The sequence below is a fragment of the Chelativorans xinjiangensis genome, assembly GCF_009812055.1.
In the GTDB taxonomy this organism is placed as follows: Bacteria; Pseudomonadota; Alphaproteobacteria; order Rhizobiales; family Rhizobiaceae; genus Chelativorans; species Chelativorans xinjiangense.
The window spans coordinates 162,431-203,309 of record NZ_WQNH01000005.1 but is presented as its reverse complement, the minus strand read 5'-3'; the positions used below and the strand labels follow the sequence as shown (position 1 = coordinate 203,309).

Below are 40,879 nucleotides of genomic sequence, written 5' to 3'. Positions count from 1 at the left end.
CGCCGGGCCGCCGCGCCGCCGCGCTCCCCGCGGCCGCCGCGACCGCGCCTGCCCTCGCCCGCCTCCGGCATATCCTGGTCCATCGGCACGTTCTGGTTCATCGTTCTCATCCTCGATGCGACGCCCGCTTCGCCCTCATGCAGGACGAAACGCTCTCCAGTGGTGCGATCCTGACAGATGGGCACCATCTGTTTGGGTCAGACCACGAGCGCATCGTATCCAGCCAAGCGGCGGCAAACGTTCCGCAAGCGCCAGACCGTGTCGCATTGAGAGCGTTGGCCGGCGCGGATCGCAGTCGGTGCGGCTATTTGCGGTCGCCGGTCGTCCAGCCCTCGCCGCTCGCCCAGTCGGCGTCGTTTTGCGCGGCCTCGCTCATGCGCGGATCGAGGCCGCGCTTGAGAAGCTCGACCTCGAGCTCGAGCCGCTGCAGTTCGAGCTGGTAGAGGCGGTCGCAGTCCAGCCTCGGGGGCTTCCTGCCCATCGGCACGACGACCCGGCCATAGGCCGAGAGCGTGCTGGAATCGTTGTTGAGGCCGCCGCCCACAACGCCCGAATCGAGATAGGCGCCACGCCCTCCCATGGAAGACCGGCATGTCGTGCCGTCAGCCGCCCTGATTTCGTCGAAGCCGCTTGGCATGGCGACGCCCGGCAGGTTCAGCCCCGTCTGGTTCTGGTTGATGATGTACTGGCCGCTGTCGGCCAATGCGGCGCCCGGCACCGGCCAGCCCGCGAAGAGCGCCGCACTCAGCGCAAGCGACGGGCGATGAAACGTCCGCATATCTGGGCCTTTATCCTGGTTTTCTCGTGTGGAAAGGGAACGCTCTCGGTACACACCCTGACGCGCCTTTGACCTCTACCGTCGAACTTCACCACGACGACCACCGGACGCGAGGCGCGGCTTCCAAGCATGATCCTGCCGGGCGAGACCTTCGCCGCGACCGGGCGGAAGTGCTCGTCGTAGACGCGCACTTCCACCTGGATGCGATGCGGGTAGGGATTGTAGGGGCTGACACGCACGGCGAAATCGTCCGTGAAGCTGGTGATTTCGCCGCGCATCGGTGTCATCGACTGCGCCTGCGCCTGGCTGGCGGCCATAAGCACCGCCAGCACCGCTGCGATTCCCCCTCTCCCACCGCGTGCATCCATGGTTCGGTCCTATTCGCAGGTAACCGTAACTTCGGCCGTATAGTTGCCCGCGGAAAAGGCCCCGGCCGATTTCGTTGCCGCCAGGTCGACATCGAGGTTGGTCAGTCCCAGGCCAAGCGGCGAGGTGACCGAACCGACGACGTCGAGCAGCGAGGTCACGCCGTTGGCGCTGTAGCTCGAAGCGAACGTGACCGAATCATTGCCGCCGGCGGGTGCCGCGACGAACGTGACCGGCGCGCTGGTGGAGACTTCGAAGCCTGCTCCCGTGGTCAGGATCGTGGCCGTGCCGGAAGACCCGCCAGCTTCGGTGGAGCTCAACATCGTATAGTCGGCGCTTGCCGCCAGCGTACCCGGTGTTCCGATGGTGATGAGGCAGGTCGAAAGGACGGAGCCGTTGAATATGACCGTCCCATTGACCGCACCGGCCGACTGAACTGCGATCGCGGTGAGGAATGCGGCGCCGGCAAGCGGCTTTACCAGAGGTCTCATCATTGTCTTCTCCATATCAAGACGATGCATGCCCCCCGGAAAATATAGCAGCCACCTTGTAACCGGTCTCGTTAATTAAACCTTAAATTGTATATTCCCTCATGCCGATGTACATGAAATCAGCTAATTGCATGAAGAACCTCTATGAAGGCTGCGTGTAAAATATCTACCTTTGATTGTGCATACGGCGTCACATCCGGGATCGGCGGGAGCAGGATTTCCAGTCGCTTTCCTTTTGCATCGCGTCGCAATTCGGCTATGGAAGCTTGCGAAAAGCGGATTATGTACGTCCGAACATGCATTTGGTCGAATTGCGCACGGCAGGAGCCAGCGAATGTCCGATGACGAAATCATCCTTTCCGAGCTGCCAGACGACGAACTCGCGCAGCAGATGCACGACGACCTTTATGACGGGCTGAAGGAAGAGATCGAGGAAGGCACGCGCATTCTCCTCGACCGCGGATGGGCGCCCTACGAGGTGCTGACGCAGGCGCTTGTCGAAGGCATGCGCATCGTCGGCGAGGATTTCCGCGACGGCATCCTCTTCGTGCCGGAGGTGCTGCTATCGGCCAACGCGATGAAGGCCGGCATGAACATCCTGCGCCCGCTCCTCGTGGAGACCGGCGCGCCCAAGCAGGGCAAGATGGTCATCGGCACCGTGAAGGGCGACATCCACGACATCGGCAAGAACCTCGTCGGCATGATGATGGAGGGCGCCGGCTTCGAGGTCATCGACCTCGGCATCAACAATCCCGTCGAGAACTATCTCGACGCCATCGAGAAGCACCAGCCGGACATCATCGGCATGTCGGCGCTTTTGACCACCACCATGCCGTACATGAAGGTGGTCATCGACACGCTGAAGGAAAAGGGCATCCGCGACGACTTGATCGTGCTCGTCGGCGGTGCGCCGCTCAACGAGGAGTTCGGCAAGGCCGTGGGCGCCGACGCCTATTGCCGCGATGCGGCGGTGGCGGTCGAGACGGCCAAGGAGCTGATGAAGCGCAAGCACAACCTGCAGGCGGCGGTGTAGCATCCGCACGGCTTCCGGCAGCTCGGGTGTCCGAACCCCGCTGCCGCGCTCGCGCCCGTGAGATCGAGACGCGGAAGGGGCCGAGCCCGTCTCAGTCCGTTGCGTCCCTGATCGCGTGGCCGGTTTCTTTGATGTCTTTTCCGACCCCGCGTATTGTATTGGCGCAGGCGGAGACCGAAATTGCCAAAAGCGCGGCAAGGACGAGGTGAAGGAGCTTCATGATCGGATATCCTGTTCGCATGCGATGTTTGTGACTGGTATTTCCAGCGGAAGATGCCAATGCCAACCCAAGGCAATACACAACGTATAACCACTGATAAAGTTCTCGTGATCGCCTGCGGGATGATCGCCCGCGAGGTCATCGCCGTGCGCGAGCGGCTGGGGCTCGACCATCTGGACCTCACTTGCCTGCCGGCGGAGTTCCACTACCGCCCCGACCGCATTGCGCCCGCCATGGACAAGGCCATCGCAGAGGCCAGGGAAGAAGGCTACCGCCACATCTTCGTCGGCTATGCCGATTGCGGCACGAGCGGCCGGCTCGACCGCGTGTGCGAGAAGCACGGCGTCGAGCGCATTGCCGGGCCGCACTGCTTCGCCTTCTATCAGGGAGTGGAGGCCTTCACCGAGATCGGCGAGGGCGACATGCTGTCCTTCTACATGACCGACTTTCTGTGCCGGCAGTTCGAGGCGTTCTTCCTGAAGCCGCTGCGCATCGACGAGCATCCGGAGCTGATCGAGGATTATTTCGGCAACTACGAGAAGCTCGTCTATCTGGCGCAGACCGACGATCCGGCGCTGGAGACGGTCGCCCGCGATGCGGCGAAGCTGCTCGGCCTGTCCTACGAGCGCCGCTTCACCGGCTACGGCGACCTGGCCACCGCCCTCACCGGCGCGGCAGGCAAGGCGCCGTTGGGATGAAGCCCCGCCACCACAAAAAGGCTCCAATCGGCGGCTTGTCTGGCATGATGAAGACAATGCCCGCCGGGCCCGCCGGTGCCCTCCTCGCTTTCCTTGCGGCCGCCCTCCTCCCGCTCCCGGCGCTTGCCGACGGCGAGATCCTGGACATCATCACGGACGCCGACACCGCCCGCCTCGACGCCTATGAGGAAACGCGCGAGACGGCGGTTGCCGAGGCCAAGGCCGGCGGTGCGCCCGAGGCCGTGGCCGTTTTCGAGGAAATCGTCTCCCGCCCTGCCCTCTCCTTCGAGGGCTTCGACATGACGGGCGACTGGCAGTGCCGCACCGTCAAGGCCGGCGGGCTCGCGGCACTTGTCGTCTACGACTGGTTTCGCTGCCGCGTCGGCGACGACGGCTCCGGCTGGATGCTGGAGAAGCTGTCGGGCTCGCAGCGCACCAAGGGCCGCTTCTTCACCGACAGCGATACGCGGCTGACCTATCTCGGCGCCTATTTCGTCGCAGGCGATGCCCCGCCGCCCTACGGAAGCGGGCCGGAGACGGACCAGGCCGGCTATGCCTTCCGCAGCGGCGAGGAACGCTGGCGCATCGAGTTTCCCGCGCCGGCGCGCGAATCCAAGCTCGACATTCTCGAGTTCCGCCGGCCGCAATAGCTTGCTCCGCCTGTCATGAAGGCTTAACTGCGGCAGAAGAAGATGCTTCCAGACAACACGGCAGGAAAACGGATGTGAAGGCGGAGGGAACGGGTCTGGGCATGGTGTCGGGACGGGTTGCCGGAGGCCTGCCGCCGCGCCGCCTGTCGACGATCTTCGAGGAGATGGCACGCGAGGCCGAGGGCACGGTGACGGTGGAGCAGCTTCGCCAGGCACTGGGCGACCGCAGCTTCGCCACGCTTCTGGTATTCTTCTCCTCCATCAATTTGCTGCCGCTGCCGCCGGGCAGCACGCTGGTGCTGGGCATTCCGCTTCTGCTTCTGGCTATCCAGATGGTGTTTGGCCGACGCACGGTCTGGCTGCCGCGCTTCATTCTTCAAAAATCGCTGAGCGCGTCGCAATTCCGCGGTATGAGCGAGCGGCTCATTCCCAGGATCAAATGGGTCGAGCGGCTCATCCGCCCGCGCTACTGGCCCTTCGCACGCGACCACGCAGACCGCTTCATCGGCGTCATCGCCCTTATCCTGGCCATCGCCGTGACCCTGCCGATCCCGCTCGGCAACTGGTTTCCGGCCTTTTCCTGTGCCCTCGTCGGGCTGGCGCTTTCGGAACGCGACGGCGTTCTTCTGGCGGTTGCCGTGGCCAGCGGGACGCTTTCCCTCATCGTCATTGCCGTCGTCATCGGCGCGGCCGGCGTGCTCGCCAGCGCCCTGATGGGATAGCCGCCTTGACGCCCGGCGGCGGGCGTCGTTTTTGAAGGCACGCGCGTCGTCGCGCAGCAAGCGGGCTCACGGCGCTTGCGGCAATGCTCCAACTCAAGCAAGGGAACGAAGGCAAATGGCCGATCTGATCGTGGTTTACTGGCGCGACATTCCTGCACAGGTCATCGTCAGGAAGGGACGCAAAACGGCCAAGCGCGAGCTGCCCCTGCGCTTCACCGAGGCGATCGACATGTGCGCCATGCGCGTCGGCGCGCGCGACACCGACGCCTATCTGGCGGAATGGCGGCGCGGCGCGCCAGAGCCCGTGAGCGACGACCTCGAGGCGGAGGCCGACAAGGCGCTTGCGGCCATCGAGCGGGAATTTCCCGACGAGCAGCTGAAGGCGCTCGTCAAGGCAGGCGGACATGTCGAAGAATGACAAGCCTTTAGCGCGGCAATCCGGCGTCACGCAGGCGTCGCTGGTCAGAAAGGCGCGCGCCCTTCTGGCCTACAAGCCGGCCGACGTCTCGCCCCAGCGCCGCGTGCAGCGGCGCTACACGATGCGGCTGTGGTCGGTGCGCCATTCCCGCTTCCTCGAATGGTTCTACGCCCGCTTTGCCGACGTCTTCCTGACGCTGCATCCGGTTTGGAACGCAATCGGCTACCGCCGCGCCGAAAAGCCGGTGAAATTCGTCGAAAGGCACGTGAAGGGCTTCATGTTCGACTGCCGCATGTGCGGCCAGTGCATCCTTTCCTCCACCGGCATGTCGTGCCCCATGAACTGCCCCAAGCAGCTCAGGAACGGCCCCTGCGGCGGCGTGCGCGCCAACGGCAATTGCGAGGTGGAGCCGGACATGCCCTGCGTCTGGGTCAAGGCATGGGAAGGCGCGCAGAAGATGCGCAACCACGACGCCATCCTCGCCGTGCAGAAGCCCGTCGACCAATCGCTGCGCGAGACGTCGGCGTGGCTGCGCGTCACCGCAACTGCCGCCGCCGAGCGCGAAAAGGCACGGGAGACCGCATGAGCCGCCCCCGCCAGCCCGACGAGAACCCGCACGGCGTCGACCTGCCGCTCGACCCGCTGCCCGGCCATTCCTCCCGCGGGCGGCTGGAGCGCATCCTGAGACGCGGCGAGTTCGCCGTTACCGCCGAACTTAACCCGCCCGACAGCGCCAACGCGCAGGACGTCTACGAGCGGGCGGCGGTCTTCGACGGCTGGGTGGACGGCATCAACGCCGTCGATGCCTCCGGCGCCAACTGCCACATGTCCTCGATGGGCATCTGCGCGCTTCTGACCCGCATGGGCTACGCGCCGATCATGCAGATCGCCTGCCGCGACCGCAACCGCATCGCCATCCAGGGCGACGTTTTGGGGGCGGCGGCGATGGGCGTCGGCAACATCCTGTGCCTGACGGGCGACGGCGTGCAGGCGGGCGACCAGCCGGGCGCAAAGCCGGTCTTCGACCTCGATTGCATGTCGCTTCTGGAAACCGTGCGCACCATGCGGGACGAGGAAAAATTCCTCTCCGGCCGCAAGCTCTCGACGCCACCCGCCGTCTTCCTGGGCGCGGCCATCAATCCCTTCGCCCCGCCCTACGATTTCCGCCCCTTGCGGCTCGCCAAGAAGATCGCCGCCGGTGCGCAATTCGTGCAGAGCCAGTACTGCTTCGATGTGCCGATGCTGGGGGAATACATGAAGCGCGTGCGTGACATGGGGCTCACCGAGAAATGCTTCATCCTTGTCGGTGTCGGGCCGCTGGCTTCGGCCAAGACGGCGCGCTGGATCCGCTCCAACGTGCCCGGCGTGCATATTCCCGATTCCGTCGTCGCCCGCCTCGAAGGGGCGAAGAATCAGAAGGAAGAGGGAAAGCGCCTGTGCATCGACATCATCAACGAGGTGAAGGAGATCGATGGCGTTTCCGGCATCCACGTCATGGCCTACCGGCAGGAGGAATATGTGGCGGAGATCGTCCACGAATCGGGCGTCCTGAAAGGCCGCCGCCCATGGACGCGCGAACCGGGACCCGACGACGCCCTGGTGGCCGAGCGGCTGGACCACATTCTGGAAACGCCGAGCGAGAAGCCGACCGACCTGGTGAAGGACGCGGCGGGGTGAAAGAGGGAGTGAGTGGTGAGTAGTGAGTAGCGAATAGGATGCACGTTTCAGCGCCGCCTACCCACCACCTCGCTGCCATGTTCCCTACTCACTACTCTCTATTCACTACTCACTCCCCCCGCTTGAAACCAACGAGATAACGATATAAAGAAGTCTTTATATCCTTTGGAGGACTGTGAATGACCCGCACCATCGTCGCCTCTGCGACCAAGGAAGTCGTCATCGGCTTCGATCAGCCCTTTTGCGTCATCGGCGAGCGCATCAACCCGACCGGCCGCAAGAAACTCGCCGCCGAGATGGTGGCCGGCAATTTCGAGACGGTGAAGAAGGACGCGCTCGACCAGGTCGCCGCCGGCGCCACCATGCTCGACGTGAACGCCGGCGTGACGGCGGTGGACCCGAACGCGACCGAGCCCGATCTTCTCGTTAAGACGCTTCAGATCGTCCAGGGCCTGGTGGACGTGCCGCTCTCCATCGATTCCTCCGTCTCGGCGGCCATCGAGGCGGCGCTGAAGGTGGCCAAGGGCCGGCCGCTGATCAATTCCGTCACCGGCGAGGATGAGAAGCTGGAAGCCATCCTGCCGCTCGTCAAGAAATACGACGTGCCGGTGGTGGCGATCTCCAACGACGAGACCGGCATTTCGGAAGACCCCGACGTGCGCTTCGAGGTGGCCAGGAAGATCGTTCAGCGCGCCGCCGACTACGGCATCCCGGCGCACGACATCGTCGTCGACCCGCTGGTGATGCCCATCGGCGCCATGGGTACGGCCGGCAAGCAGGTTTTCGCCCTTCTGCGCCGCTTGCGGGAGGAACTGAAGGTCAACACCACGTGTGGCCTTTCCAACATCTCCTTCGGCCTGCCGCACCGCCACGGCATCAATGCCGGCTTCATCCCCATGGTCATCGGCGCCGGCATGACCAGCGCCATCATGAACCCCTGCCGCCCGCAGGAGATGGAGATGGTGCGCGCGGCGAACGTTCTGAACGGCACCGACCCCAATTGCCACACCTGGATCATGACCTATCGCGATCACCAGCCGGCGGCCTCGGGGAACTCCGGCGCTTCCGCCGAACCTCCCAACGGAAACGGCAATCACGCGGCCTCCGCCGGCCGCCGCCGCGGCGGCCGCGAGGCGCGCATGGCGCGGACCGGGCGGGGGTAGAAGCCCATCAGGAGGTGATAGTGCTCTTTCGCGCCCCCCTCTGGCCTGCCGGGCATTCGCCCCACGCTTCCGTCGTCATCCCGGAAGCCGGAGCGGAGCGGAGGCTGTCCGGGACCCATTCCGGCGCGTGGGCAAGTCACGGAATGGATCCCGGCTCGCGGGAGCTACGCTCCCTTGGCCGGGATGACGCGCAAGGCGTGGGGGAGATGCTCGGGGACGCAATGCTTTGCGACCATTCAAGGTCGCTCGCCCCATGAACGCCCCGCCCAACATAACCGACCACCTGGTCCTCTTCATGCCCTCGGGCAAGCGCGGGCGTTTCGCAAAGGGCACGACCATCCTCGATGCCGCGCGCCAGCTCGGCGTCTATGTGGAGAGCGTGTGCGGCGGGCGGGCGACCTGCGGGCGCTGCCAGATCGAGGTGCAGGAAGGCCACTTCGCCAAGCACAAGATCTCCTCGTCCAGGGACAGCATCTCCCCGGTCGGGCCGAAGGAGGCGCGCTACGCGGAAAAGCGCGCGCTGCCGGCCGGCCGGCGCCTCTCCTGCTCGGCGACCATCGAAGGCGATCTCGTCGTCGACGTCCCGCAGGATGCCATCGTCAATGCGCAAGTGGTGCGCAAGGACGCCGACCAGAGGGTGATCGAGCGCTATCCGGCAGTGCAGCTATGCTATGTCGAGGTCGACGAGCCCGACATGCACAAGCCGCTGGGCGACCTCGACCGCCTGAAGGCGGCGCTCGGAAAGGACTGGGGCTTCAACCGCCTGGAGGCGGACGCTCATCTTCTGAGCCAGGTTCAGGGCATCCTGCGCCAGGGCGAGTGGGCCGTCACCGCCGCCGTCCATCACGACGACGAGGCAGACGCTGCGCGCATCATCGCGCTGTGGCCGGGGCTGAAGAACGAGGCCTACGGGATCGCCTGCGACATCGGCTCGACCACGATCGCCATGCACATGGTATCGCTCCTGTCGGGCCGCGTGGTGGCGTCGGCCGGCGCATCGAACCCGCAGATCCGCTTCGGCGAGGATCTGATGAGCCGCGTCTCCTACGTCATGATGAACCCGGACGGCAGGCAGGCCATGACCAAGGCCGTGCGCCAGGAGGTCTCCAAGCTCGTCGACAAGGTGGCGACCGAAGGCGGCGTGGAGCGCACCGACATCCTCGACGCCGTCTTCGTCGGCAACCCGATCATGCACCACCTGTTCCTCGGCATCGACCCGACGGAGCTCGGCGGCGCGCCCTTCGCGCTCGCCGTTTCCGGCGCGGTGAAGGCGCGGGCAAGCGACTTGCGCCTGAACCTCAACCCAGGCGCACGCCTCTACATGCTGCCCTGCATCGCCGGCCATGTGGGCGCGGACGCGGCCGCCGTCACCTTGTCGGAAGGCCCGTATCGCCAGGACGAGATGATGTTGATCGTCGATGTCGGCACCAATGCAGAGATCGTGCTGGGCAACCGGGAGCGCGTGGTCACCGCCTCCTCCCCCACCGGCCCCGCCTTCGAGGGCGCGGAGATCTCCTCCGGCCAGCGCGCCGCCCCCGGCGCCATCGAGCGCGTGCGCATCGACCGCGAGACGCTGGAACCGCGCTTCCGCGTCATCGGCTCCGAATTGTGGTCGGACGAGCCGGGATTTGCCGAGGCCGTTCAGGCGACCGGCGTCAGCGGCATCTGCGGCTCCGGCATCATCGAGGTGATCGCCGAGATGTATCTTTCCGGCATCGTCTCCGAGGATGGCGTAATCGACGGCGCGCTGGCCGAAAGGAGCCCGCGCATCTTCTCCGAGGGCCGCACCTTCTCCTACCTGCTCCACGAGGGCGAGCCGCGCATCACCGTGACGCAGAACGACGTGCGCGCCATCCAGCTTGCCAAGGCCGCGCTTTATGCCGGCACCAAGCTCCTGATGGAAAAGCAGGGGGTGACGACGGTCGACACCATCCGCTTTGCCGGCGCCTTCGGCTCCTTCATCGACCCCACCTACGCCATGACGCTGGGCCTGATCCCGGATTGCGAACTCGACAAGGTTTCCGCCGTCGGCAACGCCGCCGGCACCGGCGCGCGCATGGCACTCTTGAACCGCAACCACCGCCGCGAGATCGAGGAAACGGTGCGCAGGATCGAGAAGATCGAAACCGCGCTCGAGCCGAAGTTCCAGGAGCACTTCGTCTACGCCATGGCGCTGCCCAACAAGGTGGACCCCTACCCGAAGCTTGGCCGCCAGGTGACCCTGCCGCCGCGCAAGGTGCTTAGCGATGGCGGGACGGAAGGGCCCCGCCGGCGCTCACGCGAGGAACGGGCGGCACGCAGGCGGCGATAGCCGCCTGCCAGCGTGGTTAGAACCGCCCCGTCTCGTGGAAAAGCTCGAAGGCGGCGCGGATGTGGTCGGCGGCGGCGCGGACCGGGGCGGAGGCGTCGGGTGCGACCACCATGCCCAGATTGTAGTTGTTCATATGCGGCAGGCCGTCCTGCGGGCCGAGCTCGACGAGATCGCCGCCGATGAAAGACTTGGGCAGCGGCGCCACGGCGAGCCCGCCGAGGATCGCCGCCCGCTGGCCGGCCGTATGCGCGCTCATATACGCGATGCGGTAGTCGCGGCCGAGCTCGCCGAGCGCCCTAACCGCTGCGTTGCGCCAGACGCAGCCCTCCTCCCATAGAGAGACAGGAAGCGGCTCGCGCAGATGGGCGCAGCCGCCCTTGGCGCCTGCCCAGACAATGGGTTCGCTCAACAGGATTTCGACGCCCGGCTCGAGTTCCACCTCGCTGGAGCACGTCAAAAGCGTAATGTCGAGCTGGCGTGCGGCCATGCGCTTCCTCAGGTTCACGCTCTGGTCGATCACCACGTCGACGGCGATCGCCGGATGCGACTGGGAGAAGCGCTTCAGAACGCTCGGCAGCACCCGCTCGCCGAAATCGTCCGGCGATCCAAGCCGCACGATGCCGCTGATGTCCGGCATGACGAACTTGGAGACCGCCTCGCGGTTGAGCGCCAGGAGGCGCCGCGCGTAGCCGAGAAGCAGGTCTCCGTCCGCCGTTAGCGCCACCGAGCGCGCGTCGCGCGTAAAGACCGCGCGTCCCAGTATGTCCTCCAGCTTCTTGATCTGCATGGAGACGGCCGATGGCGTGCGATAGACGGCATTGGCGGCGGCGGTGAAGCTGCCGGTCTCGGCGATCGCCACGAAAGTGCGCAGAACATCGAGCTCGAGCAGCGGCAGGGGGTGGTTGAGCGGGGCGTTCATCTCTCTTCCTTCAATTTCCCTGAACCAAAACATCATTTCATTGCGTTTGATTGAACACAAGAAAAGCGGGATAGTCAACACCGAAGCCGCAGAGGCGACGAGAAAGAAAGGAGAGACCCATGTCTGTTCAAGCCACAGTGAGCAACTATCTGCGCCGTCGGATCGCGCTCTGGGAGCGCCGGCGCACCGACCGTTTCATCCGCAACCTGCCGCTCGAAATCCAGAAGGATATCGGCTGGCCTGACGGCGGAACCCGCCGCGCACGGGTGCATTCAAAGGACTCGCTTTGGGAGCGGCGCTGGTAGCCTCGCTATCCAGGCACCGCGGCGGAAGGAAAAGAACCATGTTCAACATGTTCAGCCATTACGTCACCGGATACGTCGAGGTGATGCAGCAGCGGCGCACCGAACGCGTCGTCCGCGGCCTTCCTGCGTACATCCGGCCCGCAACCGCCCGGAAGGAGATTGCTTCGCCGCCGGAAAAGCGCGGCGACAGCACGTTTCCGAGAGGCCACGACGAAAAGGAGGCCTTGTCGTGAGGTATCTGAAGGCACTGGTCGATTTCGCCCGCGAGTTCCAGGATATCACCGAGCATGCGCGCACCGGCCGCAAGCCGGCGCGGCGCAAGTCGAGCACCGAAAGGCCGGGCACCGAAAGGCGATGATGCGACCGGCCCGTGTCGCATTTCCTAACGGCCGCTTCGCATTTCGCGCGGCCGTTGCCCTCGATCGAGCGTAGAAGGGCCGGCAAGACGAGCCGCCCCACTCCATCGCACGCATGTGAAGGCGCTCGGTCGAGAGCCGATACGATCTGCCGATACGATCTGATGGAGACGAGCATGAAACTCATTCATTTCCTTCGCGGGGAAAGGCGCGGACAAAGCCGGACGCCCCGCGAGCGCCTGCAAAACACCATGCCGGGCGAGACGGGAGCCCTGGCGGCCCTGCGCCTGGGATTCCTGATCAACTGACAACCATCCGTGCCGGAACACGGCACCGGAAAAGCGCCGCATCGGCCACCCGTTGCGGCGCTTTCGCTGCCTGCAAAAAATTCTCTCTAAGCGCTCCCGCACTCAATTGACAGACAAGGCTTTTCCAGCGCAGGCTTTCCTGTTAACGACATCACGTTCGGCGCGCGACGACACGCAGGAGGCCGGCTTGCAGGACGAAAAGCCGTTCAAGAGATCGCTGGTGTTCTTCCTTGTGCCCGACTTCACGATGGTCGCCTTTGCGACCGCGCTGGAGCCGCTGAGGGCCGCGAACCGCATGGCCGGTTACGAGGCCTATGGCTGGCGACTTGCGAGCGCCGACGGCCGGCCGGTGCAGGCGTCCAACGGGGTAGAGATAGCCGTCGATTCCTCTCTTGCCGACGAGCGGCAGAAGATGACGGGCCGCGACAGGCCCACCATGGTGGTGGTGTGCGGCGGCCTCAGCATCGAGACCTACGTCAACAAGTCGGTCTTCGCCTGGCTGCGCGAGGAGTATAACCGCGGCGTCGCGCTCGGGGGGCTGTGCACCGGCGCCCACATTCTGGCCGCCGCCGGGCTGCTCGCCAACAAGCGCTGCGCCATCCACTGGGAGAACCTGCCGGGCTTTGCCGAAAAATTCCCCAAGGCCAACGTCTTCGCCGATCTCTTCGAAATCGACGCCAACATCTACACCTGCGCCGGCGGCACGGCGGCCATGGACATGATGTTCCACCTCATCGGCGAGGATTTCGACGACAACATCGTCAACCGCGTGTGCGAGCAGTTGCTGACCGACCGGGTGCGCAGCCCCTCCGACCGCCAGCGCCTGCCGTTGAGGGCCCGCCTCGGCGTGCAGAACTCAAAGGTGCTGACCATCATCGAATTGATGGAAGCCAACCTTTCGGAGCCCCTGTCGCTGGTGGAGGTCGCCGAGGCAGTCGGTCTGTCACGGCGCCAGATCGAGCGCCTGTTCCGCCAGGAGATGGGCCGCTCGCCGGCGCGCTATTATCTGGAGATCCGGCTCGACCGGGCCAGGCATCTGCTCATCCAGTCGACGATGCCGGTGGTGGAAGTGGCGGTGGCCTGCGGCTTCGTCTCCGCCTCGCATTTCTCCAAGTGCTACCGCGAGCTCTACGCCCGCTCGCCGCAGCAGGAGCGCGCCGACCGCAAGCAGCTTATCGCGGCGTAGAATTCCGGACGGAAAACCGGCTTCCACTTTTCCTGGAACTGCTCTGGAAAGCGAAAGCCTCACGGCTCCCGCCAGATCCAGGTGCGGTTCTGCCACATCTTTTCGCCGACCATGCAGTCGTAGGGCGCCGCCGCTTGCGCCGTGACCACCGGTGGGCGCAGGGAGCGCGGGGTGGTGCCGGCGAGCTCGATCACCAGCTTGCGGCGCACGGCCTCGGGGAAGTGCGACCAGTCGTTGACCGGGATCATGAAAGCGCCCGGCCCGCCGATCACGCACTCGCTGTAATAGACGTCGAGATTCTCCACGTCGTAGGCGGTGGTGAGCCCGTCATTGGTCATCAACGGCAGGCCGTTGATGGTGATGCCGGCGGCCACCAGGTTGTCGCGCGCCCCTGCCACCGGCGGGCCCTGGTTGTTGGGCCCGTCGCCGGATATGTCGAGCACGCGGCGCGGGGCCCGGAAGCCGCTTTCGGCGAAAAGGTCGGCGGCGAAGTTCATGGCGCCGGAGATCGAGGTGCGCCGGGCGCTGGTGGGCGGATTGACGTTGAGGCGCTCGGCCACGCGCGCCGCGTCCTCGGCCGAAGCGATAACCGTCCACGGCACGACGACGCGGTGGGAAAAGTCACCCGCCCACTCGAAATACACGACCGCGATGCGGCCGTGCATGCCTGCCTCGATGGCCTGGATCACTGTTTCGTGGGTAAGCGCGGCCGCATAACCCTCGCGCTGGATGCTCATCTCGGCCGGCGACATGGACAGCGACACGTCGACGCCCAGCACGAGTTCGACATCCACCACTTCCTGCGCATGGGCGCAAGCGGGGACCAGCGCGGCGAGCGCGCCGAAGAGCAGCTTACGCCAATGCCGTCCCGTGATCGACATAGCCCAAGTTTACGTGAAGCGCGGGACGCGGCAATCCGCTACAGTGAAATCTCGTTCACTTTTACGAGACGGATGAAAGCCCGCGCCTCAGCCGTCGGCCCTCAGCGCCGCGTTTTCCGGGTCGAACGGGCTTTCCGCGATCACGGTCGCCGGGTGGAGCTTGCCCAGGATCTTGATATCGAGCCGCGTCCCTTCGCCCGCGTGTTCGGGCCGCACCATGGCAAGCGCCAGCGATTTTCCCACACGCCAGCCATAGGCGCCATGGGTGGCGCGGCCGACAAGCTCGCCGCCGCGGTAGATCGCCTCGTTGCCGCGCGCGTCGGCGTCGGTGATGTCGCGCACCTCCAGCGTGACGTATTTCCAGTTAACCCCCTTCTCGCGTTGGGCGACAAGCGCCTCGCGGCCGATGAAATCGCCCTTGTCGGGATGCACGAAGCGGTCGAGCCCGCTTTCCCAGGCCGTATATTCGATGGAAAGTTCGCGCGGGATGAGCCGGTAGCTCTTCTCGACGGCCATCGCCGTCATGGCGCGGATGCCGAACGGCTTGATGCCGAACTCTTCGCCGGCCCCCATCACCATGTCGAAGATGGCGTTCTGCATCTCGATGGGATGGTGCAGTTCCCAGCCGAGCTCGCCGACGAAATTGACGCGCAGCGCATGTGCCGTGGCATGGCCGAGGGAAACCTTCTTGCCGGTGAGCCACGGGAAGGCGGCGTTGGAAAGTTCGGTGCGGGTGAGCTTCCCGAGCACGTCGCGGCTTTTCGGCCCCGCCAGCACCAGCACGCCCCAATGGGTGGTGATGGGGAACATGCGCACGCTGCCGTCCTCGGGCAAAAGCTTCGTCAGCGTGTCGTGGTCGTGCGCCTCGTAGGCACCCGCCGAGACGAGGTAGAAGCCCTGCGGCTGCCGGTAGACGGTGAACTCGGAGCGCACGCCGCCGTGCTTGGTCAAGAGATGGCAAAGCGCGATGCGCCCGTTCTTCTTCGGAATGCGGTTGGCGAAGATGCCGTTCAGCCATGCCTCCGCGCCGGGTCCGCCGACCCAGCACTTGGCGAAGGCCGACATGTCGAGCAGGCCGACGTTCTCGTGGACTTGTCTCACCTCGTTGCCGACATGCTCGAAATAGTTGGAGCGCCGGAACGACCATTTCTCGACGATGCGCCCGTCTTCGAGCGCCGGCGCATGATTGTGCTTCATGAGCACGTCGGCACCGACGCCCAGTTCCTCCTCCGGCACGCGATAGCCCTCAGGAGCGAACCAGTTGGGCCGCTCCCAGCCGTAGACGGAGCCGAAGACGGCGCCGAGTTCCTTCATGCGCCCGTAGCAGGGCGTGGTCTTCAAGGGCCGCGCCGCCGCCCGCTCCTCGTCGGGATAGTGCACGGTGAAGACGTTGGCATAGGCCTCCTCGTTCTTCTCCCTGAGATAGCCCTCGGTCGCATAGGGGCCGAAGCGGCGCGGGTCGACGCCCATCATGTCGATGGACGGCTCGCCCTCGACGATCCACTCGGCGAGCTGCCAGCCGGCGCCGCCGGCCGCCGTCACGCCGAAGGAGTGCCCCTCGTTGAGCCAGAAGTTCTTGAGCCCCGGCGCCGGCCCGATGATGGGCGAGCCGTCGGGCGTGTAAGCGATGGCGCCGTTGTAGATCTTCTTGATGCCCACCTCGCCGAAGGCCGGCACGCGCTCGATCGCCGTCTCCACATGCGGCATGAGGCGGTCGAGGTCTTCCTGGAACAGTTCGTACTCGCTGTCCTGCGACGGGCCGTCGACATAGCAGCAGGGCGCGCCCGCCTCGTAGGGGCCGAGCAAGAGCCCGCCGTTCTCCTCGCGCATGTACCAGGAGGAGTCGCTTTCTCTGAGCACGCCCATCTCCGGCAGGCCCTTTCTCTTGCGCTCGACGATGGCCGGATGCGGCTCGGTGACGATGTACTGGTGCTCGACCGGGATCACCGGCACGTCGAGCCCCACCATCTGGCCCGTTTTGCGGGCGAAGTTGCCGGTCGCCGTGACCACGTGCTCGGCCAGGATGTCGCCCTTGTCGGTCTTCACCAGCCACTTGCCGTCCGTCTGGCGCTCGATGGCGGTGACGGCGGTGTTGCGGTAGATGGTGGCTCCATGATCGCGCGCGCCTTTGGCGAGCGCCTGCGTAAGGTCGGCGGGCTGGATATAGCCGTCGTCGGGATGCTGGATGGCGCCCAGGAGGCCGTCGGTCTCGCACAGCGGCCAGATTTCCTTCACCTGTTCCGGCGTGAGGATATTGACGGGCACGCCGATGGTCTCGGCGATGCCGGCGTAATACATGAATTCGTCCCAGCGGTCCTTGGTGCGGGCGAGGCGGATGTTCGAGCACTGGGTGAAGCCGACATTCATGCCGGTCTCGCGCTGAAGCTCCTGGTAGAACTTCACCGAGTATTTGTGAATCTGGCCGACCGAGTAGCTCATGTTGAAGAGCGGCAGGAGGCCGGCGGCATGCCAGGTGGAGCCGGAGGTCAGCTCCTTGCGCTCGACGAGGACGACATCCGACCAGCCCTTCTTGGCCAGATGATAGAGCGTGGAGACGCCGACCACGCCTCCACCGATGACGACTGCGCGTGCCTGGGATTTCATGGTGCCCTTGTCCTGGTGAGTTGAAGCTGCAACCCGATCTTGAGAACAGCCAGTATGTCGATGCGGGTCAGTGCGGCAATCGCTTGTTTGCGACACGCCGCAACCGCCCTACGACTTGGGACCGGGCGGCGTGGTGGCCAGAGGGTGGCGGCAGGTCGCCCCTGTGAAAACCCATGGCGCATTATTTGCCTTGAGGGCCCTCGCTGCCCTATAGCTTCCTCACCCGTGGGGAACGAACGGCGGCCTCGATGGCGGAATATTCTGCGCTTTCGCTTTTAAAAAATGCATTGACCGGCAATCGGGACTGGAAGCCGGCCTGGCGCAAGCCGGAGCCGAGGCCGTCCTATGACGTGATCATCATCGGCGGCGGCGGGCATGGCCTGGCGACGGCCTACTATCTTGCCAAGGAGCACGGCATCACCAACGTCGCGGTGCTGGAGAAGGGTTGGCTCGGCTCCGGCAATATCGGCCGCAACACCACCATCGTGCGTTCCAACTATCTCCTGCCCGAATCCGTCCGCTTCTACGATTTCTCGGTGAAGCTGTGGGAGAACCTGTCGCACGAACTGAACTACAACGTGATGTTCTCCCAGCGCGGCATCTTGAACCTCGCCCACTCGCCGTCCCAGGCCGACGACTATATCCGCCGCGGCAACGCCATGCTCCATGGCGGCGGCGACGGGGTGTGGCTGACGCCGGCGGAGATCGCCCGCAAGGTGCCGGGCGTCGACCTTTCGCGCTCCGCCCGCTTCCCCGTCATCGGCGGCCTCCTGCAGCCGCGCGCAGGAACGGCCCGGCACGACGCGGTGGCCTGGGGGTACGCGCGGGCCGCCGACCGGCGCGGTGTCGATATCGTCGAGAATTGCGAGGTGACGGGCTTCCTGCGCGACGGAGAGAAGATCGTCGGCGTCGCCACCACGCGCGGCGAAATCCGCGCCAGGAAAGTGGCGGTCGCCGTGGCCGGCAGCACCAGCCGGCTGATGGGGATGGCGGGCATCGACCGGTTCCCCATCGAGAGCCACGTTCTGCAGGCCTTCGTCTCAGAAGCCATAAAACCCTTCGTCGACTGCGTGGTCACCTTCGGTGGCGGCCACCTCTATATGTCCCAGTCCGACAAGGGCGGCCTCGTCTTCGGCGGCGATCTCGACGGCTACAACTCCTATGCCCAGCGCGGCAACCTGCCGCTCGTGGAAGAGGTGATGGGCGAGATGGTGGCCATGTTCCCGGCCGTCGCACGCCTCCGCCTCCTGCGCTCCTGGGGCGGCATCATGGACATGTCCATGGACGGTTCGCCCATCATCGCCAAGGGGCCGCTGCCCGGCATGTATCTGAATTGCGGATGGTGTTACGGCGGCTTCAAGGCGACGCCCGCTTCGGGCTTCTCCTTCGCCTGGACCATCGCCAAGGACGAGCCGCACGCCGTCAACGCGCCCTTCACGCTGTCGCGCTTCGAGCGCGGCGCCGTCATCGACGAAAAGGGCCAGGGGCCCACGCCGAAGCTGCATTGATCGGAATCCGAGAATGGTTGTGTCAGTTCCCCCTCGCGCCCCCCTCTGGCCTGCCGGCCATCTCCCCCACGAGTGGGGAGATTGGCTGTCATCGCGCGCAGCGCCTTTCCTTCAACGCCAGAGATCGGTGAAAGGCGCCGCGACGGCCGATCTCCCCCCTCGTGGGGGAGATGGCCGGCAGGCCAGAGGGGGGCGCGAAGGGGCGCAGTCCTGTCAGGAGGCGCCTCGATGCTGATCCCCTGCCCCCACTGCGGCCCGCGCGATCTCTCGGAATTCTCCTACCAGGGCGATGCGACGCGCACCCGCCCCGACCCGGCTTCCACCGACATGAAGGCCTGGCACGACTACGTCTATAACCGGCCGAACCCGGCAGGCCCGCACCGCGAATACTGGCAGCATGCGGGCGGCTGCCGAACGCATCTCCTCGTCACGCGCGACACGCTGACCCACGAGGTCCAGGCCGTCGCCTTCGCCCGCGCGGCGCTCAACGATGGTGCCGGGAAGCCATGAGCGCGCGCCGTATCCCGACCGGCGGGCTGATCGACCGCAGCCGCACGGTTCCCTTCACCTTCGACGGCAAGGCCTATACGGGCTTCGCCGGCGACACGCTGGCCGCCGCGCTTCTGGCGAACGGCATCACGCTCATTGGCCGCTCGTTCAAATACCACCGCCCGCGCGGTGTCTTCACTGCCGGCGTCGATGAGCCGAACGCGCTGGTGACGGTCTTCAAGGACGGCCTGCGAGAGCCGAACATCCCGGCCACGCAGATCGAGCTTTACGAGGGCCTGGAGGCCGAGAGCCAGAACCGCTTCCCCTCTCTCGATTACGATATCAACGCCCTGAACCAGCTCGCCGGGCCGCTCTTCGGCGCGGGCTTCTACTACAAGACCTTCATGGGGCCGGTTGTCGGCCCGCTCAAGGGCACCGGCTTCTGGATGTTCTGCGAGCATTTCATCCGCCGCGCGGCGGGTCTCGGCCGTGCCGGCTACGACAAGGATCCCGTCCGCTACGAGCGCATGAATGCCTTTTGCGACGTGCTCGTGGTGGGTGCCGGGCCCGCGGGGCTGATGGCGGCAGAGGCCGCCGCCAAGGCGGGAAAGCGCGTCATCCTGGCCGAGCAGGAGCCGCGCACCGGCGGCACCGCCAACTGGTCGGGCGAGGCGATCGGGGGCAGGCAGGCGGCCCTGTGGGCCGAGGCGGCAGTGGGGCGGCTCACCGCCATGGACAACGTCCGGCTCCTCACGCGCACGGCGGTCTGGGGCTATTACGACGGCAACAATCTGGCCGCGCTCGAGCGCGTCGGGGACCATCTGGCCGCGCCCCCCAAGGGCGCGCCGCGCCACCGGCACTGGTCCATACGCGCGGAGAAGGTGGTGCTCGCAACAGGCAGCTTCGAGCGGCCGATTGTCTTTCCGGGCAACGACCGGCCGGGCGTCATGCTTGCTGGCGCCGCCGAGCGCTATGCCAATGAGTTCGGCGTGCTGCCGGGCGAGAAGATCGCCGTCTTCACCAACAACGACGGCGCCTACCGCGCCGCCGCGGCCCTGAAGAAAGCGGGCGGCGCCGTGGTCGCCATCCTCGACGTGCGGCCGGAGATTTCAGCCGCGGCGCGGGCGCTTGCCGAGGAAGCAGGCGTGGTGCCGCTTCTTGGCCACGCGGTGGTGGGCACCGCCGGCAAGCGGCTCGCGAAAGTGCTGATACAACGCTTCGACGCCGCCACCGGCCGCCTGTCCGGCGACGTGCGGCCCGTGGAAGCCGACTGCCTCGCCGTCTCCGGCGGCTGGTCGCCGGCGATCCATCTGGCGAGCCAGGCCGGCCGCAACCCCGCCTGGGACGACCGCCTCAACGCCTTCCTGCCGCCGCAGCCGACGCAGGAATGGACGGGTGCCGGCGCCTTCACCGGGACCATGAGGACGGCGGAAGCGCTGTCGACGGGCCGCGACGCGGGCCTGATCGCGGCCGGCAAGAAGGCTTCGCGCGCCAAGCTGCCCGAGGTCGCCGCCCCGGCGGTCGAGATCAACCCTGCCCCCGTCTTCGAGATCAAGGCGGACGGCAAGGCCTTCGTCGACCTGCAGAACGACGTGACGGCCGATGACGTGCGGCTGGCCCACCGCGAGGGCTTCCTCTCCGTCGAGCACCTGAAGCGCTACACCACGCTCGGCATGGCGACCGACCAGGGCAAGACCTCCAACGTGCCCGGATTGGCCATCATGGCCGGCGCGCGCGGCCTGGCCATCCCCGACGTCGGCACCACCCGCTTCCGCCCGCCTTTCTCGCCCGTCTCCATCGGGTCGCTGGCGGCGGAGAAGCACGGGCATTTCAAGCCCGACCGGCTCACCCCCATGCACGATTGGCACGTGGAGCGCGGCGCGCGCATGATGGAGGTCGGCCTGTGGCACCGGCCGATGATCTATGGCGGGGCGGGCGAGACGGTCGAGCAGGCCTATATCCGCGAGGCCGCCACTGTCCGCGCCTCGGTCGGCATCGTCGACGTTTCCACGCTTGGCAAGATCGCCGTGAAGGGGCCGGACGCGGCGGAATTCCTCGACCGCGTCTACACCAACATGTTCTCGACGCTCGCCGTCGGCAAGGCGCGCTACGGCCTGATGCTGCGTGAGGACGGCATCGCGCTCGACGACGGCACCACATGGCGGCTCGGCGAGCACGACTTTCTGATGACCACCACCACGGCGAACGCCGGCAAGGTGATGCAGCATCTGGAATATTTTCTCGACGTGGTGTGGCCGGACTTGAAAGTGCACCTAACCTCCGTCACCGACCAATGGGCGGGTGCCGCCGTGGCGGGGCCGAACGCGCGGAAGCTTCTGGAAGCGTGCGTGACGGGCACGGCGGTGGACAACGAGGCCCTGCCCTTCATGGGGATCGTGCATGGCGGGATCGCCGGCGCGCCGGTGATGATCTGCCGCCTCTCCTTCTCCGGCGAGCGCGCCTACGAGGTCTATTGCGGCGCCGGCCACGGCACGCATGTGTGGGAAGCTCTGATGGAGGCTGGCGAACCTTTCGGCATCGCGCCCTACGGGATGGAGGCACTGGGAACGCTGCGCATCGAGAAGGGCCACGTGACGGGCGCGGAGATCGACGGCCGCACCACCGCCCGCGACCTTTACCTCGACTGGATGCTATCGAAGAAAAAGCCCTTCATCGGCTCCGCCCTCATGGACCGCGAGGGCCTCATCGACACGAACCGCATCCGCCTCGTCGGCGTCGTCTCGCTGGACGGCCAGCCGCTCGGCGGCGGCGCGCATATCGTGGAAAATGGCAGCCTGGAGGAACTGGGCGAGAGCATCGGCCACATCACCGCCTTCTGCTATTCGCCGGCGCTTTCGAAATATATCGGCCTGGCGCTGGTCAAGGGCGGCAAGGCACGGCACGGCACGCGCGCCTTCGTCTCCGATGCGCTGCGGAAGCGCTTCGGGCCGGTGGAGATCGTCAGCCATCACTTCTTCGACCCGGAAGGGAGCCGCATGCATGGTTGAGCGCATCTCCCCCCTGGGTGAGGCCTTCCGGCCCGGCACCTACGGCAATCTGGTCGACGGTCCCGGCGTGACGCTGACCGAGGCGACGCCCGCCGCGATCGCCGAAGCCTCCGCCTTTCCGGGCAGCGCCGAAGCGCTCCTCGGCGCCATCGAGACGGTCACCGGCCTCTCCCTCCCCGCAACGCCGGGCGCCGGCGCGGTGGGCGGCGATGCTGCCGCCTTCGCAATCGGACCGGGGCGCCATCTCGTTGCCGGGGCTGAAGGGCTGAGTGCGAGCCTGCAGGCTGCCGTAGCGCTCGATATCGGCACCGTCACCGATCTTTCCCACGGCCGCGCCGCGCTGCGCATCGCCGGCCCGCGCGCCGAATGGGTGCTTGCGAAACTCTTCGCGCTCGATTTCTCGCCCGCCGCCTTTCCCCTCAGTGAGGGCCGTGCCACCGCTCATCACGATATTTTTGCCCACATCCAGCGCACGGGCGGCGAGCAGTTCGACATCTACGTCTTCCGCTCCTTCGCCCGCGCCTTCTGGGAGGAGATTTGTGCAGCGGCGGCGGAAACGGGCTACGAGGTGAGATGAAGGGCGCCCACTCCTCGCCCCACGAAATGGGGGAGAGGTGGATCGGCCGACCTATCCACCGAAGCCCGAAGGGCGAAGGTGGAAGGCCGAGACGGTGAGGAGGCCGGCTCGGCGGCGCCATTTGCGCGGTGTTGCCCACGGCGGGCGCCCTGTCGGATCGAAGTAGGAGCTGATGAAAGAGGCGGCGGGCGCCATCTCCCCCTCACCGACCCCGCTATGCGGGGCCACCTCTCCCCCACATTCGTGGGGGCGAGGAGTGGCGCCCTTCATCTCCCCTCGCGCGTCCTCACGCCGCAATCTTCTCGGGAGAGAGAAGCTCAGCCTTCGGCGGCGTCGTCCAGATCGTCGTCGCCGCGGGCCTCGTCGAGGAACTTCTCGGCGATCAGCCCGGCGTTCTGCCGCAGGGTCAGTTCGATCTCGCGCGCAACCTCGGGATTGTCGCGCAGGAACTGCTTGGCGTTCTCGCGCCCCTGGCCGAGGCGCTGGGAGTTGTAGGAGAACCAGGCGCCGGACTTTTCAACCGTGCCGGCCTTGATGCCGAGATCGATCAGCTCGCCGGTCTTCGACACGCCCTCGCCATACATGATGTCGAACTCGACTTGCTTGAAGGGCGGGGCCAGCTTGTTCTTGACGACCTTGACGCGGGTCTGGTTGCCGACGGTCTCGTCACGGTCCTTGACCGCACCGATACGGCGGATGTCGAGGCGCACGGAAGCATAGAATTTCAGCGCGTTGCCGCCCGTCGTCGTCTCAGGCGAACCGAACATGACGCCGATCTTCATGCGGATCTGGTTGATGAAGATCACCATGGTGTTGGAGCGCGAGATGGAGGCCGTCAGCTTTCTGAGCGCCTGGCTCATCAGGCGGGCCTGCATGCCGGGCAGCGAATCGCCCATCTCTCCCTCGATCTCGGCGCGCGGTGTGAGAGCGGCCACCGAATCGATGACGATCACGTCGAGCGCGCCCGAGCGCACCAGCGTGTCGCATATCTCCAGCGCCTGCTCGCCCGTATCGGGCTGCGAGATAAGCAGGTTTTCCAGATCCACGCCCAGCTTGCGCGCGTAGACGGGATCGAGCGCATGCTCGGCGTCGACGAAGCCGCAAATGCCGCCCTTCTTCTGCGCCTCGGCCACCGTGTGGAGCGCCAGCGTCGTCTTGCCCGAGCTTTCCGGCCCGTAGATCTCGATGATTCGCCCGCGCGGCAGGCCGCCGACGCCGAGCGCGATATCGAGGCCAAGCGAGCCGGTGGGGATGGTTTCGATCTCGACCACGCGGTCGTTGGCTCCCAGCCGCATGATCGAGCCCTTGCCGAAGGCCCGCTCGATCTGCGAAAGCGCCGCGTCCAATGCCTTGGATTTATCCACCGACTTTTCCTCTACAAGCCGCAACGAATTCTGAGCCATGATACAACACCCCTCTAACGTCAATGGAAGCCGCGCGGGCCAATTTCCCTATATTTTTGTGTACCGCTTTTGTTCCGATTTGGCAATAGGGATCATGCTTCTGTTTTTAAACGGCAATCTCATTTTGTTCTATTTTTGTTTCTGTCCGGGAGTAAAAATGCGCAGCGTTTTTGAGGCGATGCATCGGCCCGGAAACCGGAATCGGTTTTCGGAAAGCACGATGCATAAATTCAATAATCTACAGCGTCCTTTGTGCGTCCGAAAGGACGCACGGCGCTGTAATGAACGCGTTTCGAATGCAGGCGGGAGAAGGCCATGACGCGGCCGCGCCTTCTCGTCGTCGGCGGCGCGCATATCGACCGCAGGGGCCGCGTTACCGGTGTCCATGTGGCGGAGGCCTCAAATCCCGGCACCATGCGCGAGGAGATCGGCGGCGGTGCCTTCAACGCGGCGCGCGCGGCCGTTGAGCGCGGGGCGGCGGTTTCGCTTCTGTCGCTCAGGGGCGGCGACGCGGCGGGCGAGAGGGTGGCCGAGGCGATCGAGGCGGCGGGCATCGAGGATCTTTCGGCAACCTTCCTCGACCGGACGACGCCGAGCTATACGGCCATCCTCACGGAGGCCGGCGACCTAATTACCGGGTTTGCCGATATGGCGCTCTACGAGCACGGCTTTATAAAGCAGGTACGGCGCTCCAAGGTGCGCGATGCGGCCGGCGGGGCGGATATGCTGCTTTGCGATGCCAACATGCCGGCGGAGGCGATCGAGCGCCTCGTCGCGCTTGCGGCGGGAAAGCCGATCCATGCGATCGCCGTCTCGCCGGCCAAGGTGGTTCGGCTGGTCTCCGTCATTCCCTCCCTTTCCTGCCTCTTCATGAACCGGCGGGAGGCCTGCCGCCTGACGGACATGGCATCGGAGGCACCACCGCTCGCGGCGGCGAAGGCGCTTACGGGAATGGGGCTTCGGGCCGGCGTGATCACGACCGGCGGAGGCCCTGCCCTTTGCTTCCGGCATGGCGATTTCTTCGAGATCGCACCGCCGCCCGCGGGCCGCGTCGCCGACGTGACGGGCGCGGGAGACGCGCTTGCCGGCGCCACGGTGGCCGCCCTGATGCGCGGGCTTGCATTCGCGGAGGCGGTGCGCGAAGGGATGGCGGCGGCAAAGCTCGCCGTGGAGAGCGCGGACGCAGCACCACGGATGGACGACGAGGCCTTCCGCGCCGCGCTCGCCCGCGTGCCGCCGCCAAAGCCCGCCTGACAAGGTATCGAAGCAGGAGAACCCATGTCGCTCACCGCGCATATCGACATCCATCCGCCGGTCGCCGAGGCGCTTGCCGGGGGCCAAGCCGTGGTGGCGCTCGAAAGCACCATCATCACCCACGGCATGCCCTGGCCGCAGAACGACGAAATGGCGGCCGAGGTGGAGGCGATCATCGCCGAAGGAGGCGCCGTGCCGGCCACCATCGCCGTCGTCGACGGGCGGCTGAAGATCGGCCTTTCGGAGAGGGAGCGGCAGGCGCTGGCGCAGCGCAAGGACGCCATGAAGCTGTCGCGCGCCGACCTCGCCTTCGCGCTCGCCGAGGGGCGGAGCGGCGGCACGACGGTGGCGGCCACCATGATGGCAGCGCATCTGGCCGGCATTCCCGTCTTCGCGACCGGCGGCATCGGCGGCGTGCACAAGGGGGCGGAGACGAGCTTCGACATGTCGGCGGACCTGGACGAATTGGCGCGCACGCCGGTCATCGTGGTCTCGGCCGGCGCCAAGGCCATCCTCGACGTCCCCAAGACGCTGGAGGTGCTGGAGACGCGCGGCGTGCCGGTGGTGGGCTTCGGGACGGACGTGATGCCCGCCTTCTGGTCACGCGGCTCGTCGCTGCCAGTGCCGCTGCGGCTCGACACACCCGAGGCGATCGCCCGTTTTCAGAAGACGCGCGAGGCGCTTCGGATCGGCGGCGGCATGCTTGTGGCCAATCCGGTCCCGCAGGAGGACGAGATAGCGGTGGCGGAGATGGAAGGCTTCATCGCCCGCGCTCAAGAAGACGCCGCGGCCGAAGGCGTGACGGGCAAGGCCGTCACACCCTACCTGCTCGCCCGCATCATGGAGATCACTGGCGGCCGCAGTCTCAAGACCAACATCGCGCTCGTCAAAAACAATGCGCGCCTTGCGGCGCGCATTGCCCGTGCGCTTGCAGCGCACGAAAGGTAAGGCGGTCACCTACAGCATCGTGCTTTCCGAAAATCGATTCCGATTTTCGGGCCGATGCGCTAGCCCGCCGTAAGCGGCGCCAGGCGGATTTCCACGCGCCGGTTCTGCTGCCTGCCGTCCGGCGTGTCGTTGGAGGCGACGGGCTGGCTCGGCCCCTGGCCGATGACGGCGAAGCGCTGCGGGTTCGTACCCTGGGCGACGAGATAGTCGGACACGGACTGGGCGCGCTGGCGCGAAAGCTGCATGTTATGCTCGTAGCTGCCGGTCGAATCGGTGTGGCCGTAGACGTCGACCAGCGTCTGGTTGTAGCGCTTCAGGACCAGCGCCACCGAGTTCAGCGTCGGGTAGAAGGCCGGCTGGATGGAGGACGAATCGGTAGCGAAGGTGATGTTGGAGGGCATGTTCAGGATGATGTAGTCGCCCTGCCGCGTCACGCTGACGCCGGTTCCCTGAAGCTGGCCGCGAAGCTGCGCCTCCTGCTGGTCCATATAGGCGCCGATCCCGCCGCCGGCCAGCGCGCCGATACCGGCGCCGATCAGCGCATTGCGCCGGTCGTCGCCGCCGGCAAGCAGGCCCGCGCCGGCACCGGCCAGCGCCCCGAGCGCCGCACCCCCTGCGGTGTTGGAAATCTTCTGCTGCCCCGTATAGGGGTCGGTGGTACACGCCGCCGCAAAGCCCGCCACGGCGGCGACCAAAATCACTTTCCTGAACATAAGCTCGTCCTCTCCTGACAAATATCGACCCGCACCCGCGAAAACGCGGCGAATCCCAATGAACGTCCCCCGGGGCAGCCCTTTTAACACAAATGCGGCGAAATGCGGCAAGGCCCCTATTCGGCCCGGTACAGAAGCCAATTTTTCGTCAGCTTGCCGGAAGAAAGTGTGGAGAAGCGGGTGACACGGTCGCGCCCGCCCACCTTGGAGGCATAGAGCGCGCGGTCGGCCTTGGCGTAGAGATCCTCGGCATCGCCGGCGTCAGTGGCCATGCACAGGCCGAGCGAGATGGTGATGGGGCCGAAGCCGCGCGAGGACGGGCCGATGACGAAATCAGCCTCGCTTATCGCCGCGCGCACGCGTTCGGCCGCCTCCTCCGCCGCCGCTTCCGAAAGCCCGTCGACGACGACGGCGAATTCCTCTCCGCCGGTGCGCGCCACGAAGCTTTCTGCCCCGCTCTTGGCATCGATGAGTTGCGCCACCATCTGCAGGATTCGATCGCCCACGGGATGGCCGTAGCGGTCGTTGAAAGCCTTGAAACCGTCGATGTCGGCCAGGACCAGGGCGTGGAACATGATCGCCCGCCGATCCGAATAGATGCCGGCCAGCTTGCGGTCGAAGGCGCGGCGGTTCCATATCTTGGTGAGCGGATCGGTATCGGCCAGGCGCTTGTACTGCTCCAGCTTGGATTTCACCTTCTCCAGTTCGACGCTCTTCTCGGCCATCGCCCGGCTGATCTGGCGCCCCTGGTCGAGCGTGGTCTGGGTGGCGGTCGCCATGATGCCGACGATCTTCTGCAACAGATCGCCCGAAATCTCCTGCCGGCGGCCGAGGCCGCCGGAGGTCTGGTCCAGGATGAGGCCGAATTTCTCCAGCGAAGTGCGCTCGCGGCCCAGGAGGCCGAGGATTTCCTCGGCCCGAACGGCGATCTGCTCCTGGGCGTTCTCGACGATCGCCTGGCGGCTGCTCTGGGCGAAATACCTGCGCGACAATTCGTCGAGGGCAGCCTGCGTGGGCCGGTCGCCGAGCGCGGCGAAGGCGTCGCACATTTCCCGGTTGGAGCCGGTCAGCACCTCGTAGAAGATTTCGTAATTGCGCGGCAGGCCGACGACGCCCATGCGGCGCATGGAGGCCGCGATGGTCGTGGCAATGTCGGCCCTGCCCTCCGAAACGCTTGCCGTTTGTGACATGCCCTTGCTTCACCTTCCACGAAGTCGTGGCCCCCGCCCGAGGCACGAAGCTGAAATTGCGGAGGCGGCGCGGCCCCGCACCGCGCCACCCCCGAATGACAATTGGTTCAAATTAGCGCAGCCCATCTAACGCGGAGTTAATCACGGCCGCCCTGCCCTTGCGGCCGGATGCCGTATCCTCCGCCGGGTCGCGACAGACCCCGCCTTCCTCACACGATCGCTTGATCGCGCCGCGTTCTGCGGCTAGTGGTCTGACCCAAACAGATGGGTGCCCATCTGTTTGGAAAAGTCAGCCCACAAGCTATTAATCTGGTGGGGCGATTTGTCCTGACAGATGGGGACCATCTGTCAGGATCGCACCACTAGGCGTTTCGCGTGCGGACGTGGCGGAACTGGTAGACGCAAGGGACTTAAAATCCCTCGGCTTCGGCCATGCGGGTTCGATCCCCGCCGTCCGCACCACCCTTCGCTCTTCGAGCTTCGGCCTTCGCCGACCGAAAGTTGGCCTGCCGCTATCGAGGCAAGGTTAAGCTTCGGCCGACTGAAGGTCGGGTGGCAGGTCACCCGAAGGTCGTTAGACGAAGGAGTGTCCTCCGAAGCCTTGGCGTAGGAGGACCGGTTCAACGTCTCTCCGCTTGGGAGCGCCGGCATCTGCGAATTTGCTGGTCAGGCCACACGAAAACGGGCGGCCCGACGGCCGCCCGCTCGCCCCGCCCAAAAGCCCGGAAGTCAGCCCGCCAGCTTCGCGGTGATCTCGGCCATCCGCTTGCCCTGGAACTTCGCGCCCTCCAGCTCCTGCTCGGAGGGCATGCGCGAGCCGTCGCTGTTGGTGCTCGTCGTCATGCCGTATGGTGAGCCGCCACGCACCGTGTCGTTGCCCGACTGGCCCTGATAAGCGTAGGACAGGGGTACGATGATCATGCCCAGGTGCTGCAGGGGGATCTGCGATGTCACCACCGTCATCTCCGCGCCGCCGTGCTGGGTGGCGGTGGAGCTCATGATGGTCGCCGTCTTGTTGACCAGCTTGCCTTCCATCCACAGCGGGCCCATCTGATCGAGGAAATTCTTCATCTGCGAGGACATGAGGCCGAAGCGCGTCGGTATGCCGAAGATGATGCCGTCATAGTCGGCCACCTCCAGCGGCTCAGCCACCGGCGCTTCCTGGTCGAGCTTGTAACCGGCGGCCTTGGCCACCTCCTCGGGCACCAGTTCGGGCACCCGCTTGACCGTCACATCGGCGCCTGCCTCGCGCGCGCCCGCTGCCGCCGCCCGCGCCATCTGCTCCATGTGGCCCCAGCTCGAATAGTAAAGAACCAAAATCTTCGCCATCGTCTTCCTGCTCCTTGGAAATCTCATGGGCGGCGCCGGATGCGGCGCCCCCGTCCGATTTAGGCGCAGCGGCGGGCAATGGAACGCCATTGTTGGTCGACACAGTGTTCACCATTTGCCGTCCATTGCCGCAGAAGCGCGATGCGGCTATCTGACGAAGGTTCACGGAGAAACGCGCGATGAGCGAAATCGTTACGGCGGCAATGGTGGTGATCGGCGACGAAATCCTGTCCGGCCGCACCAAGGACAGGAACATCGGGCATCTGGCCGACATGCTGACGGCCGTCGGCATCGATCTCAGGGAAGCGCGCGTCGTTGCCGACGACCAGGAAGCCATCGTCGAGGCGGTCAATACGCTGCGCGCCCGCAACACCTATGTCTTCACCACGGGCGGCATCGGCCCCACCCACGACGACATCACGGCCGACGCCATCGCCGCCGCCTTCGGCGTGCCCTGCGGTTACGATCCTGAGGCCTACCGTCTTCTGGAAGAGCATTTCGCCAGGCGCGGCATCGAATTCTCCGAAGCGCGCAAGCGCATGGCGCGCATGCCTGAGGGTGCCGCGCATATCGCCAATCCGATCTCCGTGGCGCCGGGCTTTTCCATTGGCAACGTCTACGTGATGGCGGGTGTGCCGGCCATCTTCCAGGCCATGCTCGACAGCGTGATCCCGGGCCTGAAGACAGGTGCCAAGCTCATCTCCGTCGCCGTCCCCTCGCCATTGCCCGAAGGCACGATCGGCGGCCCGCTGGGCGACATCCAGAAGGCGCACGGCGAGACCATCATCGGCTCCTATCCGAAATACGAGGACGGCCGGTTCTGGACCGAGATCGTCATCCGCTCCCGCTCCGAAGAGGCGCTGAAGGCGGCGAAGAATGCGGTCGAGGAGATGTTGGAGGCCCTGCTGAAACGAAATTGAGCCGGCGCCGTTGACATAGGGCAAGGCGAATGCGGGCGCGCCGGCCATAATGGCGCTCCACGTCGCCATCCATGGAGGCCCAGATGGTCTACAAGACACTGCTCGTCATCCTGCAAAGCGAGGCCGACACGCCGCGGGTGCTGGATTTCGCCCTGCCCTTCGCCGCGCGCTACAACAGCCACGTCATCGGCCTCCACGCCGAGGCGCTGCCCATTGCCATGGCCAGCCCCATGGGCGGGCCGATCGCCGACTTTTCCCTCGATATGGAAGCGGAGGCGGCCGACCGGCACGCCAGGCTGCGCGCCATCTTCGAGGAGCGTGCGAAGGCCGAGGGCCTGGCGGCGGAATGGCGCGGTTATGAAAGCGTTTCAGGCGATTCGGCCGTCTCCGGCATCGAGAGCGCGCGTACCGCCGATCTGGTGATCGTCCAGCAGAACGATCCCGACGCCGACAGCCGCATGGCAGCCGACGTCGAGGCGCTGATCTTCGAAAGCGGCCGCCCCGTCCTGCTCGTCCCTTACACCTTCAAGGGCCGTAGCGTTCCTTTCAGGGAGGTGGTCCTGGCCTGGAACGGCAGCAAGGAGGCCTCCCGCGCCGCCTTCGACGCCCTGCCGCTCATGAAGGAGGCCGGCAAGGTCGAGGTGCTGACCGTCGACGCCCGCGATACCTTGCAGCAGGACGCAGGCCTTGCGGGGGCGGCCATCGCCGCCTCGCTCGCCCGCTACGGCCTCGATGTGACGACGCGGGCCGAGCACTCGGCCGGCCTGTCGCATGGCGACGTCATCGCCAACCGGCTGGCCGAAACGGATGCCGATCTCCTGGTCATGGGTGCTTTCGGCCGCTCCAGGCTCACCGAATTCGTCTTCGGCGGCGTCACCCGCACCATGCTGCAGTCGATGACGGCGCCGGTTCTGATGGCGCGGTAGAAGCTCATCCGTTTGATGGCCGCCCGCTTATCTGCTACCGGCAATGCCGGTAACGATGGAGGCTGCCGATGGACCGCGACATCACCGAAATCGACGGCGCGTGCCACTGCGGTGCCGTGCGCTTCCGCGTCCGGCTGACGGACGGTCTCCACAGCGCCCGCCGCTGCACATGCTCCTATTGCGCGATGCGCGGCGCCGTCGCCGTTACGGCCGGTCTCGACGGCATCGACATCCTTGCGGGCGAAGACGCGCTCAACCTCTACCAGTTCAACACCGGGACGGCGAAACACTACTTCTGCTCGAAGTGCGGCATCTATACCCATCACCAGCGGCGCTCGAACCCCAACGAGTGCGGCGTCAACGTCGCCTGCCTCGACGGGATCAGCCCCTTCGACTTCGACGAGGTGCCGGTAAACGACGGCGTCAACCACCCCTCCGACGGAGGGAAGGACAGCGGCCTCGCCGGCGTCCTCCGGTTCGTCCGCAACGACTAGACGCTTTCCCGGCTGCACGACGATGAACCGTCTTCCAGCGCGCCCTTGCGCTTCACCCCCCTTTCCGGCTAATTCCCCCTGCATTCCCGGCGCGGCACGCGTCGCAGCGGAGTGCGCAAGATGTCCCTTCCCGAAAAAGCCTTTCCCGTCTCGTGGGACCAGTTTCACCGCGACGCGCGGGCGCTTGCATGGCGGCTTTCCAGCGTCAACGGCCGCTGGAAAGCGATCGTGTGCATCACCCGCGGCGGGCTGGTGCCGGCGGCGGTGATCTCGCGCGAACTCGGCATACGCCTGATCGAGACCGTGTGCGTGGCCTCCTATCACGACTATACCGAGCAGGGCGAACTCAACATCCTCAAGGAGATCACGCCGGCGCTGCTGGAAAACGAGGGCGAGGATATCCTCATCGTCGACGACCTGACGGACACCGGCAAGACGGCGGCCATCGTGCGCGCGATGATCCCCAAGGCGCACTTCGCCACCGTTTATGCAAAGCCCAAGGGGCGCCCGCTGGTCGACACCTTCATCACCGAGGTCAGCCAAGATACCTGGATCTATTTTCCCTGGGATCTGGGTTTTTCCTACCAGAAACCCATAGCGGATGACCATATCGGCTGACGCCGCCGCAGCCGTCAGAACGTCCGGTCGAAGGGGCGCTCCGGCCCCGCTTTTCCTTGTCTGCCTCTCATTGCGACATATTTTCAGGGAAAGATGGTAGACTCTTGAGCGATTCTCGTTGCGAGAAGCGCGCCGGATGGTGAACGGATGATCTTTACCCACGCCACACGGATCGGCCTTACCGAGCGCCTGCGCCGCCTTTTCGGCGGCAATCCGCCGCGCGTGCAGGCGGCGGCTTTGCCGTGGCGGCGGGAGGGCGACCGGATCGAGGTGCTGCTGGTGACGAGCCGGGGCACCGGCCGCTGGGTCCTGCCCAAGGGCTGGCCGGAAGCAAGCGAAAGCCTGGCCGGCACGGCGGCGCGCGAGGCGCGCGAGGAAGCCGGCGTCGAGGGGTCGATGGCGAAGACGGAGATCGGCCGCTACTTCTACGGCAAGGAAATGGAGAGCGGCCTCACCTGGCGCTGCGAGGTCGCTGTCTTCCCGCTCCAGGTGAAGCGGGAGGCCGCGCGCTGGCCGGAAAAGAAGGAGCGCACCCGCCGCTGGGTGACACCGGAAGAGGCCGCCGCCATGGTTAAGGAGCCGGATCTGGCCGGGCTCATCGCCGCCTTCGACGGTCATCCACGGGAAATCGCCGCCTGATTCGCCATTTTCACGGTTAATGTCGTCCCGATACTTGTGCCGGCCTCCCGCTTTGCCTACGCGGTCTGTATCCGTGCAGCGTAAAGGCTGCTCGGGGGAACCATTCGATGCCCGGGGCGCTTTGCGGTAGCAAGACGCCAACGGCCGCTGGAACCTGAGATGGCCTCGACGACCGACAGCACCGCCAGAGTGAAAAAACGCACCCTCGACAAGGACCTGGACAAGCTGGTCCACGTCGAGGAGGCGACGAGCCTTGTCGCGCGCGGCCTCGTGGCGCCGGGGCTGGGCCTTCTCTTCCTGGCGCTGGCCGCCGTCTTCGCCTCCGTCTACGTGATCGGCGAGCCGCGCGCCGTCATCATCATCGCCGCTGCCGCCATCGGCGCCTATATGGCGCTCAACATCGGTGCCAACGACGTTGCCAACAATGTCGGCCCCGCCGTCGGCGCCAAGGCGCTGACGCTCACCGGCGCCCTCGTCATCGCCGCCATCTTCGAGACCGCGGGCGCGCTGATCGCCGGCGGCGACGTGGTGGGCACCATCTCCAAGGGCATCATCGCGCCGGAATCCGTGGCAAGCCCGGACATCTTCATCCGCGCCATGATGGCCGCCCTCATCTCGTCCGCCCTGTGGGTGAACCTGGCGACCTGGATCGGCGCACCCGTCTCCACCACGCACTCGGTGGTCGGCGGCGTCATGGGTGCGGGCATCGCCGCGGCCGGCTTTTCCACCGTCCATTGGCCTACCATGGCGCAGATCGCCGCAAGCTGGGTCGTCTCGCCCGTCATGGGTGGCCTTATCGCCGCCCTGTTCCTTGCCTTCGTCAAGACGGCGATCATCTATCAGGACGACAAGATCACCGCCGCGCGCCGCTGGGTGCCGCTGCTGATCGCCGTCATGGCGGGCGCCTTCACCGCCTATCTGGCCACCAAGGGGCTGAAGAAGGTGGTGAGCATCGACAACGGCACGATCGCCGCCCTCGGCGTCGGCGCCTTTGCGCTCTTCTGGGCGCTGGCCCACGTCCATGTGCGCCGCGTATCGGAGGGCATGGAGAACCGCAACCAGTCGCTCCGGCGCCTGTTCAAACTGCCGCTGGTCATCTCGGCGGCCCTTCTGTCCTTCGCCCACGGCGCCAACGACGTGGCCAACGCGGTGGGGCCGCTGGCCGCCATCGTCTTCACCGCGGAAGCCGGCGCGGTGACCACCACGGTGGCCATTCCGCTGTGGGTGATGGTGATCGGCGCCTTCGGCATTTCGCTTGGCCTGGTGCTGTTCGGGCCGAAGCTCATCCGCATGGTGGGCGAGCAGATCACCAAGCTCAACCCCATGCGCGCCTTCTGCGTGGCGCTGTCGGCGGCGATCACCGTGATCATCGCCTCCGGCCTCGGCCTGCCCATAAGCTCCACCCATACGGCCGTGGGCGCGGTCTTCGGTGTCGGTTTCTTCCGCGAGTGGTATACCGCCCGCTCCAAACGCCGCCGCGCCTATCTGGAGCGCAAGGGGCTGAAGGTGAAGAACGTCCGGGCGGCGGGCAGCCCGGCGGGCAGCAAAATCGGACCGTTCCATGTCCTGTTCGAAAACGAGGAGAACGGCGTGGCCGGCGTTTCGGGCGAGGAAATCGTCCGCCGCAAGCTGGTGCGCCGGGCGCACGTGCGCACCATCGTCGCCGCCTGGATAACCACCGTACCGGCCGCGGCCGCGCTCGCCGGCGGCATTTTCCTGTTCCTCGACGCGTTCGGATAGCTAGGGACGGGGCGCATCGAGCGCGCTGGCGCGCACTTCCGAAAGGTGGCGCCGAAGCGAAGGCACGCTTATCCGTTGCCGCGCTTCATACGAAGCCGGGCTATGTCAAAGAACCGAGAAGACGGGCGGCCAAAATGCCCGACTCTCCGAACGCGCCGCCCGCCTCACGACGTATCGGGGCTCTCCAGCGCCTCCACGGCCAGCGAATGGGCGTGCACGAGGATCTCGTCGACCTCGCGCACGTTGCGGAGGCGGTAGCCTGTCGGCTCGAAGCGGGCGAGCCGGCCGCCGGGCGGCCGGCCGCCGCGCAGCGGGGCGACGCGGCGCGTAAGCCCCAGATCGCGGCGCGCCTTCCAGCGGGCAAAGCGCATGGCCTGCCCCGGCAGATCGTCGAGGGCGGCTGTGAGCGCCGCCAGCCGCCGGCCAAGGCACGCCGCGCTGACGGGATCCTCGCGCGAGGGCGGCCGCGGCAGGGGCGACGGCTCGATGAGGCCGGGAAACAGGATGCGCGGGACAGCGCGCGCGGGCCCATGGCGCCCCCCTTCGGCAAGCTCGGGGCTCAGGGAAATCCGCAGCGGGTCGAAGAGCGGCAGGCTCAAGGTTCGCGGACGGGCGCTTGCTGCGGCGCGCCTGGCTTCCGCCTTCGCTCTGCGCGCTGCGGCGGACAGGTCGGCGGGCGAGGCCATCACGGCGATGCCGAGGCTGCGCAGGAACGGCGCCGAGGTCGCGGGCCTCTGCCCCTGTTCGCGCGGCGGCGGCAGAGAGACGACCAGGCCCCGCGCGGCCGCGATGACCAGCCGCCGCGCGGCGGCCTCGGCCGGGCGCAGCAGGCGGAGGATGGCGCGCCAGAGATGGCGAGGCAGTGTGCTTTGCGGCTCGCCTTCGGCTGGCGCCTCGCCATCAGGCCCCACGGCCAGCCCGGCCATGGCCACGAGCGAAGCCACGATGCGCTTCAGAGCCACGCGATCTTGCTCGATTGCCGCACTCCCGTCCATCGCCGCCTCCTTTCTTCAAGCGCGGGATTATCGCATGGGTCGGGCGAGGCGTGAAAGGGGTATAGGAAAATATTCCTGACAGATGCTGACAGGGGCGCGCCACGCGCCGGGGCGAAGGCGCGGTTGCGTGGCGGGATGGGCTGGCGTGGCATGGTGTGGGGCGGGGTGCGGGGGCCCCGCCACGGAGCGGATATCGGCGGGAAGGCCCCCGCCTTCACGAAAAAGGCGTCGATCTCCCCGATATCCACATGCGTGACACACAACATATAGCGGTCACAAAACTTATAAGAAACGAATCCTTGACGAGGGAAAACGAGTCGCCTTTTAATAGCGCCGTGTCTTTTTTTCGAGGCGCGGCCGGAAAGTCCTACTAGTCGGTCAGTTTTCCAATCTGTTGTAGCGTTTGCGCATCCGCCCGTCGTCGCCACGGGCGGAAGGAGGGCGTTTTTTTCGGAAAAGGCGACGGGGGCGCTGGTGTCGAGGGTGGCGTAGGCAAGCTGTTAATACTATATTTAGCGATTGCAGCGATGCTTGGCACTAAATAATGTGAGACTTCTCCATTCGGAGAACAACCACAGGAAGCGTCAGAATGGACCAGCCGGATCCCCCGGCGGGGCCCTTGTCCGGGCGGCAATGCCGAGCGGGCGGGATGGGGATCGGGTGTTGGAGAGCCGCTGTGGCACGAGGCATGGCGGTGTGCGGCGGACATGGCGTCCGTTGGCGGCAGATGTGATGAGCATCGCCCCGTGAAGGACGCTATATATAGGAATTGAAGAGGGCTAAGATGCGCATCGAACGTCGGTTCACCAAGGAAGGCCAGTCCCCCTACGCGGAGATCGCCTTCCGCAAGGCCTTGAGCGAGATCAGGAACCCGGACGGCTCCACCGTCTTCCGGCTGGAGAACATCGACGTGCCGGCGCGGTTCTCCCAGGTCGCCAGCGACATCCTGGCGCAGAAGTATTTCCGCAAGGCCGGCGTGCCGGCACGGCTGAAGAAGGTCGAGGAGAACGACGTCCCCTCCTTCCTGTGGCGCTCGGTGGCCGACGAGGAGGCCCTGGCCGAACTGCCCGAGGAGGAGCGCTACGGCTCGGAGATCGATGCCCGCCAGGTCTTCAACCGGCTTGCCGGCACCTGGACCTACTGGGGCTGGAAGGGCGGCTATTTCGATACGGAGGCCGACGCCCAGGCCTTCATGGACGAGCTTTGCTACATGCTCGCCACCCAGCGCGTGGCCCCCAACAGCCCGCAATGGTTCAACACCGGCCTGCACTGGGCCTACGGCATCGACGGCCCCGGCCAGGGCCATTATTACGTCGACCCCTTCACCGGGAAATTGACGAAGTCGAAGTCGGCCTACGAGCACCCGCAGCCTCATGCCTGCTTCATCCAGTCGGTCGGCGACGATCTCGTCAACGACGGCGGCATCATGGACCTTTGGGTGCGCGAGGCACGGCTTTTCAAGTACGGCTCGGGCACCGGCTCCAACTTCTCGCATCTGCGCGGCGAGGGCGAGCGGCTTTCGGGCGGCGGCAAGTCGTCGGGCCTCATGTCGTTCCTGAAGATCGGCGACCGTGCGGCGGGCGCCATCAAGTCCGGCGGCACCACGCGCCGCGCCGCCAAGATGGTGGTCGTCGACGCCGACCACCCGGATATCGAGGACTACATCGACTGGAAGGTGAAGGAGGAGCAGAAGGTCGCAAGCCTCGTCACCGGCTCCAAGATCGTCAAGAAGCACCTCGAAGCCATCATGAAGGCCTGCGTCAACTGCCAGGGCGACAATGACGACTGCTTCGAGCCGGCCAAGAACCCGGCGCTCAAGCGCGAGGTGAAGGCGGCCAAGAAGAACGCGGTGCCCGAGAACTACATCAAGCGCGTCATCCAGTTCGCGCGCCAGGGCTACACGAAGATGGAGTTCAAGACCTACGACACGGATTGGGATTCGGAAGCCTATCTCACCGTCTCGGGCCAGAACTCCAACAACTCCGTCTCGCTGAAGGACGACTTCCTGCGCGCCGTCGAGAACGACGGCGAGTGGACGCTGATCAACCGCATCGACGGCAAGCCGGCCAAGACGCTGAAGGCCCGCGACCTGTGGGAGAAGATCGGCTACGCCGCCTGGGCCTCGGCCGATCCGGGCCTGCACTTCAACACGACGATGAACGACTGGCACACTTCGCCCGCCGCAGGTCCTATCCGCGCCTCCAACCCGTGCTCGGAATACATGTTCCTGGACGACACGGCCTGCAACCTTGCCTCCATGAACCTTTTGCAGTACCGGCAAAAGGACGGGACCATCGACATCGCCGCCTACGAGCACACGGTGCGGCTGTGGACGATGGTGCTGGAAATCTCCGTCATGATGGCGCAGTTCCCGTCGAAGGAGATCGCCAAGCTCTCCTACGAATACCGCACGCTGGGGCTGGGCTATGCCAATATCGGCGGTCTCTTGATGACCTCCGGCATCCCCTACGATTCGGCCGAGGGCCGCGCCATCTGCGCCAGCCTGACCGCCATCATGACCGGCGTTGCCTATGCGACCAGCGCCAAGATGGCCGGCGAGCTCGGCCCCTTCCCCGATTATGAGCGCAACGCGAAAGCCATGCTGCGCGTCATGCGCAACCACCGCCGCGCCGCCCATGGGCAGACGGACGGCTACGAGGCGCTCGCCGTCAACCCGGTGCCGATCAAGGCGGAAGACTGTCCGCAGGCCGACCTCGTGGAGCACGCCAAGGCCGCCTGGGACCGGGCGCTGGAGCTCGGCGAGAAGCACGGCTACCGCAATGCGCAGGCGACCGTCATCGCGCCGACCGGCACGATCGGCCTCGTCATGGATTGCGACACCACCGGCATCGAGCCCGACTTCGCGCTGGTGAAGTTCAAGAAGCTCGCCGGCGGCGGCTATTTCAAGATCATCAACCGCGCCGTGCCGGAGGCGCTCAGGACGCTCGGCTATTCGGAAGCCCAGATCGCCGAGATCGAGGCCTATGCCGTCGGCCACGGCGACCTGAACCAGGCGCCGGGCATCAACCCGACGACGCTCAAGGCCAAGGGTTTTCCGGACGAGAAGATCAAGACGCTGAACGAGGCGCTGAAGTCGGCCTTCGACATCAAGTTCGTCTTCAACCAGTGGACGCTCGGCGCGGACTGGCTGAAGGAGACCTTCGGCTTCACCCAGGAGCAGCTCGACGACTTCTCCTTCGAGGTGCTGCCGGCGGTCGGCTTCTCCAGGCAGGAGATCGAGGCCGCCAACATCCACATCTGCGGCGCCATGACGCTGGAAGGCGCGCCGCACCTGAAGGACGAGCACCTGGCGGTCTTCGACTGCGCCAACCCGTGCGGCAAGATCGGCAAGCGCTTCCTCTCGGTGGAAAGCCACATCCGCATGATGGCCGCCGCGCAGCCCTTCATCTCCGGCGCCATCTCCAAGACCATCAACATGCCCACCGAGGCCACCGTCGACGACTGCAAGGAAGCCTACATGCTTTCCTGGAAGCTGGCGCTGAAGGCCAACGCGCTCTACCGCGACGGCTCCAAGCTCTCGCAGCCGCTCAACGCCTCGCTGCTTTCCGACGACGACGAGGAGGCCGACGACCTGGTGGAAGAGCTGATCTCCGCCCCCACCGCCGCCCAGGCAGCGCAGGTGACGGAGAAGATCGTCGAGCGCGTGGTGGAGCGTCTCTACCGCGAACGCGAGAAAATGCCCAGCCGCCGTCAGGGCTACACGCAGAAGGCGGTCATTGGCGGGCACAAGGTCTATGTCCACACCGGCGAATATGCCGATGGGCGCCTGGGCGAAATCTTCATCGACATGCATAAGGAAGGCGCGGCCTTCCGCGCGATGATGAACAATTTCGCCATCGCGATCTCCATCGGCCTGCAATATGGCGTGCCGCTCGAGGAGTTTGTCGAGGCGTTCACCTTCACCCGCTTCGAGCCGGCCGGCATCGTCCAGGGCAACGACGCGATCAAGAACGCAACGTCGATCCTCGACTATGTGTTCCGGGAGCTGGCGATCTCCTATCTCGGCCGCAATGACCTCGCCCATGTCGATGTATCGGACTTCTCCAACACGACGCTCGGCAAGGGCATTTCCGAGGGCAAGGCGATGCCCTTCTCCAAGGGGCTCACCCGCGGTGCTGCCCCCTTCAAGGTGGTGGGCAAGACCGAGCCCAAGGGCGAAGCCTCCGGCGGCGCCCCCACCGCGCGCGCGGCCTCCAACGTCCGCGCCATCTCCCCGGGCGGCACGGTGACGGCGCTGAAGCCGGTCGTCGCCGAACTCCGCGAAGAAGCCACCGCCTTCCGCCGCGACTACGAGGAGCGGGCGAAGGAACTTGCCCAGGAAGCGGCCGAAGACGAAGGCGCGAATGCGCTCTTCACCGACGAGGCGGCGGAAGAGGCCACTGAAGCGAAAAAGGTGGAAACCCACCGCCGCCAGCAGGCCATCGCGCAGGGGTATACGGGGAACATGTGCTCGGAGTGCCAGAACTTCACGATGGTGCGGAATGGGACGTGCGAGAAGTGCGATACGTGTGGGGCGACGAGCGGGTGTTCCTGAGCCTGCAATAATAAAGAAGAAGCTCAATAGACTCGGCCCGGTCGCAAGATCGGGCCGAAAGCGCAAGGAGGACAAACAGGGAACAAGATATAAGGATGTCTTGATGCCCCTAAAAATACCAGAGCCGACCCTCTCGGGTCGGCTCTGGATACCGCGAAAAAGCCGAAGCCCACGCGGGGCGAAGAGATCTGACTCCCTTCTCTGTAGCAAGAGTACCATACGGAGAGTCGGGTCCTGAGTCGAGGTAGCTAAGGCCGAACAGGACTGACAACATGTTGAAATTTGGAACTTCTGCCTATCTGAAGCTGATCTCTCTAAATACGAAACCTCAACGCACGGAGTTGCGAAAAAGGATCATCCCAAGCGATGATGCCTATGATTTTCACCGCTCGCTCCGCCTTCACGCCCACCGTCTGCTCGCAAAGGGCGAGAGCATAGAGAGTGTACTAGAAACTGCCCGTCAAATCGCAAGGGCGCCGGAACGAAC

General features: G+C 65.8%; 40 protein-coding genes and 1 tRNA gene (1 of these 41 only partly in view). 29 read left to right on the top strand and 12 right to left on the bottom strand.

Translation table 11 applies throughout. The features are described 5' to 3' along the window. Nucleotides 1–304: 304 nt before the first annotated feature. Genes GM910_RS06175 through GM910_RS06165 form a run of 3 tightly spaced genes read right to left on the bottom strand, consistent with a single transcriptional unit; the run spans nucleotide 305 to nucleotide 1,638 of the window. A complete protein-coding gene (locus GM910_RS06175) occupies nucleotides 305–778 on the bottom strand; it encodes a hypothetical protein (protein ID WP_246225869.1) in 474 nt (157 codons plus the stop codon). After that, entirely contained in the window at nucleotides 745–1,146 is a 402-nt protein-coding gene (locus GM910_RS06170; RefSeq protein WP_159586629.1) for a hypothetical protein, read from the bottom strand. Before GM910_RS06170 ends, GM910_RS06175 begins: the two co-directional genes overlap by 34 nt. A gap of 9 nt (nucleotides 1,147–1,155) precedes the next feature. After that, on the bottom strand, nucleotides 1,156–1,638 hold the full coding sequence (locus GM910_RS06165; protein WP_246225868.1) for a hypothetical protein: 483 nt from the start codon (nucleotides 1,636–1,638) through the stop codon (nucleotides 1,156–1,158). 331 nt (nucleotides 1,639–1,969) lie between these two features. On the opposite strand from GM910_RS06165, the gene GM910_RS06160 reads away from it, so the two are divergent. After that, complete coding sequence (locus tag GM910_RS06160) at nucleotides 1,970–2,668, top strand: corrinoid protein (RefSeq protein WP_159586628.1); 699 nt, start codon at nucleotides 1,970–1,972, stop codon at nucleotides 2,666–2,668. A 91-nt stretch (nucleotides 2,669–2,759) separates the two neighbouring features. Here GM910_RS06160 and GM910_RS27135 read toward each other — a convergent pair whose 3' ends face one another. Next, the gene (locus GM910_RS27135; protein WP_246225867.1) at nucleotides 2,760–2,888 is read right to left on the bottom strand and encodes an entericidin A/B family lipoprotein; all 129 of its coding nucleotides are present in this window, start codon (nucleotides 2,886–2,888) and stop codon (nucleotides 2,760–2,762) included. Nucleotides 2,889–3,010: 122 nt separating this feature from the next. On the opposite strand from GM910_RS27135, the gene GM910_RS06155 reads away from it, so the two are divergent. The 8 genes from GM910_RS06155 to GM910_RS06120 all read left to right on the top strand — a co-directional run bounded on the left by GM910_RS06155 (nucleotide 3,011) and on the right by GM910_RS06120 (nucleotide 10,527). Further along, the gene (locus GM910_RS06155; protein WP_425482653.1) at nucleotides 3,011–3,586 is read left to right on the top strand and encodes a DUF1638 domain-containing protein; all 576 of its coding nucleotides are present in this window, start codon (nucleotides 3,011–3,013) and stop codon (nucleotides 3,584–3,586) included. 56 nt (nucleotides 3,587–3,642) lie between these two features. Continuing rightward, complete coding sequence (locus GM910_RS06150; protein WP_159586626.1) at nucleotides 3,643–4,236, top strand: DUF4893 domain-containing protein; 594 nt, start codon at nucleotides 3,643–3,645, stop codon at nucleotides 4,234–4,236. Nucleotides 4,237–4,310: 74 nt separating this feature from the next. Then, the gene (locus GM910_RS06145) at nucleotides 4,311–4,958 is read left to right on the top strand and encodes an exopolysaccharide biosynthesis protein (protein WP_246225866.1); all 648 of its coding nucleotides are present in this window, start codon (nucleotides 4,311–4,313) and stop codon (nucleotides 4,956–4,958) included. 115 nt (nucleotides 4,959–5,073) lie between these two features. Then, on the top strand, nucleotides 5,074–5,376 hold the full coding sequence (locus GM910_RS06140) for a virulence factor (protein ID WP_159586625.1): 303 nt from the start codon (nucleotides 5,074–5,076) through the stop codon (nucleotides 5,374–5,376). Beyond that, nucleotides 5,363–5,962 (top strand): methylenetetrahydrofolate reductase C-terminal domain-containing protein, encoded by a 600-nt coding sequence (locus tag GM910_RS06135; RefSeq protein WP_159586624.1) that lies wholly within the window; start codon nucleotides 5,363–5,365, stop codon nucleotides 5,960–5,962. Before GM910_RS06140 ends, GM910_RS06135 begins: the two co-directional genes overlap by 14 nt. After that, nucleotides 5,959–7,053, top strand: a complete 1,095-nt coding sequence (locus GM910_RS06130) for a methylenetetrahydrofolate reductase (protein ID WP_159586623.1) — start codon at nucleotides 5,959–5,961, stop codon at nucleotides 7,051–7,053. Before GM910_RS06135 ends, GM910_RS06130 begins: the two co-directional genes overlap by 4 nt. 179 nt (nucleotides 7,054–7,232) lie before the next feature. Next, entirely contained in the window at nucleotides 7,233–8,216 is a 984-nt protein-coding gene (locus tag GM910_RS06125) for a methyltetrahydrofolate cobalamin methyltransferase (protein WP_159586622.1), read from the top strand. A gap of 253 nt (nucleotides 8,217–8,469) precedes the next feature. Next, on the top strand, nucleotides 8,470–10,527 hold the full coding sequence (locus GM910_RS06120; RefSeq protein ID WP_159586621.1) for an ASKHA domain-containing protein: 2,058 nt from the start codon (nucleotides 8,470–8,472) through the stop codon (nucleotides 10,525–10,527). A gap of 16 nt (nucleotides 10,528–10,543) precedes the next feature. On the opposite strand, the gene GM910_RS06115 is transcribed toward GM910_RS06120, so the two are convergent. Next, nucleotides 10,544–11,446 (bottom strand): LysR family transcriptional regulator, encoded by a 903-nt coding sequence (locus GM910_RS06115; protein ID WP_159586620.1) that lies wholly within the window; start codon nucleotides 11,444–11,446, stop codon nucleotides 10,544–10,546. Nucleotides 11,447–11,565: 119 nt separating this feature from the next. On the opposite strand from GM910_RS06115, the gene GM910_RS06110 reads away from it, so the two are divergent. The 5 genes from GM910_RS06110 to GM910_RS06100 all read left to right on the top strand — a co-directional run bounded on the left by GM910_RS06110 (nucleotide 11,566) and on the right by GM910_RS06100 (nucleotide 13,601). Next, a complete protein-coding gene (locus tag GM910_RS06110; protein WP_159586619.1) occupies nucleotides 11,566–11,751 on the top strand; it encodes a hypothetical protein in 186 nt (61 codons plus the stop codon). Between the two features lie 38 nt (nucleotides 11,752–11,789). Continuing rightward, entirely contained in the window at nucleotides 11,790–11,984 is a 195-nt protein-coding gene (locus GM910_RS06105) for a hypothetical protein (RefSeq protein WP_159586618.1), read from the top strand. After that, the gene (locus tag GM910_RS27585; RefSeq protein WP_281354868.1) at nucleotides 11,981–12,109 is read left to right on the top strand and encodes a hypothetical protein; all 129 of its coding nucleotides are present in this window, start codon (nucleotides 11,981–11,983) and stop codon (nucleotides 12,107–12,109) included. The genes GM910_RS06105 and GM910_RS27585 overlap by 4 nt, the downstream gene beginning before the upstream one ends. A 174-nt stretch (nucleotides 12,110–12,283) precedes the next feature. Further along, nucleotides 12,284–12,415 carry a hypothetical protein gene (locus GM910_RS27580; protein WP_281354867.1) on the top strand — a complete coding sequence of 44 codons (132 nt, stop codon included), beginning with the start codon at nucleotides 12,284–12,286 and terminating at the stop codon, nucleotides 12,413–12,415. 247 nt (nucleotides 12,416–12,662) lie between these two features. Further along, nucleotides 12,663–13,601 carry a GlxA family transcriptional regulator gene (locus tag GM910_RS06100; protein WP_159586643.1) on the top strand — a complete coding sequence of 313 codons (939 nt, stop codon included), beginning with the start codon at nucleotides 12,663–12,665 and terminating at the stop codon, nucleotides 13,599–13,601. A gap of 59 nt (nucleotides 13,602–13,660) precedes the next feature. On the opposite strand, the gene GM910_RS06095 is transcribed toward GM910_RS06100, so the two are convergent. Together GM910_RS06095 and GM910_RS06090 are read right to left on the bottom strand one after the other, a co-directional pair. Then, nucleotides 13,661–14,482 carry a DUF1194 domain-containing protein gene (locus tag GM910_RS06095; protein WP_159586617.1) on the bottom strand — a complete coding sequence of 274 codons (822 nt, stop codon included), beginning with the start codon at nucleotides 14,480–14,482 and terminating at the stop codon, nucleotides 13,661–13,663. Nucleotides 14,483–14,569: 87 nt separating this feature from the next. Continuing rightward, entirely contained in the window at nucleotides 14,570–17,086 is a 2,517-nt protein-coding gene (locus GM910_RS06090) for a GcvT family protein (protein WP_159586616.1), read from the bottom strand. A 248-nt stretch (nucleotides 17,087–17,334) separates the two neighbouring features. On the opposite strand from GM910_RS06090, the gene GM910_RS06085 reads away from it, so the two are divergent. From GM910_RS06085 to GM910_RS06070, 4 genes are all read left to right on the top strand, one after another. After that, on the top strand, nucleotides 17,335–18,594 hold the full coding sequence (locus GM910_RS06085; RefSeq protein ID WP_159586615.1) for a sarcosine oxidase subunit beta family protein: 1,260 nt from the start codon (nucleotides 17,335–17,337) through the stop codon (nucleotides 18,592–18,594). 228 nt (nucleotides 18,595–18,822) lie between these two features. Next, nucleotides 18,823–19,104: a sarcosine oxidase subunit delta gene (locus GM910_RS06080; RefSeq protein WP_159586614.1), complete on the top strand. Its 282-nt coding sequence runs from the start codon at nucleotides 18,823–18,825 to the stop codon at nucleotides 19,102–19,104. Then, a complete protein-coding gene (locus GM910_RS06075; protein ID WP_159586613.1) occupies nucleotides 19,101–22,091 on the top strand; it encodes a sarcosine oxidase subunit alpha family protein in 2,991 nt (996 codons plus the stop codon). Before GM910_RS06080 ends, GM910_RS06075 begins: the two co-directional genes overlap by 4 nt. Then, nucleotides 22,084–22,668, top strand: coding sequence for a sarcosine oxidase subunit gamma family protein (locus GM910_RS06070; RefSeq protein WP_159586612.1), 585 nt, complete (start codon nucleotides 22,084–22,086; stop codon nucleotides 22,666–22,668). Before GM910_RS06075 ends, GM910_RS06070 begins: the two co-directional genes overlap by 8 nt. A gap of 317 nt (nucleotides 22,669–22,985) precedes the next feature. Here the strand turns inward: GM910_RS06070 and recA are convergent, their stop codons facing one another. Then, nucleotides 22,986–24,071: a recombinase RecA gene (gene recA / locus GM910_RS06065; RefSeq protein ID WP_159586611.1), complete on the bottom strand. Its 1,086-nt coding sequence runs from the start codon at nucleotides 24,069–24,071 to the stop codon at nucleotides 22,986–22,988. 315 nt (nucleotides 24,072–24,386) lie between these two features. Between recA and GM910_RS06060 the strand changes: the two genes are divergently transcribed. Then, nucleotides 24,387–25,325, top strand: a complete 939-nt coding sequence (locus GM910_RS06060; protein ID WP_159586610.1) for a carbohydrate kinase family protein — start codon at nucleotides 24,387–24,389, stop codon at nucleotides 25,323–25,325. 24 nt (nucleotides 25,326–25,349) lie between these two features. Further along, nucleotides 25,350–26,273, top strand: a complete 924-nt coding sequence (locus tag GM910_RS06055; protein ID WP_159586609.1) for a pseudouridine-5'-phosphate glycosidase — start codon at nucleotides 25,350–25,352, stop codon at nucleotides 26,271–26,273. 59 nt (nucleotides 26,274–26,332) lie between these two features. Here GM910_RS06055 and GM910_RS06050 read toward each other — a convergent pair whose 3' ends face one another. Beyond that, nucleotides 26,333–26,986, bottom strand: a complete 654-nt coding sequence (locus tag GM910_RS06050; RefSeq protein ID WP_159586608.1) for a YiaD family glycine zipper/OmpA-like lipoprotein — start codon at nucleotides 26,984–26,986, stop codon at nucleotides 26,333–26,335. Between the two features lie 116 nt (nucleotides 26,987–27,102). Continuing rightward, on the bottom strand, nucleotides 27,103–28,176 hold the full coding sequence (locus GM910_RS06045) for a GGDEF domain-containing protein (protein ID WP_159586607.1): 1,074 nt from the start codon (nucleotides 28,174–28,176) through the stop codon (nucleotides 27,103–27,105). Between the two features lie 377 nt (nucleotides 28,177–28,553). Here GM910_RS06045 and GM910_RS06040 point away from each other — a divergent pair. Then, a tRNA-Leu gene (locus GM910_RS06040) sits at nucleotides 28,554–28,638 on the top strand. Between the two features lie 267 nt (nucleotides 28,639–28,905). On the opposite strand, the gene wrbA is transcribed toward GM910_RS06040, so the two are convergent. Further along, a complete protein-coding gene (gene wrbA / locus GM910_RS06035) occupies nucleotides 28,906–29,505 on the bottom strand; it encodes an NAD(P)H:quinone oxidoreductase (RefSeq protein ID WP_159586606.1) in 600 nt (199 codons plus the stop codon). 179 nt (nucleotides 29,506–29,684) lie between these two features. Between wrbA and GM910_RS06030 the strand changes: the two genes are divergently transcribed. The 6 genes from GM910_RS06030 to GM910_RS06005 all read left to right on the top strand — a co-directional run bounded on the left by GM910_RS06030 (nucleotide 29,685) and on the right by GM910_RS06005 (nucleotide 34,842). Further along, the gene (locus tag GM910_RS06030; protein ID WP_159586605.1) at nucleotides 29,685–30,425 is read left to right on the top strand and encodes a competence/damage-inducible protein A; all 741 of its coding nucleotides are present in this window, start codon (nucleotides 29,685–29,687) and stop codon (nucleotides 30,423–30,425) included. A gap of 83 nt (nucleotides 30,426–30,508) precedes the next feature. Continuing rightward, a complete protein-coding gene (locus GM910_RS06025) occupies nucleotides 30,509–31,351 on the top strand; it encodes a universal stress protein (protein ID WP_159586604.1) in 843 nt (280 codons plus the stop codon). 68 nt (nucleotides 31,352–31,419) lie between these two features. After that, the gene (locus GM910_RS06020) at nucleotides 31,420–31,845 is read left to right on the top strand and encodes a GFA family protein (protein WP_159586603.1); all 426 of its coding nucleotides are present in this window, start codon (nucleotides 31,420–31,422) and stop codon (nucleotides 31,843–31,845) included. Between the two features lie 120 nt (nucleotides 31,846–31,965). Continuing rightward, on the top strand, nucleotides 31,966–32,463 hold the full coding sequence (gpt, locus tag GM910_RS06015; RefSeq protein WP_159586602.1) for a xanthine phosphoribosyltransferase: 498 nt from the start codon (nucleotides 31,966–31,968) through the stop codon (nucleotides 32,461–32,463). Between the two features lie 147 nt (nucleotides 32,464–32,610). Next, a complete protein-coding gene (locus GM910_RS06010; RefSeq protein WP_159586601.1) occupies nucleotides 32,611–33,102 on the top strand; it encodes an NUDIX hydrolase in 492 nt (163 codons plus the stop codon). A gap of 159 nt (nucleotides 33,103–33,261) precedes the next feature. Next, nucleotides 33,262–34,842, top strand: a complete 1,581-nt coding sequence (locus GM910_RS06005) for an inorganic phosphate transporter (RefSeq protein ID WP_159586600.1) — start codon at nucleotides 33,262–33,264, stop codon at nucleotides 34,840–34,842. A gap of 164 nt (nucleotides 34,843–35,006) precedes the next feature. Here GM910_RS06005 and GM910_RS06000 read toward each other — a convergent pair whose 3' ends face one another. After that, on the bottom strand, nucleotides 35,007–35,837 hold the full coding sequence (locus GM910_RS06000; RefSeq protein WP_159586599.1) for a hypothetical protein: 831 nt from the start codon (nucleotides 35,835–35,837) through the stop codon (nucleotides 35,007–35,009). A 784-nt stretch (nucleotides 35,838–36,621) separates the two neighbouring features. On the opposite strand from GM910_RS06000, the gene GM910_RS05995 reads away from it, so the two are divergent. Both GM910_RS05995 and GM910_RS05990 read left to right on the top strand, forming a co-directional pair. Continuing rightward, on the top strand, nucleotides 36,622–40,392 hold the full coding sequence (locus GM910_RS05995) for a vitamin B12-dependent ribonucleotide reductase (RefSeq protein WP_159586598.1): 3,771 nt from the start codon (nucleotides 36,622–36,624) through the stop codon (nucleotides 40,390–40,392). Nucleotides 40,393–40,664: 272 nt separating this feature from the next. Then, nucleotides 40,665–40,879: the start of a hypothetical protein gene (locus tag GM910_RS05990; protein WP_159586597.1), read on the top strand. Its footprint extends 439 nt past the window's final position; only the first 215 of its 654 coding nucleotides appear in the window; the start codon lies at nucleotides 40,665–40,667; the stop codon falls past the right edge of the window.

Excerpts from the sequence above, each read along its gene's own strand:
- GM910_RS06150 (WP_159586626.1), top strand. The coding sequence starts at position 3,643 with ATGCCCGCCGGGCCCGCCGGTGCCCTCCTCGCTTTCCTTGCGGCCGCC.
- GM910_RS06020 (WP_159586603.1), top strand. The coding sequence starts at position 31,420 with ATGGACCGCGACATCACCGAAATCGACGGCGCGTGCCACTGCGGTGCC.
- GM910_RS06025 (WP_159586604.1), top strand. The coding sequence starts at position 30,509 with ATGGTCTACAAGACACTGCTCGTCATCCTGCAAAGCGAGGCCGACACG.
- GM910_RS06075 (WP_159586613.1), top strand. The coding sequence starts at position 19,101 with ATGAGCGCGCGCCGTATCCCGACCGGCGGGCTGATCGACCGCAGCCGC.
- GM910_RS06130 (WP_159586623.1), top strand. The coding sequence starts at position 5,959 with ATGAGCCGCCCCCGCCAGCCCGACGAGAACCCGCACGGCGTCGACCTG.
- GM910_RS06165 (WP_246225868.1), bottom strand. The coding sequence starts at position 1,638 with ATGATGAGACCTCTGGTAAAGCCGCTTGCCGGCGCCGCATTCCTCACC.
- GM910_RS06055 (WP_159586609.1), top strand. The coding sequence starts at position 25,350 with ATGTCGCTCACCGCGCATATCGACATCCATCCGCCGGTCGCCGAGGCG.
- GM910_RS27135 (WP_246225867.1), bottom strand. The coding sequence starts at position 2,888 with ATGAAGCTCCTTCACCTCGTCCTTGCCGCGCTTTTGGCAATTTCGGTC.
- GM910_RS06010 (WP_159586601.1), top strand. The coding sequence starts at position 32,611 with ATGATCTTTACCCACGCCACACGGATCGGCCTTACCGAGCGCCTGCGC.
- GM910_RS06000 (WP_159586599.1), bottom strand. The coding sequence starts at position 35,837 with ATGGACGGGAGTGCGGCAATCGAGCAAGATCGCGTGGCTCTGAAGCGC.
- GM910_RS27580 (WP_281354867.1), top strand. The coding sequence starts at position 12,284 with ATGAAACTCATTCATTTCCTTCGCGGGGAAAGGCGCGGACAAAGCCGG.
- GM910_RS06175 (WP_246225869.1), bottom strand. The coding sequence starts at position 778 with ATGCGGACGTTTCATCGCCCGTCGCTTGCGCTGAGTGCGGCGCTCTTC.
- GM910_RS05995 (WP_159586598.1), top strand. The coding sequence starts at position 36,622 with ATGCGCATCGAACGTCGGTTCACCAAGGAAGGCCAGTCCCCCTACGCG.
- GM910_RS06070 (WP_159586612.1), top strand. The coding sequence starts at position 22,084 with ATGGTTGAGCGCATCTCCCCCCTGGGTGAGGCCTTCCGGCCCGGCACC.
- GM910_RS06050 (WP_159586608.1), bottom strand. The coding sequence starts at position 26,986 with ATGTTCAGGAAAGTGATTTTGGTCGCCGCCGTGGCGGGCTTTGCGGCG.
- GM910_RS06135 (WP_159586624.1), top strand. The coding sequence starts at position 5,363 with ATGTCGAAGAATGACAAGCCTTTAGCGCGGCAATCCGGCGTCACGCAG.
- GM910_RS06160 (WP_159586628.1), top strand. The coding sequence starts at position 1,970 with ATGTCCGATGACGAAATCATCCTTTCCGAGCTGCCAGACGACGAACTC.
- GM910_RS06085 (WP_159586615.1), top strand. The coding sequence starts at position 17,335 with ATGGCGGAATATTCTGCGCTTTCGCTTTTAAAAAATGCATTGACCGGC.
- recA (WP_159586611.1), bottom strand. The coding sequence starts at position 24,071 with ATGGCTCAGAATTCGTTGCGGCTTGTAGAGGAAAAGTCGGTGGATAAA.
- GM910_RS06110 (WP_159586619.1), top strand. The coding sequence starts at position 11,566 with ATGTCTGTTCAAGCCACAGTGAGCAACTATCTGCGCCGTCGGATCGCG.
- GM910_RS06125 (WP_159586622.1), top strand. The coding sequence starts at position 7,233 with ATGACCCGCACCATCGTCGCCTCTGCGACCAAGGAAGTCGTCATCGGC.
- GM910_RS06080 (WP_159586614.1), top strand. The coding sequence starts at position 18,823 with ATGCTGATCCCCTGCCCCCACTGCGGCCCGCGCGATCTCTCGGAATTC.
- GM910_RS06060 (WP_159586610.1), top strand. The coding sequence starts at position 24,387 with ATGACGCGGCCGCGCCTTCTCGTCGTCGGCGGCGCGCATATCGACCGC.
- GM910_RS06030 (WP_159586605.1), top strand. The coding sequence starts at position 29,685 with ATGAGCGAAATCGTTACGGCGGCAATGGTGGTGATCGGCGACGAAATC.
- GM910_RS06005 (WP_159586600.1), top strand. The coding sequence starts at position 33,262 with ATGGCCTCGACGACCGACAGCACCGCCAGAGTGAAAAAACGCACCCTC.
- GM910_RS06120 (WP_159586621.1), top strand. The coding sequence starts at position 8,470 with ATGAACGCCCCGCCCAACATAACCGACCACCTGGTCCTCTTCATGCCC.
- GM910_RS06170 (WP_159586629.1), bottom strand. The coding sequence starts at position 1,146 with ATGGATGCACGCGGTGGGAGAGGGGGAATCGCAGCGGTGCTGGCGGTG.
- GM910_RS06115 (WP_159586620.1), bottom strand. The coding sequence starts at position 11,446 with ATGAACGCCCCGCTCAACCACCCCCTGCCGCTGCTCGAGCTCGATGTT.
- GM910_RS06045 (WP_159586607.1), bottom strand. The coding sequence starts at position 28,176 with ATGTCACAAACGGCAAGCGTTTCGGAGGGCAGGGCCGACATTGCCACG.
- wrbA (WP_159586606.1), bottom strand. The coding sequence starts at position 29,505 with ATGGCGAAGATTTTGGTTCTTTACTATTCGAGCTGGGGCCACATGGAG.
- gpt (WP_159586602.1), top strand. The coding sequence starts at position 31,966 with ATGTCCCTTCCCGAAAAAGCCTTTCCCGTCTCGTGGGACCAGTTTCAC.
- GM910_RS06100 (WP_159586643.1), top strand. The coding sequence starts at position 12,663 with ATGGTCGCCTTTGCGACCGCGCTGGAGCCGCTGAGGGCCGCGAACCGC.
- GM910_RS06140 (WP_159586625.1), top strand. The coding sequence starts at position 5,074 with ATGGCCGATCTGATCGTGGTTTACTGGCGCGACATTCCTGCACAGGTC.
- GM910_RS06095 (WP_159586617.1), bottom strand. The coding sequence starts at position 14,482 with ATGTCGATCACGGGACGGCATTGGCGTAAGCTGCTCTTCGGCGCGCTC.
- GM910_RS06105 (WP_159586618.1), top strand. The coding sequence starts at position 11,790 with ATGTTCAACATGTTCAGCCATTACGTCACCGGATACGTCGAGGTGATG.
- GM910_RS06155 (WP_425482653.1), top strand. The coding sequence starts at position 3,011 with ATGATCGCCCGCGAGGTCATCGCCGTGCGCGAGCGGCTGGGGCTCGAC.
- GM910_RS06090 (WP_159586616.1), bottom strand. The coding sequence starts at position 17,086 with ATGAAATCCCAGGCACGCGCAGTCGTCATCGGTGGAGGCGTGGTCGGC.